At 45.2% G+C, this 57,671-nt stretch carries 50 protein-coding genes and 2 tRNA genes (1 of these 52 running past the window's edge); 32 read left to right on the top strand and 20 right to left on the bottom strand.

Annotation, left to right across the window (positions count from 1 at the left end; genetic code table 11):
• The 5 genes from trmD to AC1DFM_RS30690 form a co-directional block, all read left to right on the top strand.
• A protein-coding gene (gene trmD, locus AC1DFM_RS30710) for a tRNA (guanosine(37)-N1)-methyltransferase TrmD (protein WP_477080611.1) crosses the window boundary here: on the top strand, positions 1-572 show its 3' portion. The gene continues 100 nt to the left of window position 1, outside the view; only the last 572 of its 672 coding nucleotides appear in the window; its start codon lies off the left edge, out of view; the stop codon is at positions 570-572.
• 119 nt (positions 573-691) lie between these two features.
• Positions 692-1,039, top strand: coding sequence for a 50S ribosomal protein L19 (gene rplS, locus AC1DFM_RS30705; protein WP_079473603.1), 348 nt, complete (start codon positions 692-694; stop codon positions 1,037-1,039).
• 161 nt (positions 1,040-1,200) lie between these two features.
• Positions 1,201-1,497: a Sec-independent protein translocase subunit TatA/TatB gene (locus AC1DFM_RS30700; RefSeq protein WP_477080610.1), complete on the top strand. Its 297-nt coding sequence runs from the start codon at positions 1,201-1,203 to the stop codon at positions 1,495-1,497.
• 59 nt (positions 1,498-1,556) lie between these two features.
• Entirely contained in the window at positions 1,557-3,002 is a 1,446-nt protein-coding gene (gene gatA / locus AC1DFM_RS30695; RefSeq protein ID WP_477080609.1) for an Asp-tRNA(Asn)/Glu-tRNA(Gln) amidotransferase subunit GatA, read from the top strand.
• A 10-nt stretch (positions 3,003-3,012) separates the two neighbouring features.
• The gene (locus AC1DFM_RS30690; protein ID WP_477080608.1) at positions 3,013-4,296 is read left to right on the top strand and encodes a lytic transglycosylase domain-containing protein; all 1,284 of its coding nucleotides are present in this window, start codon (positions 3,013-3,015) and stop codon (positions 4,294-4,296) included.
• Between the two features lie 79 nt (positions 4,297-4,375).
• On the opposite strand, the gene AC1DFM_RS30685 is transcribed toward AC1DFM_RS30690, so the two are convergent.
• The 3 genes from AC1DFM_RS30685 to gap all read right to left on the bottom strand — a co-directional run bounded on the left by AC1DFM_RS30685 (position 4,376) and on the right by gap (position 8,320).
• The gene (locus AC1DFM_RS30685; protein WP_477080607.1) at positions 4,376-5,794 is read right to left on the bottom strand and encodes a cation:proton antiporter domain-containing protein; all 1,419 of its coding nucleotides are present in this window, start codon (positions 5,792-5,794) and stop codon (positions 4,376-4,378) included.
• A gap of 148 nt (positions 5,795-5,942) precedes the next feature.
• Positions 5,943-7,136 carry a phosphoglycerate kinase gene (locus AC1DFM_RS30680; RefSeq protein WP_477080606.1) on the bottom strand — a complete coding sequence of 398 codons (1,194 nt, stop codon included), beginning with the start codon at positions 7,134-7,136 and terminating at the stop codon, positions 5,943-5,945.
• 167 nt (positions 7,137-7,303) lie between these two features.
• On the bottom strand, positions 7,304-8,320 hold the full coding sequence (gene gap, locus AC1DFM_RS30675) for a type I glyceraldehyde-3-phosphate dehydrogenase (protein ID WP_477080605.1): 1,017 nt from the start codon (positions 8,318-8,320) through the stop codon (positions 7,304-7,306).
• A 143-nt stretch (positions 8,321-8,463) separates the two neighbouring features.
• On the opposite strand from gap, the gene AC1DFM_RS30670 reads away from it, so the two are divergent.
• The 3 genes from AC1DFM_RS30670 to AC1DFM_RS30660 all read left to right on the top strand — a co-directional run bounded on the left by AC1DFM_RS30670 (position 8,464) and on the right by AC1DFM_RS30660 (position 9,589).
• A tRNA-Glu gene (locus AC1DFM_RS30670) sits at positions 8,464-8,535 on the top strand.
• A gap of 80 nt (positions 8,536-8,615) precedes the next feature.
• A complete protein-coding gene (locus tag AC1DFM_RS30665; RefSeq protein ID WP_477080604.1) occupies positions 8,616-8,924 on the top strand; it encodes a hypothetical protein in 309 nt (102 codons plus the stop codon).
• Positions 8,925-9,118: 194 nt separating this feature from the next.
• Complete coding sequence (locus tag AC1DFM_RS30660) at positions 9,119-9,589, top strand: hypothetical protein (protein WP_477080603.1); 471 nt, start codon at positions 9,119-9,121, stop codon at positions 9,587-9,589.
• 91 nt (positions 9,590-9,680) lie between these two features.
• On the opposite strand, the gene AC1DFM_RS30655 is transcribed toward AC1DFM_RS30660, so the two are convergent.
• Positions 9,681-10,811: an FAD-dependent monooxygenase gene (locus AC1DFM_RS30655; protein WP_477080602.1), complete on the bottom strand. Its 1,131-nt coding sequence runs from the start codon at positions 10,809-10,811 to the stop codon at positions 9,681-9,683.
• Between the two features lie 66 nt (positions 10,812-10,877).
• Positions 10,878-11,447 (bottom strand): Crp/Fnr family transcriptional regulator, encoded by a 570-nt coding sequence (locus AC1DFM_RS30650; protein ID WP_477080601.1) that lies wholly within the window; start codon positions 11,445-11,447, stop codon positions 10,878-10,880.
• 138 nt (positions 11,448-11,585) lie between these two features.
• On the opposite strand from AC1DFM_RS30650, the gene AC1DFM_RS30645 reads away from it, so the two are divergent.
• The 5 genes from AC1DFM_RS30645 to AC1DFM_RS30625 are packed head-to-tail and all read left to right on the top strand — an operon-like array spanning position 11,586 to position 15,353.
• A complete protein-coding gene (locus AC1DFM_RS30645) occupies positions 11,586-12,194 on the top strand; it encodes a Crp/Fnr family transcriptional regulator (protein WP_477080600.1) in 609 nt (202 codons plus the stop codon).
• Between the two features lie 57 nt (positions 12,195-12,251).
• The gene (locus AC1DFM_RS30640; protein ID WP_477080599.1) at positions 12,252-13,043 is read left to right on the top strand and encodes a sulfite exporter TauE/SafE family protein; all 792 of its coding nucleotides are present in this window, start codon (positions 12,252-12,254) and stop codon (positions 13,041-13,043) included.
• Positions 13,044-13,045: 2 nt separating this feature from the next.
• Positions 13,046-13,606, top strand: coding sequence for a YeeE/YedE family protein (locus AC1DFM_RS30635; protein ID WP_477080598.1), 561 nt, complete (start codon positions 13,046-13,048; stop codon positions 13,604-13,606).
• On the top strand, positions 13,603-14,013 hold the full coding sequence (locus tag AC1DFM_RS30630) for a DUF6691 family protein (protein WP_477080597.1): 411 nt from the start codon (positions 13,603-13,605) through the stop codon (positions 14,011-14,013). Before AC1DFM_RS30635 ends, AC1DFM_RS30630 begins: the two co-directional genes overlap by 4 nt.
• 11 nt (positions 14,014-14,024) lie before the next feature.
• Positions 14,025-15,353: an MBL fold metallo-hydrolase gene (locus AC1DFM_RS30625; protein ID WP_477080596.1), complete on the top strand. Its 1,329-nt coding sequence runs from the start codon at positions 14,025-14,027 to the stop codon at positions 15,351-15,353.
• 71 nt (positions 15,354-15,424) lie between these two features.
• On the opposite strand, the gene AC1DFM_RS30620 is transcribed toward AC1DFM_RS30625, so the two are convergent.
• Positions 15,425-15,997, bottom strand: coding sequence for a hypothetical protein (locus tag AC1DFM_RS30620; protein ID WP_477080595.1), 573 nt, complete (start codon positions 15,995-15,997; stop codon positions 15,425-15,427).
• 396 nt (positions 15,998-16,393) lie between these two features.
• On the opposite strand from AC1DFM_RS30620, the gene AC1DFM_RS30615 reads away from it, so the two are divergent.
• The 5 genes from AC1DFM_RS30615 to AC1DFM_RS30595 all read left to right on the top strand — a co-directional run bounded on the left by AC1DFM_RS30615 (position 16,394) and on the right by AC1DFM_RS30595 (position 21,387).
• Positions 16,394-17,824, top strand: coding sequence for an immunoglobulin domain-containing protein (locus AC1DFM_RS30615; RefSeq protein WP_477080594.1), 1,431 nt, complete (start codon positions 16,394-16,396; stop codon positions 17,822-17,824).
• A gap of 17 nt (positions 17,825-17,841) precedes the next feature.
• The gene (locus tag AC1DFM_RS30610) at positions 17,842-18,714 is read left to right on the top strand and encodes a hypothetical protein (protein ID WP_477080593.1); all 873 of its coding nucleotides are present in this window, start codon (positions 17,842-17,844) and stop codon (positions 18,712-18,714) included.
• 9 nt (positions 18,715-18,723) lie between these two features.
• On the top strand, positions 18,724-19,659 hold the full coding sequence (locus tag AC1DFM_RS30605) for a T9SS type B sorting domain-containing protein (protein ID WP_477080592.1): 936 nt from the start codon (positions 18,724-18,726) through the stop codon (positions 19,657-19,659).
• Between the two features lie 5 nt (positions 19,660-19,664).
• Entirely contained in the window at positions 19,665-20,663 is a 999-nt protein-coding gene (locus AC1DFM_RS30600; protein WP_477080591.1) for a PorP/SprF family type IX secretion system membrane protein, read from the top strand.
• 67 nt (positions 20,664-20,730) lie between these two features.
• The gene (locus AC1DFM_RS30595) at positions 20,731-21,387 is read left to right on the top strand and encodes a hypothetical protein (RefSeq protein WP_477080590.1); all 657 of its coding nucleotides are present in this window, start codon (positions 20,731-20,733) and stop codon (positions 21,385-21,387) included.
• Positions 21,388-21,431: 44 nt separating this feature from the next.
• On the opposite strand, the gene AC1DFM_RS30590 is transcribed toward AC1DFM_RS30595, so the two are convergent.
• Positions 21,432-24,209, bottom strand: a complete 2,778-nt coding sequence (locus AC1DFM_RS30590) for a TonB-dependent receptor (RefSeq protein WP_477080589.1) — start codon at positions 24,207-24,209, stop codon at positions 21,432-21,434.
• Between the two features lie 270 nt (positions 24,210-24,479).
• Between AC1DFM_RS30590 and AC1DFM_RS30585 the strand changes: the two genes are divergently transcribed.
• From AC1DFM_RS30585 to AC1DFM_RS30575, 3 genes are all read left to right on the top strand, one after another.
• Complete coding sequence (locus AC1DFM_RS30585; RefSeq protein WP_477080588.1) at positions 24,480-25,163, top strand: DUF1345 domain-containing protein; 684 nt, start codon at positions 24,480-24,482, stop codon at positions 25,161-25,163.
• Positions 25,164-25,417: 254 nt separating this feature from the next.
• Positions 25,418-25,489, top strand: a tRNA-Glu gene (locus tag AC1DFM_RS30580).
• Between the two features lie 113 nt (positions 25,490-25,602).
• Positions 25,603-26,463 carry a sigma-70 family RNA polymerase sigma factor gene (locus AC1DFM_RS30575; RefSeq protein WP_477080587.1) on the top strand — a complete coding sequence of 287 codons (861 nt, stop codon included), beginning with the start codon at positions 25,603-25,605 and terminating at the stop codon, positions 26,461-26,463.
• Here AC1DFM_RS30575 and AC1DFM_RS30570 read toward each other — a convergent pair.
• The gene (locus tag AC1DFM_RS30570) at positions 26,460-27,080 is read right to left on the bottom strand and encodes a succinate dehydrogenase/fumarate reductase transmembrane subunit (protein ID WP_477080586.1); all 621 of its coding nucleotides are present in this window, start codon (positions 27,078-27,080) and stop codon (positions 26,460-26,462) included. The two genes, AC1DFM_RS30575 and AC1DFM_RS30570, sit on opposite strands and share 4 nt — an antisense overlap.
• A gap of 165 nt (positions 27,081-27,245) precedes the next feature.
• On the opposite strand from AC1DFM_RS30570, the gene AC1DFM_RS30565 reads away from it, so the two are divergent.
• Positions 27,246-30,461: a sensor histidine kinase gene (locus AC1DFM_RS30565; RefSeq protein ID WP_477080585.1), complete on the top strand. Its 3,216-nt coding sequence runs from the start codon at positions 27,246-27,248 to the stop codon at positions 30,459-30,461.
• A gap of 107 nt (positions 30,462-30,568) precedes the next feature.
• On the opposite strand, the gene AC1DFM_RS30560 is transcribed toward AC1DFM_RS30565, so the two are convergent.
• The 5 genes from AC1DFM_RS30560 to AC1DFM_RS30540 are packed head-to-tail and all read right to left on the bottom strand — an operon-like array spanning position 30,569 to position 36,299.
• The gene (locus AC1DFM_RS30560) at positions 30,569-31,972 is read right to left on the bottom strand and encodes an MBL fold metallo-hydrolase RNA specificity domain-containing protein (protein ID WP_477080584.1); all 1,404 of its coding nucleotides are present in this window, start codon (positions 31,970-31,972) and stop codon (positions 30,569-30,571) included.
• 32 nt (positions 31,973-32,004) lie between these two features.
• On the bottom strand, positions 32,005-32,514 hold the full coding sequence (locus AC1DFM_RS30555; protein ID WP_477080583.1) for a DUF4442 domain-containing protein: 510 nt from the start codon (positions 32,512-32,514) through the stop codon (positions 32,005-32,007).
• 7 nt (positions 32,515-32,521) lie between these two features.
• The gene (locus tag AC1DFM_RS30550) at positions 32,522-33,025 is read right to left on the bottom strand and encodes a thioredoxin family protein (RefSeq protein ID WP_477080582.1); all 504 of its coding nucleotides are present in this window, start codon (positions 33,023-33,025) and stop codon (positions 32,522-32,524) included.
• Positions 33,026-33,053: 28 nt separating this feature from the next.
• Positions 33,054-35,048, bottom strand: a complete 1,995-nt coding sequence (gene ppk1, locus AC1DFM_RS30545) for a polyphosphate kinase 1 (protein ID WP_477080581.1) — start codon at positions 35,046-35,048, stop codon at positions 33,054-33,056.
• A 6-nt stretch (positions 35,049-35,054) separates the two neighbouring features.
• Positions 35,055-36,299: a Pycsar system effector family protein gene (locus AC1DFM_RS30540; protein ID WP_477080580.1), complete on the bottom strand. Its 1,245-nt coding sequence runs from the start codon at positions 36,297-36,299 to the stop codon at positions 35,055-35,057.
• A gap of 161 nt (positions 36,300-36,460) precedes the next feature.
• Here AC1DFM_RS30540 and AC1DFM_RS30535 point away from each other — a divergent pair, with 161 nt between their 5' ends.
• Together AC1DFM_RS30535 and AC1DFM_RS30530 are read left to right on the top strand one after the other, a co-directional pair.
• Entirely contained in the window at positions 36,461-37,312 is an 852-nt protein-coding gene (locus tag AC1DFM_RS30535) for a hypothetical protein (protein ID WP_477080579.1), read from the top strand.
• Entirely contained in the window at positions 37,309-40,959 is a 3,651-nt protein-coding gene (locus AC1DFM_RS30530) for a BamA/TamA family outer membrane protein (protein ID WP_477080578.1), read from the top strand. Before AC1DFM_RS30535 ends, AC1DFM_RS30530 begins: the two co-directional genes overlap by 4 nt.
• A 71-nt stretch (positions 40,960-41,030) precedes the next feature.
• Here AC1DFM_RS30530 and AC1DFM_RS30525 read toward each other — a convergent pair whose 3' ends face one another.
• The 3 genes from AC1DFM_RS30525 to AC1DFM_RS30515 form a co-directional block, all read right to left on the bottom strand.
• Positions 41,031-43,367, bottom strand: a complete 2,337-nt coding sequence (locus AC1DFM_RS30525) for a hypothetical protein (RefSeq protein ID WP_477080577.1) — start codon at positions 43,365-43,367, stop codon at positions 41,031-41,033.
• Between the two features lie 227 nt (positions 43,368-43,594).
• Positions 43,595-44,818, bottom strand: coding sequence for a diaminopimelate decarboxylase (gene lysA / locus AC1DFM_RS30520; protein ID WP_477080576.1), 1,224 nt, complete (start codon positions 44,816-44,818; stop codon positions 43,595-43,597).
• Between the two features lie 138 nt (positions 44,819-44,956).
• Complete coding sequence (locus tag AC1DFM_RS30515) at positions 44,957-45,178, bottom strand: helix-turn-helix domain-containing protein (RefSeq protein ID WP_477080575.1); 222 nt, start codon at positions 45,176-45,178, stop codon at positions 44,957-44,959.
• A 154-nt stretch (positions 45,179-45,332) separates the two neighbouring features.
• On the opposite strand from AC1DFM_RS30515, the gene AC1DFM_RS30510 reads away from it, so the two are divergent.
• Complete coding sequence (locus AC1DFM_RS30510) at positions 45,333-45,566, top strand: hypothetical protein (RefSeq protein ID WP_477080574.1); 234 nt, start codon at positions 45,333-45,335, stop codon at positions 45,564-45,566.
• 76 nt (positions 45,567-45,642) lie between these two features.
• On the opposite strand, the gene AC1DFM_RS30505 is transcribed toward AC1DFM_RS30510, so the two are convergent.
• The 3 genes from AC1DFM_RS30505 to AC1DFM_RS30495 form a co-directional block, all read right to left on the bottom strand.
• Positions 45,643-46,038, bottom strand: coding sequence for an RNA-binding S4 domain-containing protein (locus AC1DFM_RS30505; protein WP_477080573.1), 396 nt, complete (start codon positions 46,036-46,038; stop codon positions 45,643-45,645).
• A gap of 60 nt (positions 46,039-46,098) precedes the next feature.
• The gene (locus tag AC1DFM_RS30500) at positions 46,099-47,469 is read right to left on the bottom strand and encodes a dipeptidase (RefSeq protein ID WP_477080572.1); all 1,371 of its coding nucleotides are present in this window, start codon (positions 47,467-47,469) and stop codon (positions 46,099-46,101) included.
• Positions 47,470-47,636: 167 nt separating this feature from the next.
• Positions 47,637-48,101: a response regulator gene (locus AC1DFM_RS30495; RefSeq protein ID WP_477080571.1), complete on the bottom strand. Its 465-nt coding sequence runs from the start codon at positions 48,099-48,101 to the stop codon at positions 47,637-47,639.
• 388 nt (positions 48,102-48,489) lie between these two features.
• On the opposite strand from AC1DFM_RS30495, the gene AC1DFM_RS30490 reads away from it, so the two are divergent.
• The 4 genes from AC1DFM_RS30490 to AC1DFM_RS30475 all read left to right on the top strand — a co-directional run bounded on the left by AC1DFM_RS30490 (position 48,490) and on the right by AC1DFM_RS30475 (position 51,400).
• Positions 48,490-49,068 (top strand): LemA family protein, encoded by a 579-nt coding sequence (locus tag AC1DFM_RS30490; RefSeq protein ID WP_477080570.1) that lies wholly within the window; start codon positions 48,490-48,492, stop codon positions 49,066-49,068.
• A gap of 119 nt (positions 49,069-49,187) precedes the next feature.
• Positions 49,188-49,646, top strand: a complete 459-nt coding sequence (locus AC1DFM_RS30485) for a TPM domain-containing protein (protein WP_477080569.1) — start codon at positions 49,188-49,190, stop codon at positions 49,644-49,646.
• Between the two features lie 36 nt (positions 49,647-49,682).
• Positions 49,683-50,465: a TPM domain-containing protein gene (locus tag AC1DFM_RS30480; RefSeq protein ID WP_477080568.1), complete on the top strand. Its 783-nt coding sequence runs from the start codon at positions 49,683-49,685 to the stop codon at positions 50,463-50,465.
• 17 nt (positions 50,466-50,482) lie between these two features.
• The gene (locus AC1DFM_RS30475) at positions 50,483-51,400 is read left to right on the top strand and encodes a hypothetical protein (RefSeq protein WP_477080567.1); all 918 of its coding nucleotides are present in this window, start codon (positions 50,483-50,485) and stop codon (positions 51,398-51,400) included.
• A gap of 90 nt (positions 51,401-51,490) precedes the next feature.
• Here the strand turns inward: AC1DFM_RS30475 and AC1DFM_RS30470 are convergent, their stop codons facing one another.
• Positions 51,491-54,040 (bottom strand): M1 family aminopeptidase, encoded by a 2,550-nt coding sequence (locus tag AC1DFM_RS30470; RefSeq protein WP_477080566.1) that lies wholly within the window; start codon positions 54,038-54,040, stop codon positions 51,491-51,493.
• Positions 54,041-54,174: 134 nt separating this feature from the next.
• On the opposite strand from AC1DFM_RS30470, the gene AC1DFM_RS30465 reads away from it, so the two are divergent.
• The 3 genes from AC1DFM_RS30465 (at position 54,175) to truA (ending at position 57,121) form a co-directional block, all read left to right on the top strand.
• Positions 54,175-54,672 carry a biotin/lipoyl-containing protein gene (locus tag AC1DFM_RS30465; RefSeq protein WP_477080565.1) on the top strand — a complete coding sequence of 166 codons (498 nt, stop codon included), beginning with the start codon at positions 54,175-54,177 and terminating at the stop codon, positions 54,670-54,672.
• A 38-nt stretch (positions 54,673-54,710) separates the two neighbouring features.
• Positions 54,711-56,243 (top strand): DUF4476 domain-containing protein, encoded by a 1,533-nt coding sequence (locus AC1DFM_RS30460; RefSeq protein WP_477080564.1) that lies wholly within the window; start codon positions 54,711-54,713, stop codon positions 56,241-56,243.
• Positions 56,244-56,356: 113 nt separating this feature from the next.
• The gene (truA, locus tag AC1DFM_RS30455; RefSeq protein ID WP_477080563.1) at positions 56,357-57,121 is read left to right on the top strand and encodes a tRNA pseudouridine(38-40) synthase TruA; all 765 of its coding nucleotides are present in this window, start codon (positions 56,357-56,359) and stop codon (positions 57,119-57,121) included.
• Positions 57,122-57,671: the final 550 nt, after the last annotated feature.

Below are 57,671 nucleotides of genomic sequence, written 5' to 3'. Positions count from 1 at the left end.
ACGTACATCCGCTCAGGCAGTATTCCAGCCTGAAACACAGCCAGGTAGACGATTACCAGTTTGGTGGCGGCGCCGGGATGGTGATGATGCTGGAACCCATCGTAAATGCAATTGAGTCGTTGCAGGCGAAGGTGCAGTACGATGAGGTTATTTACCTGACACCGGATGGGGAAACACTGAATCAGAAAATGGCCAATCAGTTGTCGCTGAAAGGGAATTTGCTGATGCTGTGCGGCCACTATAAAGGAATTGATCAGCGTATCAGGGATCATTTCATTACGAAAGAGATCTCTATCGGCGATTATGTGCTGAGTGGGGGAGAGCTGGGAGCTGCGGTACTGGTAGATGCCATTGGCCGCCTGTTGCCCGGGGTGCTGAACAACGAAACCAGCGCCTTAACAGACTCATTCCAGGATAATTTGCTGGCGCCGCCGGTATATACCCGCCCGGAAGAGTTCCGTGGCTGGAAAGTACCGGAAATCCTCTTGAGCGGAGATCACAAAAAAATCGATGAGTGGAGACACCAGGAATCGATAGAAAGAACAAAACAACGCAGGCCCGACCTGTTATAACTTAATGATACATAGGTCATATAGATTGCTTTACCATTTGAAGATGATAATTTCTTGATTTTTAATTTGGTAAATGCTATTTCTTGACTTACTTTTGCACTCCCATAAATATTTGAAAGATGAACGCAATTTCGTTTGTTCACGAACAACTGACAGCTAACAAACAGTACCCGAAGTTTAAAGCAGGCGACAACGTCACTGTCAACTATAAAATCGTGGAAGGTAATAAAGAAAGGATTCAGTCCTTTAAAGGTGATGTGTTGAAAATCCAGGGTACAGGATCAACAATGTCTTTCACTGTTAGAAAAATTTCTGATGGCATTGGTGTGGAAAGACTGTTTCCGCTTTACTCTCCTCATATCGATGGTATCGTGTTGAACAAGGTGGGTAAGGTAAGAAGAGCTAAGCTGTACTACCTGCGCGAACGTGCTGGTAAGAAAGCCCGTATCAAAGAAAAAAGGGTTTAGTATAAATACAGGGAAATTTGTTAAAAGCGGGACCTTACTGGTGCCGCTTTTTTCGTGTTCTTAAAATGGTATTAAAACTCAGGCCAGATCAGGTAAAGAGGGTGAAAAAACCGATTTTATGATCTATCTTTGATGTCTGAACATTATAAACATTTGAGAAGATGACTACTGTTTTTGTTAAATCATCATTTTTGTTTCTTCAGGATGTCGGAGGCTCTGAGCTGCTATTGATTTTCGTGGTGGTCTTGCTGCTTTTTGGAGGCAAGAAAATCCCTGAGTTAATGCGTGGCCTGGGTAAAGGTATCCGTGAATTCAATGACGCCAAAAACAATGTGCGCCAGGAAATTGAAGAAGGCATGAGAGATAAACCTGCTGCTCCTGCTGCACCGGCTACTACAGATGCTCCACATACGAGCTCAACCGTTATTCCGGAAAATCCGAACCATAACGCACAGTAATCGCCAACATACACCAAGCGTAGTTTTCTGATTAGTTTATTTTTTTAACTGGTTTAGCCTTGTCTGAATTCAGCAGTATAATTACTTTCCAAAAAGCATTATACGCCGGCAGTACAAGCTGTACGGAAAGGGTGCGTTATTACCTGGACCGTATAGCTCAGCTAAAACATTTGAATGCCTACCTGGAAGTGTATGAAGAGGAGGCCCTGGAAAAAGCACGCGAGCTGGATACCCGCCTTAAAAACGGGGAAAAGCTAGGTGCTCTCGCGGGAGTGGTGATAGGTATTAAAGATGTAATCTGCTATAAAGGCCATAATGTAAGTGCCGCTTCCCATATACTGGAAGGGTTCACCTCGTTATTTTCTGCCACTGCAGTGGAAAGACTGCTGGCAGAAGACGCTATTATCATTGGTAATCTTAATTGCGATGAGTTTGCAATGGGATCTACCAATGAAAATTCTGCTTTCGGTCCTACGCTGAATGCCCTGGATAATACCCGTGTACCGGGTGGTTCTTCCGGAGGGTCTGCAGTAGCAGTTCAGGCAGATTTATGTCAGGTAAGCCTGGGGAGTGATACCGGTGGTTCAGTTCGCCAGCCGGCTGATTTTTGCGGTATAGTAGGCCTGAAGCCTACCTATGGCCGCATTTCGCGCTATGGCCTTATTGCATATGCGTCTTCATTTGATCAGATTGGTATTTTTGGCAAGGATATTGCCGATGTGGCAACAATTCTACAGGTGATCGCAGGACCGGATGAGTTCGATAGTACAGCATCTCAAAAGGAAGTGCCTGACTATAAGGAACATCTGGAAGACAATAAATCTTTCAAATTCGCGTATTTAAGAGATGCCCAGTACCATGATGGTCTGGACACGGAAATGAAAGAAGGCTATATTGATTTCTTTGAAAGTTTACAGTCGCTTGGTCATACCGTATCAGGAAAGAGTTTTGAATACCTTGACCATGTAGTTCCGGCCTATTATGTGCTCACTACAGCAGAAGCATCCTCCAATTTGTCCCGTTACGATGGGGTAAAATATGGACACAGAACCGACCAGAAAAACCTGGATTTGACAGAATTTTACAAAAAAAGTAGATCAGAAGGGTTTGGTAAAGAGGTAAAACGTCGTATCTTACTGGGGACTTTTGTGCTGAGTGCGGGCTATTATGACGCATATTATACTAAGGCACAACAGGTTAGGCGTCTTGTAACAGACAAACTCAATGAAATTTTAGAGGAGTACGACGCCATTTTAATGCCAACTGTGCCATCCACAGCTTTTAAATTAGGGGAAAAAACAGATGACCCCATAGCCATGTACCTGGCGGATATTTATACGGTACTGGCAAATCTGGCAGGGGTTCCGGCTATATCAGTTCCCTTGTACCGGCATTCAAATGGAATGCCATATGGTGTGCAGATCATCACAAAGAAGTTTAGCGAAGCAAACTTGTTACACATAGCCAATCAAATCATGGCTAAGGAGCAGGTTACTGTTGTTTAAAATAAATTGTATGAGAAAAATCTTTTTACTACTGCTGTTGCCAGCAACAAGTTTAGTGAGTGTGAGTGCGATGGGAGGCAATAGCAATCCTAAAGAGACGGTGTATCCGATTGGGACGCCTGATACTTCTGTGCTGAAAGTGAATCACCGGGTACATTTACCCAAGGATACCGCTATACAGGCATCTCCCACCTCTGTGGCCGTGAAAAAAGCCGCTCAAAGTCTGCCGAATGCTATTCGTAGCCCGAAAGTATACGAGCAGGTCAACAATAACCTGGTGGCTGGTTATGTAAGTAACTACGCTACCCGGTATAGTCAGCATTTACAAATCATGATTGATAAAGGCCAGCCTTATTTCACCATGATTGAAAAAGTGTTCCGTGATAACGGTATCCCTGAGGAAATGAAATACCTCGCGGTAATTGAATCCAGCTTTAACACCAATGCCCGCTCCAGAGTAGGTGCTGTAGGCGCCTGGCAATTTATGGCCGGTACTGCCCGCATCTTTGGCTTAAGCGTAGGTAAAAAAGTAGATGAAAGAAAAGATTTCTATAAATCTACTTTGGCAGCCGCTCAGTTCCTGAATCAGCTGTATGCACAGTTCGACGACTGGTTACTGGTAGTAGCAGCCTATAACTGTGGTGCAGGTGGCGTACAACGCGCTATTAACGCCAGCGGACGTAAAGACTTCTGGGGCATGCAATATTTCCTGCCTGCAGAATCACGTAACCACGTATACAAATTCATCGCTACTGGTTATATTCTTGATCGATTCAATAACTTCTTCGGTGTAAGCGACGACGTAAACCCTACTATTACAGTTAACATGCCGGCTGCGGATAATATCGCGCCAGTTGCAAGAGGTCCGTTAACAGAAGAGGAAATTTACAACACCGTTGAAATCAATGTAACCGGCAAGTATCGCCTGGAAGCAATTGCAAAGAAACTGGATATGCAGGTGGTAGAATTAGACCGCTTCAATCCTGGCTTCTCTAAAGCAATGGCCAGCCCTGAAAATAACTATGACCTGCGCATCCCGAAAGATAAGATGAAGCAGTTCATGGCAGAAAAAGACGAGATGCTGAAAGAATCTGTTCAGCTCACCCTGGACGATAAAGCAGTAGGTGTGGATAAATCTAAATTCCCACCACCAGTGAAAATGGCTGATAAGCCTGCTCCGGTTGCCAAGAAAGTATCTTCTTCCAGAAAGCATCATACAGCTTCTAAAAAGCACCACGGTACAAAGAAGCATACAGGCGCTAAAAAGAAGCATACTACTAAAAAGAAGAAATAATCACCTCCGGGTGTAAGGATATAAAAAAGAGCGTGTATCAAAGGATACACGCTCTTTTTTTATGCTATGCAGGGAATACTTACAGCGATTCTGCTATCATTACCCCTTTACGCTTTTCGCTGAAAGCTACCAGGTCCAGCAGTGGCCCTGTCATAAAGGTGGTAGCCAATGCCATCAGCACCAGCATCGCGAATATTTCGGGAGAAAGGATACCAAGATCAAAACCAATGTTGAGCACTACCAGCTCCATTAATCCACGGGTGTTCATCAGCGCACCAATGGATACAGATTGGCGCCAGTTTTGGCCCATCAGTCTGGCGGTTACCGTGCTGCCACCAAATTTACCAGCTACAGCCACCAGCATGATCATGCCGCATACCGCCCACAAATCGCCCTGGTTCAGTAACCCGATATGTGTTCTCAATCCCGTGAAAACAAAGAAAATAGGGAGTAATATCATTACGCTTACATCTTCCAGTTTATCGGTCAGTACTTTTTTGATGGGAGTGGCGGGCATGATAACACCCGACAGGAACGCGCCAAATAAGGCGTGTATGCCTATTACTTCCGCTATCCAGGCAGATATCAGCAATACAAAAAGAATCAGCGAAACAGCTGCTTTCTCTTTGCCTTTGGCCAGTTGTTTTTTGGTTACTTTACCGAGCCAGGGACGTACCACCACCAACATCACCGCTACAAATACAATGGCCAGTGCAATGGTTACTACTGCGCTGAGTAAGCCGCCTGCATTTACAATTGCTACTACTACCGCCAAAATGCACCAGGCAGTGATATCATCGGCCGCTGCGCAGGTAATGGCCATAATACCCAGCGGTGTATGGGTTAATTTTCTTTCCTGAACAATACGCGCCAGTACCGGAAAAGCGGTAATACTCATTGCAATGCCCATAAACAGCGCAAATGATAAGAAGCTAACGTTAGCAGGGGCGAAGCGGGTAAAGAGGAAATAGGCCAGCCAAACGCCCAGGAAAAAGGGCACTACAATGCTGGCATGACTAATCATTACCGCGTCATGGGCTTTATGTCTGATTTTATTAAGATCCAGCTCCATGCCCACAATGAACATGAAAAAGGCCAGCCCTATCTGGCTGAGGAATTGCAGATTTTTCAACGACTCTGCCGGAAACAGAAACGCCGAAAAGCCTGGCATTACCCAACCCAGCAAAGAGGGACCTAATAATACGCCGGCAATAATTTCACCAACCACCGCGGGTTGCCTCAACTTGTTGGCAATAATACCAAACAGCCTGGCCGTGAACATAATGGCGATGATTTGCAGCAACAACAATCCCAACGGGTGTTTGAGGTTGTCGAGGTAACGCAACCAGCTATTGGCTTCCGGCGCCGCTGCTACCGGCACTTTGGGCGTAACCGGGAGCGCGTGAACGGGAAGTGATTGTCCCTTCTGAAGGATCACCCAGATCAACGCAGCGAAAACACCGATAATGACAGGATACCAGAGAAAGCGTTTGTTCATGACAGGAATGTGTTAATGATTGGATGCAAGAAACAAAAAAAGGAGCTGAAAGCATAAAGCTGAAAGCAAAAAGCTATTGCAGCGAATGACCAGTGAGGATAATTACCCGCTATGATCATTCGCTGCAATAGCTTTTTGCTTTCAGCTATTAGGAAATTGCTGCAATACCTGGAAGTACTTTTCCTTCAAAGAACTCCAGTAGTGCGCCACCACCCGTAGATACATAACTTACTTTGTCAGCAATACCGAATTGGTTCACTGCAGCTACAGAGTCGCCGCCACCAACAAGGGAGAAGGCACCATTTGCAGTAGCAGTGACAATGGCATCCGCTACCCCTTTGGTACCACCCTGGAACTTCGCCATTTCAAATACGCCCATCGGACCGTTCCATAAAATAGTTTTGGAAGCGGCAATGGTTTCGCCAAACAGCGCTACAGACTTAGGACCTATGTCAAGGCCCATCCATCCGGCAGGGATGTTATCGTTAGAAACTTCCTGGGTGTTAGCATCTGCCGCAAATTTATCTGCAGCAATAGAATCCACCGGCAGGATCAGTTTAACATTTTTCTCCTTCGCTTTTGCCACCAGCTCATTGGCCAGGTCCAGCTTATCGTTTTCACAGAGGGAGCTACCTATTTCTTTGCCTTGTGCTTTCAGGAAGGTATAAGCCATACCACCACCAATAATGAGGTTGTTGGCGCGGTCCATCAGGGTTTCGATGATGAGGATTTTATCACTCACTTTAGCACCACCGAGGATAGCGGTGAAAGGTGCAGCTGCTTCGTTCAGTACTTTGGTGGCGCTGTTTACTTCTGCTTCCATCAGTAAGCCAAACATGCGGTTTGCAGGCGCAAAGTATTGGGCAATTACCGCAGTAGAAGCGTGTGCACGGTGAGCGGTACCAAATGCATCGTTCAAGTAAACATTGCCGAGTTTAGACAGTTGTTCCGCGAAAGAGGCATCTCCTTTTTCTTCTGCTTTGTGGAAACGCAGGTTTTCCAGCAGCAGTACTTCACCCATTTGCAGGTCAGCAGCAGCTTTTTCAGCTACAGGACCTACGCAGTCGGCCGCAAATTTCACGGTAGTGCCGCCCAGTAAGGAAATGAGGTGGTATACGAGGTGTCTTAAAGAGTATTTATCAGTAGGGCCATCTTTTGGACGACCGAGGTGTGACATCAGGATAACGGCGCCGCCATCTTTCAGGATTTTTTTGATGGTAGGTACGGCAGCACGCATGCGGGTATCATCGGTGATGTCGAAATTATCGTTCAGGGGAACATTGAAATCTACGCGAACAAGGGCTTTGCGGCCATTGAAGTTATAATCGGAGAATTTACTCATAAGAATCTATTTAAGATAACGAGAAAGGTACATCATTAAAAAACCGCGATACCAACAGCACAAAGCGAGTGTACAACCAAAAAAAGAATCTGGCCAACTGCTGTTATGGTGTAGTCCCGCGGAGATTTAAAGACTCCCCCGCTATTGCGGAGGAGTGCTTCATATAATTATTTGCTGATCAGACCGGCGAAGTACTTTACAGTACGTACCAGCTGAGATACATAGCTCATTTCGTTATCGTACCAGGAAACGGTTTTAACCATTTGGTGCTCACCAACAGTGATTACTTTGGTTTGAGTAGCATCAAACAGGGAGCCGTAGTGGATACCGATTACATCGGAGCTTACGATTTCATCTTCTGTATAACCGAAAGATTCGTTAGCCGCAGCTTTCATCGCAGCATTCACTTCATCAACAGTTACTTTTTTATTGAGGATGGTAGTCAGTTCAGTTAAGGAACCAGTGATGGTTGGAACACGTTGTGCGCTACCGTCCAGTTTACCTTTCAGTTCAGGCAGTACCAGTCCGATTGCTTTTGCAGCACCGGTGCTGTTAGGAACGATGTTAGCAGCAGCAGCACGTGCACGGCGCAGGTCACCTTTTGGATGTGGAGCATCCAGGGTGTTCTGGTCGTTAGTGTAAGCGTGTACAGTGGTCATTAAGCCGGAAGCAATACCGTAGGTATCTTGCAGCACTTTTGCCATAGGAGCCAGGCAGTTAGTGGTGCAGGAAGCGCAGGAGATAACGGTTTCGCTACCATCCAGCAGTTGGTGGTTAACGTTGAAAACGATCGTTTTCAGATCACCTGTAGCAGGAGCGGAGATAACAACACGTTTAGCACCAGCAGTAATGTGAGCAGCAGCTTTATCCCTGTCAGCAAAGAAACCGGTACATTCGATTACTACATCGATGTCGTGCTCTTTCCATGGAATTTGAGACGGATCTCTCTGTGCATATATCTTCACATCTTCACCGTTCACATTGATTGCGTTTTCAGAATGCTTAACGTCTGCATCGAATCTACCCTGAGCTGAATCATATTTCAGCAAATGCGCCAGCACGTTAGGGCTGGTGAGGTCATTGATAGCTACCACATCAATGCCGGGCATTTTGTAAATCTGGCGGTATACCAAACGGCCAATACGACCGAAACCATTAATACCAATTTTGAGAGTAGTTCCCATTTTACATCGTGATTTGAGTATGAAAAAATCGAGAGCGAATTTACAACCAATACCTTTAGTAATCAATAGAAATTTAGGTTATCAAAAATTTATTTTGGAAATATAAAATAACGTCCTACATTTGCAATCCCAAAACGATACATGCCGCGTTGGTCAAGGGGTTAAGACGCCTCCCTTTCACGGAGGAGTCACGGGTTCGATTCCCGTACGTGGTACGAAGAAAAAGGTCGCTGATTACAGCGACCTTTTTTTATGCATCTAATGTCTCCCTTTACAAACTGATTACCCCCCGCTTATGAAACACGTTCCCGTAGTTATTGAACGATTTACGCATTCATCGCAACCTGGATTCGTGGAATGCTCTTTTGTGGATGCCTGGAATAAAACGCATGTATTTGAAGATAAGGTCCCCATCTTCACCACGCAAGACCTCTATGAAGACAGTATTTATCCGCAATCAGGCGTTATTGCCTGCGAAATACTGAAAGAATGGAGAGACGCGGATAACCGCAAAATCATTACGATTACTACTGAACAGCCCTATGGAATAGATTCTAAAGACGGGTTATATGAATTTGATCCGTTAAGTGAACAGGTCATGTAGGATAATTTTCTCATCTTTTGCACCCCCTGAGCAGAGGAAATCTCATGAAGATAGCGGCTGAAATCATAGCCTGACGCTTGTTTACTATTCGGGTTAAATAGTTTATATTAGGATATCACCTATGGTTATTTGACACCGCTCATCGGCCATGACAACAAATCCTGCTACCATGGCTGGCAAAATGCAAACTTTAAATGATGACTAGAATTCATATACTACTCCTGATTGTGCTGTGTTGCAGTAACGGCTGTAACGAACAAAGTGGCCAATCAAAAGGAAACGTTCACCTGGTTCAAAATGCTGGTATGGATATCCATGAAATTAAGTCGATTGAAATTGTTAGTGCCGGAGGGGAACTCGGATATACCTCCCGTTTATTCGTGTCTGCTGATTCAATTTATTATAGCGTTCAAGTGGCAGTAGATTCAACAAAGAATGCTGCGCATAGTATGAAAAATACCCCCGAAGATTGGCTGGCTGTTGTGAAAGGAATTGATTTGCCTGATTTTAGAAAGGCTGTTGATGGCGCAAGCAGGCAACCTGTGGATGGGATTGACACCAGGATCAGCATAACGACGAAGGCAGGAAACATTACAAGAATGAATGCCGAAGAGAACAAAACATGGAGCTACATTCTTGAACAGGTAAAGAAATATTATAAATGAATATTGTCAGGTGAAATCTTTGCCTGCGGCAAAAGCCGCTACTATCTCCTCCTGAAATCTATTACCATAGTTATGCCCAATCCTGGTTATCTCAGGATACCCTGTTTAATTCAAAAATCTTCCCTAATCGCTTATTGTTCGCGGATGCGGGTGTTGATTTCAGTAGCGTATTACGGAGGGCGATCGCTAACGGATTATGCCAGTGAGCTATCTTGCCTATCTTCCAGCTGGTATCTACTATATATCTGGCCTTTGCCATGCGAATAGCGGGATAGCGCCGGAATGCCTCGCGAATGGAATAATTTTTTTTCAATAATGCACCGATTACATAAGCATCTTCAATCGCCTGGCAGGCGCCCTGTCCTAAATTCGGAGTGGTAGCATGTGCAGCGTCGCCAACAAGACATACACCTTCCATATCCCATTTGGAGATAGGCGCCAGGTCAAATAAGCCGGCCGCAATCCATTTATCCCTGGGAGTGGCTTGTACCAGCTGCTTTGCCAACGGATGGAAGTCATGTAGAAAAACGAGAGGATCTACACCGGGTTGTATCAGTGCCATATCGGCCAGCAAGTACCAGTATACTTGTTTTTCATTGAGTTTTACGAATCCGAATCGTTTGCCTTTTCCCCATAATTCATTCAGCTCATGATGATATGGTTGTGGCAAATCAAAATCTACTACTCCCCGCCAGCAGAACTGTTTGCCATCGCGGATTTCACTTTCACCAAACAGTTGTTGGCGTACCACAGAGCGAATACCATCTGCGCCTATTACATTTTCAGTGTCAGTAAAGGCGCCATCTTCAAATTCAAGCGTAAAACGGTTCTGGTGGCGAATGATCTGTTTTAATTTTTTACCTAAGGAAATATTTTCCATACCAATTGCATTGGAAAGGAAGTGATGTAAATCGGCCCGGTGCACCGCAATATTGTGAAGATGAAACTTGTTTTCAAAAGGCAGAAGCGAAGAAGCGGATAGTACCTGCAAATCAGGCCGGGTAATGTTTAAAACAGAAATCCTGTTGCCCAGTTGTGCAATACCTTCGTGCACACCCAGATGCCGATATACCTGCATGGCATTATTAGCGAGGATAATACCTGCACCCACTGCTTTCAATTCCGGTGCAGATTCGTAGACTTTAAAAGGGATATTAACTGCTTTAAGCGCCAGGGCTGTGGTTAGCCCGCCAATTCCGGCGCCAATGATGGCTATTTCCATGATCTGTTCAACTTTGATGATGATGCAAAGTTGGTACTTCAGGAGGCTTAAAAACGTTCACTAAAGTTAATTAATGATCCTTTTCCTGATCCGGCTGAGCGATTGCGGTGTAATGCCCAGATAACTGGAGATGTATTTCTGGGGGATTTTGCGCATGACTTCAGGCGATCTCATTAAAAGATTTTGATACCGTTGCTCCGGATTGTAAAACAGCAGATCTGTGATGCGGCGCTTGGCTTCCAGGAAAACGATATCCGCCATTTGTTTGCCAAATTTCAACCAGAAAATATCGCTTTCCATCAAATGTTCCAGTGCTGTTTTTTCAAAGATTAATACTTCACAGTCCAGTAATGCTTCTATAATAAATTCGGATTTATGGCCGGTAATGAAGCTTTCATAGTCGCCGAAAAAGTCGCCGTTCACCTGTAGCAGAAAGCTGATGTCTTCGCCGTTGTCATTGATGCAATACGTTCTGACAGCGCCATTGATGATGTAGCCCAGCCAATTGCAGGGAGTACGGCCATCGAATATCGTGGTATTCTTTTTAAAGACTTTTGTTTCCGTAATCGACAGGAATTCGTGGAAACGAACTTTGTCTAATGATAGCTTTGCTGCAAGATCCTGTTCATCAAGCATTTTTTTTTGCTAAAGATAGCCGATTTAAAATTATGCTAAGGGGAATGGAATGAAGCACAGCAACCGCCGTTTGAACCACATCTCCCGAAAGTATATATACCCGGAAAGCAGTTATGGAAATAGGGTTACCTTTATTGTATGAAATTCTTTGGACCCATTTTAGAAGAAGCTGTGCAAGCCAACAGTCAGTATACGAAGCTGGCGGCAGATACAGTGCTGGTGCAATCCAATAGCTATATCCGCGCTATACCGCTGGTGCTATCCGGTAGTATGCGGGTGATGCGGGAAGATGAAGATGGCAGAGAAATACTGTTGTACTATATTAAACCCGGTGAAAGCTGCATTATGTCTTTTCTGGCCGGTATCCACGACGATACCAGTAAAGTAAGACTGATTGTAGAAGAAGATGCAGAAGTGCTGATGTTGCCCATAGAAAAGGCCAGCGAATGGATTAAAGTATACCCGGAATGGACGGATTTCATCTTCAAATTGTATCACAAACGTTTTGAAGAACTGCTGGATGTGGTGAATGCCGTGGCTTTTCAGAAGCTGGATGATCGCATTGTGGAATTGCTGAAGAAGAAAGCGCATGTTTATCAATCGAAAGAATTTAATATCACGCATCAACAACTGGCGGAAGAATTGGGCACTACGCGGGAAGTGGTATCCCGGCTGCTCAAACAAATGGAAAAGCAGCAACTGATCAGCCTTTCGAGGAATAAGATCGTTTTAAATTTCCCTCTGTAACATAAGTCACCGAACTCCTCCTGCATAGCTTTTACTTTTGTGCTATAAAACAGCAACGTGGAAGTAATTGGCTACATCGCATCCGTATTTATTGGCTTGTCGTTAGGACTGGTAGGAGGAGGGGGCTCTATTTTAACGGTGCCCATTTTAGTATACTTCTTTCATATTGACCCATTAATAGCCACCACTTATTCTCTTTTTATTGTGGGTCTCACCAGTGCGGTGGGGGCGGGTAGTCATTTCCGGAAGGGGAATGTGGATCTTAAAATCGCGTTGATTTTTGGATTGCCTTCACTGGCAGCTGTATTTGTAATGCGCAAATGGGTGATGCCGGCTATCCCTGAGCATTTGCTGCAGATAGGTGATATGGTGCTTACCAAATCTGTTTTGCTGATGCTGGTATTTGCGATACTGATGGTGTTTGCAGCGGTAGCCATGATGGGTAAGCGTAAAAGTGTTGCCGCTACTACTGCTCCGGTCAGCTATCCCAGGCTGATCGTACAAAGTGTAGCCGTTGGTTTGATTACCGGGTTTGTAGGTGTAGGCGGTGGTTTTCTCATTATTCCTTCGCTTGTTTTATTTGGTGGCTTATCTATGAAAAAAGCGGTGGGCACATCGCTGATGGTGATGACCATCAGTTCCCTGTTAGGTATGCTGGGAGATATCAGCAGACAGGTTGCTTTCGACTACTTGTTTTTAATATACTTTTCCCTGTTTGCCGTAGCGGGTATTATTGGAGGAAGTTACTTAACCAAATATGCCAATGATGCCAAGCTGAAGCCGGTTTTCGGATGGTTTGTACTGGTAATGGGCATCTTTATTTTAATCAGCACTTTATATAATCAATAGCAATGGATGTAATTACACAACCTTGGCCCTGGTATATTGCGGGGCCACTTATTGGACTTACTGTTCCTGCCTTGTTACTACTGGGAAATAAGTCATTCGGGATATCGTCGGTACTCCGGCATACCTGCGCTGCGTGTATACCAGCGAATATCAAATTTTTCCGGTACGATTGGAAGAAGGAAACCTGGAATTTGTTTTTTGCGCTGGGTATTATACTCGGTGGCTTTATGGCTACTTATGCTTTATCGGTGCCGGGACCAGTGGATATCAATCCGCAAACGGTTAGCTTATTACAGCAATACGGTGTGAAAGATTTCAGCGGCGTGTTGCCGCAGGATATATTCAACTTTGGGCAACTCTTTACGCTGCGCGGGTTTGCGCTGATGGTAGTGGGCGGTTTCCTGGTAGGTTTCGGTACCCGTTATGCGGGCGGATGTACTTCCGGACATGCTATCATGGGTATTTCTTCTTTGCAGTGGCCGTCGCTGGTAGCTACTTGTTGCTTTATGATTGGCGGCTTTATTACCAGCTGGTATCTTTTACCTTTTTTATTACAACTATGAGAAATATAAAATTTTTAATAGCGGGGTTGTTGTTTGGTATTATCCTCGTTAAGTCCCAGGTAGCTTCCTGGTTCCGTATTCAGGAGATGTTTCATTTGCAATCGTTTCACATGTACGGTGTCATCGGGAGTGCGATTATAGTGGGTATGATTTCTATACAGGTGATCAAACGTTTTCAGATAAAAACGATCAACAAGGAAGCGATTACCATACCTGATAAAAAGTTTCACTGGGGAAACGTATACGGTGGATTAATTTTTGGCGTGGGCTGGGCTATTACCGGCGCTTGCCCCGGCCCTTTACTGGCGCAGGTTGGCAGTGGATTCTTTGTTGTCGGGATTACTTTATTAAGTGCCATTGCCGGTACCTGGGTGTATGGATTAATACGTGAAAAGTTACCTCATTAAATATATGATGTATGAAGATTAAACAGTTTGAAGATATTGGATTGGCACAGTATGGCTATGCTATCAGTAGTGAACACAGTATGGTATTGATAGATCCTGCCAGAGACATGGCGCCGTACCTGGCCCATGCAGCGGAAGAACAGGCCACTATCGTGGGAGTGATAGAAACACATCCACATGCAGATTTTGTAAGCAGTCATCTGGCGTTACATCAACAGACTGGTGCTACTATTTATTGTTCCCGGTTGGTAGGCGCTGGTTATCCACATGACTCGTTTGACGATGGTGATGAAATTGTGTTGGGTAATATCAAACTTAAAGCCGTGAATACACCGGGACATTCTCCGGATAGTATCAGTATTGTGTTGGAAGAAGATGGGCGTAATAAGGCGGTATTTACCGGAGATACGCTGTTCGTGGGGGATTGCGGCAGACCGGATCTTCGTGAGAACGTGGGTAACATCACTGCAGCGCGAACCGAACTGGCGAAGCAAATGTATGATTCGCTGCATAATAAGCTGTTACTATTAGAAGACGACGTGTTGGTGTATCCGGCGCATGGGGCAGGTACTTTGTGTGGTAAATCTCTCGGAAAAGAAAAACACAGCACCATTGGTATAGAGAAAGTAAATAACTGGTCGCTGCAGGAAATGAGTGTAGACGTGTTCGTTAGTGCCTTAACCGAAGGGCAGCCATTTATTCCTGCATATTTCCCCTATGATGTGGACCTGAATAAACGGGGTGCGGAGGATATGGTGCGCTCCATCGGGAAGGTGCCACGTGGTCCGCAAGGAGCATTGGGTAAAAATATAGTAGTGATAGATACCAGAACAGCAGCGGCTTTCAAGCAGCATCATTTACCGGGTGCTTTGAATCTGCAAAGTGGTGGTAAGTTTGAAACATGGCTGGGTAGCATCATTTCGCCGGGTGAGCCTTTCTATTTGGTAGCTGCCAATAATGAGATATTGGAGGCGTTAATTATCCGGACTGCTAAAATTGGCTATGAGGATTTTATTGCGAACGCTTTTGTTTTTGAAGATGGAAAAGAAAGCAGTACGCCAATAGATGTGGAGGACTTTGCCACCACACTATCCGATTATACTATTGTGGATGTAAGGAATAACAACGAAGTGAAGGAGCATCGGTACTTTGAACAGGCATTAGCCATTCCGTTGCCTGAATTAAGACAAAGAGTAGCGGAAATTCCGCTGGATAAGCCGATAGTAGTGCATTGTGCGGGCGGTTACCGGAGTGCCGCTGGAAGTAGTATTATTCAGGCGGCACTAGGTAGTAATGTAAAAGTTTTTGATCTGGGAGAAAGTATTAAACGATTTCAGTAGATAAAAAAGGGCCTTCTATGATTGGGGATAATGATGGACAAGAGAGAAGGCCCCTAATGTTGAGGAAAGCCCTATTCCGGGGAACTCACATTCAGCAGTCTGAATTCGCCTTTTACCTGTATATGCTCCACAGAGGGACCACAGCTGTTAGACTCATATAACGTTGCCGTGAAGGTACCTTCTACATATCCTCCTGTGCCCTTAAATACGTCGAAAGGCTTTCCTATTTTGACGATAGTAACCTCGCCATCTGTGTACTTGAAAGTACCATGCTGGCAATCTGGTGTATAAGTGTTGATGTAGTCTTTACCCTTAGGGCCACTAAGGAAGCTAACTTCAGCCTGGCCAGCCTGGCCGGCATTGCCCATCTTAAAGGTGCCGGTTTGTTTGCCATTAAATATGATTGATATGCCCGACTTGTCTTTCGAGTATCCGGAAGTAGCACTTGTTTTATTTTCCGTGTTTGTATAGGCAGAATTACCACCTGCTGTATAAGGGTTGCCATCTACTGTCCAGGTGATGGAGCTTTCGTCTTTAAAAACCTGAGGTACCGCTGGTTTCGCCGGTTCATCTTTTTCGCATGCTCCTGTAAAAACTGTGAGCAGCAATAAAAAACCATAATGGATGAGAGAAATCTTTTTCATAATGCAGTCATTTAGAGCACTAAATAAGTACATCTTTCAGAGGTAAAAATGGATGGTAGATAGTCGCAGGGCTTTGATCGGTACTCTACCTATGGAGGAGATAAATGCCGTTTGTCGATGAAGCAGCTTTAGGTAAATCCCGTTGCTTAATATCATGCCAGATTTTTGCGGAAAAGGGCCTTGAATAAGTGTTTTTATTAAATAATATTTTATAATAATGTATATTTTATTTTATATAAAATAATTGCCAATTCCTGTTCACTCCTGTGCATTTTTTGTTCATTTTTTGGGCTTATTCATTTTGTTCATTACCGCCTGCACACTGCCATGGTGCTGATTATTCGGCTACATTAGTCATACCGAACCGAATTTCCCAATTAGTGACCAAGTATCCTTATGCGATTCCCTGTGAATGCCTTGAATGCAGTTATCATCGGAATATTACCCAGACAAAACAGGGGTACAGGGTATGCTATTTTACTCACTATACTTTCTTTTATCTTTTTATCTTCTACTGCAATTGCACAAAGTGGTTGCCCGGTTCCTCAAATCAGGAAATACGCATCCGGACAAAGAACAGAAACCATACTTGGAAGCACATCGAATGATGCGAGTGCGGTAGACGGCAATCCTGCTACTCAGTCTACCTTAAGTGCGATCGCCCTGCTAGGCGCTTCTTATGCCAGGCAGTATCTCAATTTTGACGCCACCGTGGCAGCAGGGACCCAGGTAAGTGTGAAAATTTCCTACCCCACTAATCTGGTGGGAGTTGGCACCGCAGTGATCGTACAACCTTTTATTTATGATAGTCATCATGCGGAAAAAGCAGTAGGTGTTGCTTATTCAACAAGCGCACTGCTGTCGCTTGTCAGCGGTTCCGGTGATATGGAAGTGATGCTTACACCAAAGGATGCATCCGGAAACCCCGTGGCCTACGATGGCGTATGGGTAACCCTTACCGGTGTATTATCTCTTGGCGTAAGCATGGGTATTTACGATGCCTGGTTCATGCAAAACGCACCTTCCAACATCAACTGCTATCAACCCATAGATGTGCTGGCAGGTATTCGTGCGGGACAACTCGCCTTATTAAATGCTACCGGAAGTGTGGATAATAGATGGCTCGCGATTGATAACGATCCCACACTTTCTACTTATGCCCAATTGAATACGGGGGTAAAAGTATTAAGCGAAGTATTTGAAACAGTAGTATTCAATACCACCGCTAAACCCGGCGATTCGGTATACATTGTATTACAGGATGCAGGCGCCGCACTGCTGGATTTAAACCTCCTCACCGGCTTTGCTATTCAACCCATGCTTGGCAATACGCTTGTAGGCAGTCCTATCACCAATACCGGTACTTTCCTCAATTTGCGGCTGCTGGGTGGCCCCGGACAGAAATATGTATTGTCAGCAGCCATTCCTGTTGCCTTTGATCGCATCGATATAAAACTCGGCGGACTGGTAGGTGCACTCAGCGCCTTAAGAGTGTATGACGTAAGAATAGTGGCGCCCGTACCTACTATACAACTACAGCTGAATAGCATCCCTAATCCCGGTCCCATCTGCATCAACGATGTAGGCAAAATAAAATTTACCGTAACAAATCCAGATGCCTGTGCAGTGTACAACTGGTATAAATCAGATGGTACGCTGCTGCTGGGAAATAGTTTGACGTTTACGCCAACCATCACCACTGCAGGTACCTATACTTATTATGTAGAAGCCATCAGAGGCGGATGCAACGGAAATGTGAGTAATCGTGTGCCCGTTACCGTTACTGTGGCGCCTCGTCCCGGATCACCTTTATTAACAATACAATAAAATAAAACCCTTGACATATGAAAAATGCTACATTCGGAATGCGCCGTTTTTTACTGATCCCTGTTACCTGTTTACTCATGGTATTATTTGCGATGAGTACCACACAAGTAAATGCACAAACCATCAAATTACCATCAGATTTATCTGTTGGTAACGATCCCAAACAAGGGACTTCTACCAGTACGGGTACTACATTGTTTTGTGCCAGTTCATCCAATTTTACATTGAAGTCAACTACTGCTGATAACAGTGTTACACCTGCAGTAAACTATACTTCCTGGAACTGGCAGGAACTGGATGGCACTGGAACGGCAGGCGCTTTGCTTCCAGGAGCGGTTCCCACTAATGAAAAGTTGGCAGTTACCAACGCTACACCAGGATGGCATACCTATCAGGTGACTGCCTCCACTGGTACGGCAGGCTGTCCGGCTGATCCCGTGCTCTTTACGGTATTTGTATTACCTGATCTGGCCGTTACTTCTACCATCGATGCATCTACTCCTTCGCTGACGTATTGCGCGGCTAATGGTGCACCAACAGGAACCAGTGCCATTACCCTGAAGAGCGACGTGGCATTCAAGGATGCACTGAGAACGATTACTGGTCTTAAAGCATTGACCATAGCCAATTTTGATCTTACTTATGTTTGGACAAAAACAGATCTGGCTACCAATGCGACAACAACCGTAGGTACTAACGCTGCCACCTATACGTTGGACGACGTAGCTACCAGCACCGGTGGCGTTGAGAAAAAGTACAAATACAGTGTAAAGGTGGCTTACACCGTGAAAGACTGTGGTAATTTTACGGCCATCTCTCAGTTCAATGGCTCCGATGCTACTATCACAGTTACGCCTAAACCAGGTGCACCAACTATTACCATCGAGTAATAAACTCATATGCGGGGGAAAGTATCTGTCATTATCCTGATCCTGAGCTGGTGGACGGCTGTAGCCATGGCGCAGTCGCCACCGGTCAGGTATATCATGCCCGGTCAGCAGGTGAAACTCACGGCCAATCCGGTGAATGCCCCCCGGTACCAATGGTACCGGGATGGCATCGCCATCACTGGTGCGTTTTTGCCGGACTACACCACTGCTACACCCGGCAGATATACCGTGGAAGTATATAACGGAGAAGGATGTGTTTCCGACTTATCCCAACCGGTCATCATTGCAGAAATCACCAGCCGGGGACCAGATGCAGATATGCAGATCAACAAAACCGCCGATAATGGTTCGTTTAAACTCAATAGCACCTTCAATTACTATTTGACCGTTGTTAACAATGGTCCTGCTAATGCTACCGGAATTACTGTCACCGACAAACTACCCCGGCAGGTAGCGCTGGACCTATTGTCTGTTCCTACTATAGGTGCTGCTACCTATCAACCACAGGATCATACGGTATTGTGGAAAATGAATGGCTTAGCAGTAGGACAAACGGCTTCGCTGGCCATCCGGGTGAAAGTGCTGGAAACCGGACAAATTACGAATACCGCAACAGTGGCTGCCGTGGAACAGGATAATGTACTATCCAACAATAGCAGCGCCCATCAGCTGTTAATAATGCCTTTGCACATTCCTAACGCCATTACGCCCAATGGCGACGGAGTGAATGATGTTTTTGTGATCAGTGGCTTAGAACAATATCCGGAAAATGAGTTAACGATTCTGAATCGTTGGGGTAATCATGTATTTGAACAGAAAGGATATACACAAAACTGGAGTGGTAAAGGATTGAATCAAGGGACCTATTTCTACCTGCTACGTGTTAAAGATGGAAATGGCCGCTGGCAGGAGTTTAAAGGTTATATCACGTTGTTAAAACCATAACAACTATGCACACAAAAAAATATCTGACATTCCTGGTGATGTTGTTGGTGAGTTGGCAATACGCCCATGCACAGCAGGATGCACAATTCAGTCAATATATTTTCAACGGGATTTACATTAACCCTGCCTATGCCGGTTACCGGCAGGAATTGAATGCTCATGCCTTTTACAGAGATCAGTGGGTAGGGATAGCCGGTGCACCGCAAACGATGTCGCTGGCGGTAGATGGCAGTGTTAACAACGACCGGGTAGGGCTGGCCCTGCAGGTATCGCATGATAAAATTGGGGCGCAAAGCCAGCTGGCAGCCTATGGGAATTATGCTTACCGCATTCCGTTAGGAGGGGAAACCGGACGACTGGCGCTGGGTATTGGCGCCGGCATCGTACAACAGGGAATTAATACCAATGCACTTGACTTCACCAACCCTAATGAGCCAGGCATTAACGGAGCCGCTCAAAACATGGTGTTGTTCGATACCAGGGCAGGAGTATACTATTCCACCGCTAACTGGTTTGTTGGTTTTTCGGCAGATAATCTTACAGCACAGTACCAGGCGAAAAATAAACCATTAGGTCATTTTATCCCGGTGCCTAAACCCCACTATTACCTGAGTGGCGGTGCCTTACTGGCATTGAACGATGATGTATCCTTAAAACCCATCTTTTTGCTGAAAGATGATAGAGCCGGGCCTACCAGTCTCGACCTGAATATGTTTGTATTACTGAAGGATGTGGTATGGGTAGGTGGTGGTTATCGTACCGCAGTGGATCTCTATAATAAACCTGCATTACAACCCGGGTTAACGAAATCCAGTGCTGTAGTGGCTATGGCAGAAGTATTTGTTTTGCCCGAGCTGAGAATAGGCTATGCTTTTGATTATGCCCTGAATAAGTATCGTACCTACAACAATGGTACTCATGAAATATCTGTAGGATATTATTTTAAGAAGATGGATAGTGCCCGGCGTAACTCGTTAAGGCAGGTCCGCTGCTCGTATTTTTGATTACAGTTTTTTAGTAGTAGGTTTGTTGAGATTACAGAGAGAACCTATTGTTTAAAAGTTGTAGCCCATGACAATTATTTCAGCCATTCTTTATTTTCTCAGCCATTCTCCGGGATGGTCATTCCCTATTTTGATGATTCTTTGCCTGCTGCTATGGACCTGGACAAAGAAATGGATATTTGGTATTCTGGCATTGCTAGTACCTATCATGAATATCTTCCTGGCACATATGCTGAACGCCTGGTTCCTGAATGCGTATGGTATTAAAGGCACTGCTATCATTACCAAAGAAGAGCAAACCAACTCTACACTTAACGACCAGTACATTTATGATTATGATGTATTGCTGAAAACGGCAGACGGAAGAGATATACTGACTGGCTTTTCTACGATGTCTGCCGCGGTGTACCCAATCCGGAATGCCATTCTTATTCCTAATGTAAACGATCCGTTTTTGGTGAAATACATACCAGGCTATGAGAAGAACATCGTTATTTTAAGTGATGAATCTAACTTTGGTATTGCGAGAAAAATGATGAAGAATCAAATCGAAGTGCAAAAAACGGAGATTCAATACAACGCCAGTCCGTACAATAAAGCCTTTAAAGAAGAGTATTTGCAGGCGTTGAAAGCCTATGTGGCCGATACAGACAATGTTTCAGATCCCAATGTCATTAATCGGTATAAAGCTATTATCCAACAGCTGGAATCTGGCCAGCCATAAGAATAATAACGGGGTAGCATAAACGCTACCCCGTTATTATGTTATTAAAAGTTCAGGTTTAATCTCGCAAACAGGAACCGGCCATTGAAGCCAAATTGCTGAGAAGCACGGGAGTAAAGGAACCGTCCGGAACTTTGGTTGCCTACAGATAACTCATCAGGATATACATCCAGCAAGTTATTGGCGCCAATAGTCAGCCCTAAATTCGGAATGAATTTATAACTCACACTAAGATCCGTAATTACTTTCCCCTTATAGGTATCCTGATTAGCTACAATGTTGGTAGCTTCTGTCACTTTTCCGAAGTATACGTTGCGTAAGAAGATCCCCCATTTCTGAATGCTGTAATTCAGCGACAGGTTCGCTTTGGTGCGCGGTACAGCAGATTCGAGGTAGATACGGCTGGCGGCATCGAAATAAGTGCTTTCCTGGCCCGCCAACTGTTCGGACGAGTGAATAGGACCTACCAGCGATGTTTGGGCAAAAGTACCGGAAAGGTCTGCTCTTAAAATACCTTTCCCCGGATGTGTAGTGTAGGTAATTACTACATCCACTCCTTTTGTTTCTGTGTTAATAGCATTGGCGAAGAAGCGCGCCGTTTGTGCATTGGCAGAGCGGAGAATATTATAAATCTCCTGTTCTTTCGGTGTGCCATTTTGTTTACCGGAAAACTGACCGGTATACACAATGCGGTCGTCAATGCGGATGTAATACCCATCCACGGTGATTTTCAGCGGTCCCAGGTTGCTGGTTAACCCTGCGCTGTAGTTGTGGGAGGTTTCCTGTTTTAGTTTGGGTATTCCCAGCAAAGCCGCTATCCGGCTGTCGTTGGTGAAGGTGCCTGATTCTACGAAGGCGCCATCTACGAATACGCTGGAGGTAGCATTGAAGTAACGCTGATGCAGGGAAGGAGCCCTGAATCCCGTACTGGCGGCAGCTCTAAGCAATAATTTGGGGCTAAACTGATAACGGCCCGCTAACTTCCAGTTAAGGGTAGAACCAAAGTCGGAGTAGTTTTCAAAACGAAGAGCACCATCTACCAATAGTTTCTCCGTAAAGTTTACTTCCACATCGCCATAACCGGCCACAGAAGTGCGGGAGGCGTTGGTAGCATTATCGGGGCTAAATCCGGGAAAGCTTTGGGCTGCGCCGGCAAAAGCACTGCCATTGGCCGCAAAGCGGGTAGGAATGTTGCCTTTGGGATCAGGAATCAGTATAGGTTTTCCGCTGGCATCTGTACCTATTTTCAGTGCGTTGCCATAGTTAGTATAAGAGGAGGCTTCGCCGGACAGGATGCGGTAATTTTCATACCGATGCTCCGCACCAAATGCCACGTTGATGCCTTTTAACGGACCTGTAAAGAAGCGGCTGAAATCCAGATTGGTGGTGTTTTGCTGGAAGCGATAGCCGCCTGCTTCAAATGAAGTGGGAGAGGCTTTTAACATGGAAGCATTCAAGGTTTGATCTACCGTAAAGTCCACGCCGTTTTCACCAAAGGTATTACTGAAGTCTACTTTCCATTCATGCAATGTGCCGCGGATACCTGCTGCGAGCGACTTATCGCGGTTATCGGTTACGATTAACGGCAGGAAGCCATTCGGATAAATGGTGTCATTGTTTTGTGTGAGCTGGGAAGGTGTTCTAAAAAATGCCGCTGCTTCCGCATGGCGATAATTTAATCCACCAAAAGCATATACTTCCGCATGTTCACTCACAGGGAGTGAAGCGTTGAGAAAGAGGCTACCACCACGGTTGGCCGACTGACCTATTCTGGAGTTAAAGTCGTTGCGTGTTAATCCGCGTTTCGCCAGTTCTGTGTCGGTGATGTCTTTTCCTGTTGGGCTGCCTGGTACGGTCGCCAGCGAGGGGTCGTTGTAATCGCTGAAGATGGTGCCGTTGAAGGTGCCGGTACGATTGGTATAATTGCGGTAGTCGTAAGATCCGGCGAGGTTCACAAATCCGCCTTTATCACCCAGGGGCAGACCGAAGTTGATATTGGTCTGAACGGTTTGTCCATCAAGATTATTTTCTGCGTGTTTGGATACATATCCGCCGGTAGTAACGTTAACGTCTACCTTATTCACTGCATCGTTTAACACGATGTTGATAACGCCGGCAATGGCGTCGGAGCCGTATTGGGCGGCGGCGCCATCGCGCAGTATTTCAATTCTTTTGATTGCGGCAGTGGGAATGGCGTTCAGGTCTGTACCTACAGATCCTTTCCCGAAGCTGCTGTTGATGTTCACCAGCGAGGTGGTATGTCTTCTTTTACCATTGATTAATACCAGTACCTGGTCGGGACCTAAACCGCGAAGGGCGGCGGGGTCAATATGATCGGTTCCGTCTGACAGGGTTTGAGTATTAGAGGAAAAAGAAGGAGCCACGTAGTTAAGTATCTGGTTAATGCTTACCTGCGGCGAGTATTGGGCAATTTGTTTTACATCAACTACGTCTACCGGTACAACGGTAGAGAGCTGGCTGCGGGGTTTGCTCCTGGAGCCCAGTACAACCACTTCATTGAGGTCGTCGGTGGAGGTAAGGAGGAAGTCCAGCGTAACATGTTGCCCGGCCGCCAGGGTCACGTCTTTTACAGTGGTTTGATAGCCGATGTAACTCACACTTACTTTATAAGTACCGGGTTGCAGGGCTATTTTGTAATGACCTCCCAGGTCGGTGGCTGCACCGGTGTTTTGGCCGGTTATTTTAACGGAAGCACCTACCAGGGGTTGATTCTTATCAGCTACGCGTCCTTCAATGGATTGCCCGTAGGCCGTATAAGAGAATAGGAAAAGGAGAAAAAGGGCATAGAGCTTTGATTTCATACGCTTGTTTTTTTTAATTGAGATGATGGCTAAAGAAATGAGATCACTTTAGAGAACCAGGGAACAATAGTTATGGGTTTTGGATAATAATCGGGTTGTTGTTGAGTAATGGGCTGTTTGTTGGCAGCCTTAGATTTTGATTATTGTGTTGCTAATGTAGCTAAATTGATTGACCTGACCAATAGTCTACTTGTTTTGTAGGATAATAATTTGAGAAGAGGATGAATAAGCTTTGAAAAACAGGATTATCTTTAACGAATAAGCATCCTTATGAGAAAGAAGAAAGCTGTCAAGTTACTTGTCGCCATGCACCCTATGCAGCGGGTGTCGGTCAGTCTGGCGCTAACCCTGATTACCTTTGCCGGCCTGTTTTTCAGTGGGGCTAATTTACATCCGTTGATTACCTACGTGATGCTTTGGGATGTATTTGCCCTGTCTTACATCACTACGGGTTGGATTGTTTTTTATAACCGGTCGGTCAATGAAATCCGTACCTGGGCAAGGGTAGACGACGGCAGCCGGATCTTTGTTTCCTTTTCCGTGGTGATAGCGGCTTTCGCCAGTTTAGTGATTGTGTTATTGCTGATGCTGTCGAAAGATATTACAGGTGGTTCTCATCTGTATTTACCGGTGGCTATTACCGGGATGCTGGCTTCCTGGACTATGGTACATACTACCCTGACCTTCCATTACGCCAATTTGTACTATGATGATGATACAAAAGACGTGACCAAACATGCCGGCGGACTGGACTTTCCCAATGAAAAATGCCCGGACTACCTCGACTTTGCCTACTTCTCGTTTGTGATAGGCATGACCTTCCAGGTATCGGATGTGGAAATTTCTGCCAGAGTAATCCGGCGTACGGCATTAGCCCACGGATTATTGTCTTTTGCACTGAATACGTTTGTAGTGGCATTGACCATTAACCTGATAGCTGGATTGAAACAATAGATCGTATATGCATAGGGGTTATATGGAGGTATCCATCTCCCTAAAAAAATTATAACAGCGGAATAGTTTTTTAGGGAGATGCCTGATTTTTGTTTAGATCCGCAACAGTGGCTGAAAAGGATGGGGCAGGTTGAAGGGAAAGAAACTTAAAAAGCCCTGTTTTTTGTGTGATTCTTCTTACCTTTACAAAAGAATCGAAAAAAAATTTTGGATTGTAAAACATTTTCCTATCTTTGCAATCCCAAACGAAAAATGCCGCGTTGGTCAAGGGGTTAAGACGCCTCCCTTTCACGGAGGAATCACGGGTTCGAATCCCGTACGTGGTACAAGAAGCCTGCAAAATTTGCAGGCTTTTTTATTGCACCTATTTTAAGATACTCCCCACGTGCATTACCAATCATCAGCATTACCTTTGGCATCAAATAAATGATAGCTCCTGATGCCACATCATCGTGATCACTTGTCGCATTTCCTGGAACACAAATCCCGGCTACATGGATTGGCATACAAGATGACAGAACGCGTAAGCGATACCGCTGATATTTTGAGCGATGTGTATCTTTCCTTTTCTATGCAACCCATTGATCAGATCCAGGAACCTGAAAAGTACCTGGTTCGTGCGGTGATCCATGGATGCCTGGCGCTATTGAATAAGCAACAGCATTTCACATATCCCGGCATCAATCTTCCCGAGCCTATCATTTACGAACGTTTCCCCGATTTACAGCAACATGATGTTTCCTATGCATTACTGGTAGTGCTTCAGAAGCTCAATGCCATAGAAAGAGCCGTTTTTTCACTACGTGAAAGTTTTGACTATGATTATGATGAAATAGCTGCACTACTTGGTATTAGCCAGGATAATTGCAGACAGCATCTGCATCGCGCTAAAGAAAAACTGAAAACAGGAAAGGTCAGATACCTCCCTTCTCAAAAAGAAAGAGAAGAAATGACACAGGCTTTTCTTATTGCCTGTGCAACAGGGGATACCAAATGGTTTGAAACATATCTCTCGAAAGAAATCACCATTTTTGCGGATGGCGGGGGTAAGGCAGTAGCAGCCGTGAAGCCTGTTGCAGGACAAGCCAGCGTTATTTCTTATTTGATAGGTATCGCCACTAAATTCGGCAGTAACCTGTCTTACCACATCAAACAGGTGAATATGGAAACCGGTGTTTTGCTGGAGAACACATTAACGGTACAACCAGATACGGTAATGATATTGACTTTTGATCATCATCACCGCATCAGTGAAGTATATCTCATCAGAAACCCGGATAAGATGACATTCGTTGTTTAAAAGTATTTGGCGATAAACGTCCGGTACTCCAAAGGGATGTCCCACCACTTAAAGCCATGTGTGAACCCCATGATGATAAGTGCCGCAACTACTATCCCAACAGTACTTATCAGGCCGGCGCCCCATTTCGACCTTGTTCGCAGATAGTGCAGAGAAGCCACATGCAGACTGATGGCGCCAATACTCAAAAAGTAGTAGGGTATAAAGAATAAGGTGGCCGGATAAAGATTTAGTCCTGCCCCTGCAAAATAGAAATTGGTGTCTAAGTGTTCAATGAAACGCCCTGCAAGAACGGCTGACACATGAACTATTAAGAAGAACGACAGATAAATGCCCGACCAGATCTGTATTTTTTCTGCCCTGCTTTTCTTTTGCTGGTTAAACAGTAATCTTACCCCTGATATCACCTGCGTCAGCACGGCCAGCAACAGTATGGTTTCAACGATAGGTTGCCGGTACACTTTTCTGAGCTTTTCCATGAATGCCATATGAGCATCCGGGCCGGTCAATGCTAACAAATGATTGAATAAATGAACACCAATAAAGATGGAAAGCGTTATACCAGAAATGTAATGCAGCCGCTTAATAGCCGCTTTTGAGATGATGATTTTTTTCATGAATATGTCCTTTCCTACTATAGAGAGACATAGGCGGATTTTGTGACAGATAACAGAAAAAAAATATGGTATTTCTAATTAGTTTGCCAGCATTCCGCTAGTATGCAGCATATTCACAACAACATTTAGTATTTTTATTCGAAGTACTGCTTCCCAAAAATAAGAATGAGTCTACGGTATATCAAGGCTACTGCCCAAGGATGGCAATATGCAGCCAGGTATCTTTACTACCTGCTGTGGATGATGGCATGTACTATACCAGCTTCCTTTGCCCAGCAGCCGGGCAGTTTAACGTACGAATTTTCCCATCTTGATATCAACAACGGGCTAGCCAGCAACCACGTTTCCGCCATTATGCAGGACCGGAAAGGTTTTATCTGGATTGCCAGCACCGCCCTGCAGCGCTATGATGGCACTAACCTCGTCACCGTAGCCAGCTTCGACCGGGTACCCGGCTCCATCTACTACGATGATATCTGCCTCTGTGAAGACCGGAAAGGACGCATCTGGATGGGTACCCCGGACAATATTCGTGTATACGACCCGGTTACCGACCAGGTGAGGGCACTGAAGATATCAGATAAGGATATTCGTCCCGAAGGGCTGCAATGCAGCCAGATTGTGCAGGATCACGACGGTGTAATATGGGCCACCACCCACGATGGCCTCCTGCGTTTCAACGAAAAAGCATTTAACTTCCAGAAAGCCACCGTTATTCCCGAACCCGACCGCCTACAAATGATGGACGCCATCATGGAAGATGAAACCGGCAACCTCTGGATTAGCGGTAAAAAAGGCGTTTATATACTCGATCGTCAGCGGAAACATCTATACAGCAGGGCCAATAACCCCGAACGCTTACCCGTACTGGATATCAACAATAGCTTCAAAAAAATATACACCGACGCTTTCCACCAGATATGGCTGGCTGGCAGAAGTGCACAACTATATCACTATGACCCCGCCACCCGGCAGCTGAAAAACTATGTTTTCGATAAGCCGGTAGGGAAACAGTCTCCCGATAAGCCTGTATATGGTGATGCCATCTTCAATATCATTTCCGATAAGGAAAAACATACCTGGATGGCAACAGAAAAAGGCGGTGTTTTTCGCTATAATAACGTTCTGCAAGCATTTGACCTGAAAATTGTTGCCAATAACGCCGACGAAAACGGCTTTCACTTCACCTATGAAGCCAACTGCTTCCTGAATGATCGTGATGGCCACCTCTGGATTGGCACCGACAGAGGCGTGAATATCCTCAGCCTGCATAACAAAACATTCCGCCTGCTGGATGAACATACTATTTTCCCCGCACCTACCCGCGAACGACTCCCCGCCAGCGAGGTAACCGGTATCTACCAGGCTGCTAACGGTAACGTATATGTAGGCTATTGGGGCCATGGCTTCGCCCGCCTGACATCCGACCTGAACCTCATTAAAAATTATGTGCACAATGATGGTCCGCCCAATGTGACCATCCCCGAAGAACGGGGACTGGTATGGACTTTCGCAGAGTTAAAAGACGGCACCATCCTGGTAGGACAGGAGAACGGTAACTTGTCTCTCTTCAATCCCGCTACCGGAAAATTTATTAAACATGTATCGTCGCCTGCTTTATACGAACAAACGCTGTTACAGCTGAAGGTGCAAAATGATACCACCGTGTGGATTGGCCTGTATAAAAGAGGACTGGCCAGCTGGAACCCCGAACGTAACACCTTCCAGGCATTTAATGAATTAACGGATGCCCTGAAACGTCCGGTATCAGTGATGGAGATTATACCGGAAGGAGACTCCATCCTGTGGTTAGGCACCAGCAGTGCAGGTCTCATCAAATTTAATACGCAAACAAGGAGAATTTCCACGCGGGAAACATTCACCTGGAATAATACGCATGTATATAGCAATGTTACCAGTCTGCTACGCTATAACGATAGCACGCTGCTGGCCGGAACAGACCATGGACTATGGATTTACAATACCCGGAAACATACTTACAATCCGCTCCTGATCAACAACAAACTATTTGATCAATGGGTGCTGAGCATGGAAAAAGGTGCAAAAGGGGAGATCTGGTTTACCACACAATACGGCTTCTATCGCTATTTCCCCGACCAGAATAAAGTGGAAACATTTATCCAGGGAGATGATATCATCGACAACTCCCGCAAAGTACGGCGACGTATTGTGAGGTTAACAAATGGTGAACTGGTAGTAGGCGCTTCTGATCACTTCGTGGTTTTTGATCCGGAAAGCCTGCGCGTGGCGCCTCCTCCGCCGGATGTGACCATCATCAACCTGAAAGCACTGGATAGTATTGTGCTTGTTCAGGCAGCGTTGCGCGACAGCACCCCCGTCGTACTTAACTACAAACAAAACTTTATCAGCATAGAGTTTAAAAGCCTGCAATATCACCAGGAACGCATCCGCTACTATTATCAGCTGGAAGGAGTAGATGAAAACTGGGTGCTGAATGATAACATCCTGGTGGCTAAGTACACCAACCTCCCTCCGGGAAGCTATGTTTTCAAAGTACGCGCGGTAAATACCGCCGGAACATTTTCTGAAAATACCAGCAGACTGAAAATTTATATTAAGCCCGCATTCTGGCAAACCAGTTGGTTTAGGTTGTTATGCGTGCTGCTGGCGGCCTCGCTGGTGTATCTTTACTTCAGATTACGCATTGCCAGTATCAGGAAAGAAGCCAAACAACGCGAAGCTATACAACAACAAATTGCGCAATTGGAAATGAAAGCGCTGCGGGCACAAATGAATCCACACTTTATTTTCAATGCGCTGAATTCTATTCAAACGTTTATGATGAAGAGTGAAACGGAACAGGCGTTATCGTACCTGAGTCGTTTTGCTAAGTTGATTAGGAATGTATTGGACAATTCGCAGCTCAATAATATCACCATCGCCCAGGAAGTGAGTGTGTTGGAGAATTACATGGAATTGGAAAAGCTGCGTTTTACAGATGAATTTGAGTATGAGATTTTCGTGGACCCTTCACTGGACCCACATATGGTAGAAGTGCCTACCATGATCATTCAGCCCTTCGTGGAAAACGCCATCTGGCATGGGTTGCTGCATGAAAAAAGCAAAGGTAAGGTCACCATCATCTTCAATAAAGTAGATAACCGTATTCGATGCAGCATAGAAGATAACGGCATCGGCAGAGAAAAGTCTGCCGCTATGAAGCGGGTGAATAAGCCCCGGCATCAGTCACGCGGACTACAAATAACCAGGGATCGTTTAGCGTTGTATAACAGCCGCTTTAATGTAGATGCCAGCTTTGATATTGAAGACCTTACAGATGAGGAAGGAAAGGCTATTGGAACGCGGGTTAACCTGTGGTTGCCATTGATAGAAGAATAAGCGGAGGTTGTCTTAGAACAGGATTAAACTGATTACACTGATTTTCGTATCTGACAAAAATATAATCAGTGTAATCAGTTTAATCCTGTTCTAAGACAAAAAATCGCTTAACTCAATCCCAGTTCGTAATGACGTTCCGGAATTTCAATATCGAGGAATCCTTTTTTGAATAAAAATTTTTGGAAAATCTGTTGTACATCGTATTCACCATGTACCAGGAACAGTTTCTTTACTTTCTTAGGGTCCTGACAGGCCAGCCACTGGCTTAAATCTTCATAATCACCGTGAGCACTCATAGAGCGGATCACGCCGACTTCTGCATTTACCTGGAAGCGGGTACCGTAAATAGATACTTCTTTAGCGCCGCGCATGAGGCGTCCACCGAGTGATTGAGGTTCGCAATAACCTACAATCAGGATGGTATTTTGTGGCTCGTCGATGTTATTGGCGATGTGGTGTTTTACACGGCCAGCTTCCGCCATGCCGGAGGCAGAGATGATGACGCAAGGTTCTTTACGGAAGTTGAGCGCTTTGGATTCATCTACTGATTTGATATAACGCAGGCCGGGGAAGTCGAATGGATCATCGTCTTTCTTCAGCAGGTTAGATACTTCTTTGTTAAATACTTCGGGGTGTGCTTTGGTAACAGCGGTAGCTTCTGTGGATAGCGGGCTGTCTACAAAGATATCTACTTTCGGAAGGGTACCTTTCAGCTGGGCATTGTTAAGTGCATATAATAGCTCCTGGGTGCGGCCTACGCTGAAAGCGGGGATGATGAGTTTACCTCTTTTTTCTACGCAGGTTTCGTGAATATAACGCAGCAGCTCATCATCAGCAGGTTTGGCATCTGCGTGCAGGGTGCTGCCGTAGGTAGATTCTATCAGGATATAATCTGCCTGTGGGAAGGTAGCCGGTGATTTCAGGATGGCATCATTATACCGGCCTATATCGCCACTGAAGGTGATTTGTTCTGTTTTACCGTTTTCAGTGATACGCAGGTGTACGGAGGCTGCGCCTACAATGTGGCCGGCATCGGTAAACATGAGTTGCACATCCGGATCAATATTGATCCAGGTATTGTACCCTGAAGGTTTTAAAGAGTGGATGGCAATTTTGGCATCTTCCACACTGTACAGTGGTTGTACATAAGGAAGACCTTCTTTGGCCATTTTCTTGTTTGTGAATTTTACATCATCTTGTTGTATTTCGGCAGAGTCCAACAGCAGTATTTCTGTCATGTCGCGGGTAGCGCCTGTACAGTAAATATCACCTTTGTAGCCCATTTTCACGAGACGGGGAATCAGGCCGGAGTGGTCGATATGTGCATGCGATAACACCATGTAGGTCACGTCCTGTGGATCGAAGCCGAAGTCTCTGTTCATGGAATCGGTATCATGTCCCATACCCTGGAACATACCGCAATCCAATAAAATCTTTTTGCCATTCTTAAGTGTGATCAGGTGTTTTGATCCGGTAACGGTGCGCGCAGCGCCATGGAATGCAATTTTCATATCATTGTTTTAGGGTGAAAGGATTCACCATTTTACGATTTGCTTTTAAATGACCAGGTGATGGCGAAAGAGGCAATTAGTATGCCGTCTTTGTCTCGTCCTTCGCTATGGAGCGTAACGGTTTCAGATGCATTATTGTTCAGCGCTCTTTCCAGTGCGGCTCTCAGCAGTGGTAGTTCTGAACAGGTAAACCGGGTAAGGCCGGTCGCTTTTTTTACGAACGTGGATTCCATACCGGTAACGAGCATGGATACACGCCGCGGGGCGCTTTGGACATACATCATGGCAGGCAGGCCAGTGCTGAGTTCTGCGGCCATCGACAAACACGCAAAGTAAGTAGACCGGAAAGGATTTTGAGACAACCAGCGGAAAGGCACGGAAGTAACACAGGTATTGGTTTCCAGTGATTGTACCCGTACACCGGCCAGCCAGGCTGCCGGAAGTTTCCAAAACAGGTAGGCCGAAAACTTAAACGGATGCAGTGCAAACTTTTGAAAAGCTTGTACCGCATCCGCGTTAAAAGTGGTAGCGCCGTTATCCATGACGATGTTATTCGTTAATATAGTGGGAAGGCTGTAATGCTGATGGTGACCATTGTTTCAGAAACTCGTCTACTTTTTTCTTATCGTAGGAATCCGCAGATTCCAGTAAGCCGGAGTTCTGGGTATGTAAGCGGTTGCCTTTGGCATCCAGTATTACCAGTACCGGGAACCCAAACCGCTGCGGGAATCCCAGTTCTTTTAGTATCGGCAGATTTTTGTTTTCCTTGCTGTAGTTCAGGTGATATACCACGTAATTATTGTTCATGGTAGCTTTCAGCTCCGCGTCATCTTCAATAAACTTATACAGTCTTTTGCACCAGATGCACCAGTTACCACCTATTTGCAATAACACATGTTTGTTTTCTTTGGCAGCTTGTTTTTGAGCGGCGGCAATATCAGCTTTGGCGTCGGCGGTTGGATTATAAATGTGTTCCAGGTCGTGGGTTTGTGCCTGGGTAGCAGGAATCGCAAAGGCGAAACTCAATAGCAACAACAAAACATACTTCTTCATAAAAATCGATTATATCAGGATATCTAATTTACATTATATTTTGCACATACGTTTGAATGGCTTGCTGGGCGGTATGCGGGTCACTGACTTGCAGGCCCACAATATCTTTCAGCTGCTGTTGCAGGGCAGGTGCGTACACCGGTACACATACTTCTATGCGGCGATGCAGGTTACGGTTCATCCAATCGGCAGAGCCCATGTATACTTCTTCCTGATTATTATTATGGAAGATGAATACGCGGGCATGTTCCAGGTAACGGTCTACGATGCGGATAATGCGGATATGCCGGCTTTCCGGAATATCCGGCACCAGGCAATTAATACTGCGTACCAGGAGATCTATTTGTACACCCGCCAGGCTGGCTTCATACAGCTTGTTGATCATCCCTCTTTCCTGCAGGTTATTTATCTTGATGATAATATGTGCTGGTTTTCCTTCCCGGGCATGTTTTATTTCGCGGTCTATCAATGCGGTAAAGCGCGTGGTCATGTTAAATTGCGCTACCAGCAAATGTTGGAACTGCAAAAATTGATAGGCGGCTGGTTGTTCCCTGCTTTGGAGGTAGAGGAACAGCAATTCCATCTCCCGGGTAATACCTATATGGCTGGTAAATAATACATGATCTGTATAAAAACGCGCGGTGCTTTCATTAAAGTTGCCCGTAGCAATTAAGCCGCAATAGTCCCATTGGTAACCGCGATTACGCTTTACCAGCGCAGTTTTGGCGTGCACCTTCATGCCGGGGATACTATAAATCAGCTTTACACCAGCATCTTTCATCCGCTTTGCCCAGCGGATGTTATTGGCTTCATCAAAGCGGGCTTTGAGCTCTACAAACACCGTTACCTTTTTCCCGTTTTTAGCGGCGCTGATCAGCGCCTGTGCTATCTGGGAGCCGGAAGCGATCCGGTACAGGGTCACGTAAATCTCTGCTACATCCGGATCAGTGGCGGCTTCGCTGAAAAAGCGCAGAATATAATCGTAACGCTGATAGGGAAGATGTACCAGCAGATCCCGTTGTAATACCAGGTCCAGCAGGCGATCTGTGGTGGCGGCTGTTTTATTTTCAGCGGGAATCACTTTTGGATAGTCCGCATGGGTTAATCCCGGAGGCTCCGGCAGACTGGATAAGTCTTTCAGGTTATGATAGCGTCCGCCCTGTACCAGTTCATCATCCTGCACCTCAAATTGTTGGGCAAGGAAGTGGAGCAGTGGGAGAGGCGTGCGTGCGTCATAAAGGAAACGGGTAGGTACGCCTAACTCACGTTTACGGATCAACGTTTCTACTTCTTCCAGGATGTCGCCTTTCACTTCATCCATGTCAATGTCGGCGTTGCGTGTGAGTTTCACGCTGTAGCAGGCTTCTACATTATATTCCGGGAAAAGATAGTCAAGGTGTGTGCGGATTACATCATCCAGGAACGCGATATATTGCCTGCCTTCCAGCGAAGGGAGCTGTAAAAACCGGGGCAGTGATTCCGGAATATTTACCACCACATATTCCTGTACAGCCGGATTGCTTTTAGGTACCAGCGTTACCGCCAGGTACAGCGCATTGTTTTCGAGAAATAACTTCTTCTTCGGTTTACCGGTCAGCCATACGGGCTGCAGATAAGCCAGAATAGTGCTCAGGAAATAGTTTTGGGTAAATGCATGATGTGCTTCCAGCAAAGGCTGGTTATAGTACAGTTGTACTCCCTGAGATAATAATGCCGGCAGCACACTGCCGGTAAATATTTGTCCATATTCCTGCTGTTGCCGGTTTATTTCTCCCAGTACTTCCGTTAGGGTATTGGTGCTGATAGATTCATTTTCACCTGCTGCCGGATCATTTTCCAATACTTTGTTGATCGCTAATACTGCCGGCATTCTTACCCGGAAAAACTCATCCAGGTTAGAAGAGAAAATAGACAGAAATTTAATTCTTTCGTATAGTGGTACCTGTTGGTCTGCGGCCATCAGCAATACCCGGTAGTTAAAAGATAACCAACTAAGGTCGCGGTTATAGAAAGGAACGCCCATGAGTTATTATGCTTTTACCGGGAAGAAAATGGCAGCAATCAAAAATGCGAGTACAGAAATGATCAAACCAAACATGAAAATATTATAGGAAATGCGCAGCAGTTTGTATTTATGTCCCAATACTACGCCGAGGAAATAAATGTCGCGGGTCATGCTGCTGTAAAGGAAATCCGCGTCATTCATCATCTGCTTCATGCCCCATTGGTATTCTTCCAGGTGCATTTTATAAAAGTTACCGAAGAACAACAGATTGGCATCTTTCTTTTCAATATCCGTTTTAGTAAATACACCGCTGGTCACATTGGGGCGGGTAGCCAATACGGAGAATATCACGGTTAATACCGCGGTGGTCAGGAAGATGATAGAAGGGATGATCATGTTGGGATAATCTTCCAGTCTTCTTACCAATACGCTCAATATCACAGAAATGATAATGGAGTTCACGGAAATCATGATATGTGCCTTGCTATCGGCCATGGAACTGAGTCGGATGTGGTTGGTGGAAGTAGTACGGAACATGGTTTCCACGCCGCGCTCTGGCTTTTGTTCTTTCGCCTTCTTTTTCTTTACCTTTTCTTTCACGGTGGTGGCAGCTCCAGACGCAGGTGCGGTATCCGCGTTATCGGTAGTTTCTTCCGTCATTTCAGCAGATTTCTTTTCCAGCTTCTTCTGCAGCTTGGCCAGGTTCTCGTCTTTTTGTTGCTTGAACAGGGTTTGGGCGTAATCAGTCCAGTAATGATGAGCTGTTAAGAAGGCGATGTTATTGGTCAGCCATTTAATGCCGGGTATTTCCATTTGATAGGTCAGTTCCAGTTCCTGCCGGAGTAATTTGTTGCGGTCGGGAAACTCTTTGGAGCCGAGGTGTGACAGATCCGCATCACAAACGATTTGTTCTATCAGGGTATGTGGCGACTGTGGCATTTTGGTAGCCATGATGGCTCCCTGTACCATAGTCTGAACATTTTCCGGTACCTGTTGTTGCTGTAAAAACTGCAGGGCTTCTTTGGCGCCATTTTCTTCATGTACTTTTCCCTCTCCCAGCAAATAGCCGGCATCATGGAACCAGGCAGCAACGTATACCGCCAGTAGTTCATCGTCCTGCAAACGGTAGTGGGCGGCAATCTGGGCAGCCATCTGCACTACATGTTGCGTATGAACGAGATTGTGATATACCAGGTTAGGATTGGGATGTTGCTGATACTGGGCTAGTACGTAATCCCTGGCTGCATCTATGATAACATTGTTTTGCATATGGAAGATGAAAATTAAAATAAGGAATGGTGAAAAGCGATCTATGTGTCCTGCTTTTCAGTGTGCATATAACGACCAGTTCACCATTTCGCGTATACAAATCGCAATTGTAACCTAAGTTACTGCATTTTTGAGTTAAATTTATGCTATAAAGTTACACTATGGATGTCCGGATCGGGTTAATCTTTCTTCTCTTCCTCCTGTCATGTAATGCTTACAGCGACAAGGAACAAAAAGTATATGCGTCACCAGCAGGTTATGATTTAAAGGAGCCGGTACGTTATCGTCTGCGGGAGTCCATGCAGGAAATTTCCGGTATCGTATTGTTTCCGGATGAACATAGAATCATGGCCATTAACGACGAGGAAGGCCGGGTTTATGAAGTAGACGTGGCCACCACCAAGCCGTATCCGTATTATAAATTCGCTAAGAACGGCGACTATGAAGATATTTGTCATACCGATAGTGGTTGGTTTGTGCTGAAAAGCAGCGGCTCCCTGTATCATGTGCATGGCCTGTTCACCGACAGCGTTTCCTCAGATCATTACAAATTACCCAAAACAGGTAAGAAGGAATTTGAAACCACTTATTACGATAGCGTAAAAAACAGTATCGTCATGGTCTGTAAGAATTGTGAAGATGATAAAAAGGTAGGGATGACCAGCGCCTATCGTTTCGATCTGGCTTCCAAAACATTTGATACTACTGCCATTTATCGTTTCGACAATCGGGAAATTGCCAAATTAGTAGGTTCGGATATGCGGTTCTTTAAGCCATCTGCTGCCGCCATCCATCCGATTGAAAAAAGGCTGTATATCGTGGCGTCTGTGAATGGTTTGTTGGTGATTTGCGACTTACAGGGTCATGTGCAGGAAGTCTACAATTTAAAACATCGGTTATTTTTGCAGCCGGAAGGGATTGATTTTGCACCTAACGGCGATATGTATATTTCTAACGAAGGAGGATATGATGGCGCGGCCAATATTCTCAAATTTACCTACAAGTCCAAATGATCAGATCAGCCATCATCTTTATAGCATTGCTTATTTTCGGCCACTACGTCGGATACGCCCAAACGCCTGCGGTGGTGAAGCGTATTATCCTCATCGGAGATGCCGGAGAATTACACAGTAATGGTCAAAATCCGGTAATAGACGCTGTTCGCAAAACTTTTAATTTACAGGAAGATAAGAACACCATCTTGTTCCTGGGCGATAACGTATATCCCAGAGGGTTACCTGATTCCAGTAGTCCCAAATTCCCCATGGCCAAAGAAATCCTGGACTACCAGATCAACCTGGTAAGAGGTACCCAATCGCAGGGCTATATCATCCCCGGTAACCACGACTGGGATAAAAGCAAGCCCGATGGCTGGAACATTATCCGCAACCAACAACAGTACGTTGACTCACAAAACCTGGGTAATGTGCAGTTTGAGCCGAAAGAAGGTTGCCCCGGTCCTATAGAAGTGAAGATCTCAGATCAGATTACGCTCATCATCATGGATAGCGAGTGGTGGGTGTTCCCTTATCAAAAGCCAGGCATAGAGTCGTCCTGCGACTGTAAGGACAAAGATGAAATACTGACGAAGTTATCTGAAATAGTAGCATTGAATCGCAATAAACTGATCATTTTTGCTACGCATCACCCGTTCCGCAGCTATGGTATTCACGGGGGCTATTATACCATCAAGCAACATATTTTCCCGTTAACAGACCTGAAACCTTCTCTGTACGTACCCTTGCCGGTAATAGGATCTATTTATCCGCTTGCCCGTGGCGTATTCGGAACACCAGAAGATTTGCCTAATCCGAAGTACCAGGAAATGGTGAAAGGGGTGGAAGACGCGCTGAAGCCGCATGGGCCGGTAGTTTTTGTATCCGGCCATGATCATACATTACAGCTGATAAAAGATAAATCGAATGCCTATATCGTGAGTGGTAGCGGTGCCAAAAATAACCGGGTGAAACAAGGATCGAAATCCCTGTTTGCTTCTACTTCCAATGGTTTCAGTACCATTGAGCTGTTATCTGATGGTACTGTACGTACGCAGTTTTATTATGCAGACAACGGTGCAGCGCCCGTTTTCAGCGACAATCTTTTCCGCCTGCAGGATATTAAGCAGGAAGCCATGACGTATACGTCGCCTGCGCAGCTGCCGCCTTTTATATCCGCAGCTGCTGATACGCATTATAACCGGGTAGGCAGCTTTCATCGGTTTTTATTGGGAGAGAACTACCGCAAAGTATGGGGCACTCCTTTAAACTTCCCGGTATTAAACCTGCAGACTGCTAAAGGAGGACTGAAAATTTTACAACGGGGAGGCGGTAAGCAAACCCGTTCCCTTCGTCTGGAAGACAGCACGGGCACCGAATGGGCCATGCGCTCGCTGAAGAAATTTCCATTGGCAGCCATGCCTGAGATGTTAAGAGAAACCATTGCCAGAGATGTAGTACAGGATCAGATCTCCGCCGCCAACCCCTATGCGCCACTGGCAGTAAGTGTATTAGCAGAAGCTGCCGGCGTACCACATACCAATCCTACCTTCGTATACCTCCCGGCCGACACCTCACTAGGCGCATTAGTAAAGGATTTCGGCAATGAAGTATATCTCTTTGAAGAAAGAGAACCAATGACCGGTAAGAATGGTAAAACTTACAATACCCCGAAAGTACTCGCAAAAATATTCGGTGATAATGATGTACATATAGATCAGAAAGCAGTGCTCCGGGCGCGTTTATTTGATATGTACATTATGGACTTTGACCGCCACGACGACCAATGGCGCTGGTACAAAGAATCGCATAAAGGACAGGACTACTATTATCCAGTACCCCGCGACAGAGACCAGGCGTTCTTTATCAATGAAGGACTCATCCCTCGCGCGGCCTCCCGTCCCTGGCTGCTGCCCGGTGTGCAAGGCTTCCGCGATTACATCCCCGATATCAATGGCTTCAACTTCAGCACCCGCTATTTCGACCGCTCCTTCCTCAACGAAATGGATGAGAAAGACTGGAAGAAACAAACGGATCGCCTGCTGAAACGTATGACCGATAGCGTGATCGAAGCAGCGGTAAACGCCTTCCCGGATACCATCCGCTCATTGGTTGGCCCCATGATGCTGCACCGCCTGAAAGTACGCCGTGATATCCTGGAGAAAAACACGATGAAGTATTATCGTTTCCTCGCCAAAGGTGTAGACGTTCCCGCTACGGAAAAGAATGAACTGATCACCGTTGAAAAGCTGAAAGGGGGAGAGGTCGCGCTGAATATGTATAAGATCAGTAAGAAAGGCGCCATCCAACAAAATTTCTATTCCCGCACCTTCGATCCTGCTGTTACCAAAGAGCTGAATGTATATGGCATGGGCGGCAACGACCGCTTCGAAATAAAAGGTGATCATGCTACACCTATCCGGATACGTCTCATCGGTGGAAAAGATGAAGATACTTATATCGATAGCACCACCGTAAAGGCGGGCAAACGCATACGCATATACGATCAACGCAGTGGTAAAGATACTTTTGCACTTTCGCGTAATGAGCAACGTCGCTTGTCGGATGATCCGGAGAATATTAAGTACAATCGCAGTGCATTTCAATATGAAAAAACGATGCCGCTGCTGGCTGGTGGCTACAACCGCGATGATGGTTTGTTATTAGGCCTGGGCTTATCCGTTACCCGTCACGCTTTCCGGAAAGAACCTTTTTCCGCTAAGCACTTATTCACCGCTACACATGCGTTAGCTACCCGTGCGTGGAACTTCCGTTACGAAGGCGAACTGACCGATGTCGTCGGTAAATCAGACCTGTTGCTGTTTGCCAGAGCAAAAGCGCCGAACAATACCATCAACTTCTTCGGCTTCGGTAACGAAACCGTGTTTGATAAATCGACGAAGAACATCACCTATTATCGTGCGAGATATAATTTTTATACAGCGGAAGCCTTGCTGAAAACGTCATTCAGCAATCACCTGAGCATTGCTTACGGACCCACATTCAATAACTACGCCATCAACAAAGGAGAAAACGACAACCGCTTTATTACCAACTTTAAAGACAACGGACTCGACTCCGCCAGTATTTATAGCAACAAATCATATGCGGGTGGTAAAATTATGGCCACCATCGATACCCGGAATAATAAGATCATTCCTACCAGAGGTATCTTATGGACAACCACCTACTCCGGTAATTTTGGATTAAATGGCGCCAGTTATAATACCACACAATTACAATCCGATCTGAGTATCTACATGAGTTTCCGGATACCGGCAAACTTCGTGATTGTGAGCCGCTTTGGTGGTGGTAAGTTATGGGGTAACTATGAATACTTCCAGGCACTCACCGTAGGTGGTGTGCAGAACCTGCGTGGATATCGCAACTATCGCTTCGCCGGCGATGCCAGCGTATACAACAACACAGAAATCAGGCTGAAATTATTTGACCTGAAAACATATATATTGCCTGCCGGTGTTGGCCTAATCGCCTTCAATGATGTTGGCCGTGTGTGGAGAGAAAATGAAACATCGCATGTATGGCATGATGGCTATGGCGGGGGAGTGTTCATTGCGCCTATCAATGCACTTATTATCACCGCAGTGGTAGGGCATTCCAGAGAAGAAACTGTGCCGTATGTAACGTTTGGATTTAAGTTCTAGCAAGTCTATTTAAAAAAGAAGGGAGGCTATCTGCAGATAGCCTCCCTTCTTTTTTAATCAAAAAATAAAAATCAGTTTATTTCCTGCTCCAGGTTTACCTTTACCCGAAGGGCTTTTAACCCGCTCACACCTTGTAATTCTTCCAGGTCGAGCATTTCAATTTCAGGCAGCAATATCTTTTTGCTTTGCAGGAAGGTGATATATTTCTTCAACTCTTCCATTTCTCTCACATAAGAATATACCATGGCAATGGTGCCCGGTTGGGTCAACCGTTCGCCGGTATCTTTTATGTGCACTTTGTCGATACGTTTTTTGATGATCTCATAACGCACATTGTAAGCGCCTTCCACATCAAAGCGGCGTTCATCGCTGCGGAAACTGATCGTGATAGGTGCGCTATGCATCAGGATCATCTGCGTGGTTTGCAGCGGAACTCTCAATTTAGGACCCATTTTATGCGTAAGCCGCGCAATATGGGCCATAGAAGAAAGCTGCCACAGACGCAGGTTGCGGAGATACAGCTGATCAAATTTCTTCTCCTGTGCAATAGACTGACCAATGTAAATCGTATATTCTACACCGTCAGTGCGATACTTTTCAAAGTAGCAAGGGAAAGAGTGTTGGATGTATTGGCGCTCTTTCTCCAGGTACTGACTAATCGCTGTATTGATTTTGGCCAGACTCTCTTCGTACTCTCTGCGGTGATGATATACATGTCCTTCCGACTTGTCTATTTTGGCGAAATAGTTGGTCAGTAAAGGCTTCAAAGCATCGTTGCCATCACAGAGGTGTTCCAGTACCGGCTGTATTTCCTGCTCCATGAACTCGTTTACTTTCAGATCCTGGCCTGCTTGCAGGTTATCACTGAGGTTGTTGAGCAGGTCTTCTGTTTTAAACAACAGCTCTTCGAGCAAAGGAAGGTGTATGGTGTTGCCGATGGTTTCCAGGGTATCGCGGATCAATTCCAGTTGTTCCTGCAAATCTTCCCGGATGGCGTTGCCTTGTTGTATAGAAGAGTTGCGGATATCTATAGCGCCGTAAAGTGGATATACTTCATCGAAGCTGATATTCTCTATATCTTTTCTTTCTTCTACGGGTGTCAGCAGGTAGTCCCAGGCAGCATCCACAAATTTCCATTCTACCGAAGGCTGCAATGCCGTGAACTGATCTTTGATGACTTCATTCAGCCGGCTTTCCAGGATGTTCATGCTTCGGTTGAGCATCAGTACCAGCAGGGGATAGGTATTTTGCAGCTTCCACAATGGATCTGTAGACAATCTATTTACGGTAGAAGATGCCAGTTCCAGTACCCCTAGTATTTCTTTTTTATGGGTGATGGGAAATACCAGGAAGCTTTTAATGTTCTTTAGTGGCAGGTACTTGAGGAAACTATATGGTGCAATCGTAGTATCATTGACATCGGGGATGATCAATGGTACCGGGTATTGCTGCAAATGTTCCAGCATGGCCGTAAAGAAAAGCTGCTGTGTTTTTTTGTTGCCTACACCAAGGATGGGATCTGTATTAGAGAATTGTTCTTCCAGTACATTCTTCCCATTCACTTTGGGGAAAGGCACCAGGTGAGCGGTTACGTCCGGAATACCCAAAATGGTAGGGATCATTTTCTCCAGGGTACGATAGCTGTCCACCTCATTGCTGGTGCGCATATTCATCACCAGACTTTTGATATTATTGAGCGTTTCAGATTGGGTAACATCTTTCACGGTCCATATCACGAAGCCTTCCAGCGAAAACATATTCGTTGGTAATATCTGTTGTAATGACTCTTCCGTAATCTGTTTAGAGCAAAACTGGCCATAGTCCAGTGGTGGCAGTTGCCCATTTACTTTTACATCTACAAACCTTGGGTCTATATTCACTTTTACATAACGCTTTCCTCCATCGGGTGTTTCTACCGTGTGGATGATTTCGTTTTTGTAGGTCATGGGGAAATGATATACTTTCTCCAGGATCAGTTTATAGAGCCAGGTCAACTTATCCTTTTTCACCTGTGCCAGGGAAATACCATCCGGAACGGCGGTGAGCTCTTGTCCATTCTCTGTAAAGAGTTGTTTGAAGAGGTCTGAATAATAGAAGATAGCGAATTTAAAAGGTACGCCGATGCCGTAAATATCTTTCTCGGAATCTGTAGTAACCGGGAAGATAGCTGATATCAGCAGGTCCAGGTATTCTTTATATTTAGTGAGGTCACTATCCGGAGGGATAGGCTTCAGTGTTTCCGGGTTACTTTCAAATTTATCTATGATCAGTTTATAGAAGGAGGAACGAACTTCTTCGGCATTCTTCACCTTTTCCTTTAAATAATTCAGGAAGGGGACGAATGATATGTTGGACTCAATTACCTTATCATCGTTAAATATACCGGGGTGTGCAGTTAATACTTTCATATCTACGTATAATTATATCCAAAGGCCATCAGTTTTATGTGCCAGGTAATAAAATGTCGTGTTACAATTTACAGTAAAATCAGTGCAGGAATAACAGAAGAGGAAGTATACTATTGTAGACGCAAAGGTAGGGGAAATATTGTATGATTAATAGCAGTGGGAATGCAGGTATTGGTTATTGGGATCTATCTCCCTGAAAATCAAATACCTGCATCCCAGTCTATCACTTATTGCAATTCGATCTGGTTTCTCAGCAGATCGTCTATCGTATCGCGTTTACGGATCAGGTGCGGTTTGCCTTCTTTTACCAGTACTTCCGCTGGTTTCAAACGGGAGTTAAAGTTGGAAGACATTTCAAAACCATAGGCGCCGGCGTTATAAAACACCAGGTAGTCACCTTCTCTTACCTCATTTATTTTCCTGTCCCATCCGAAGGTATCTGTTTCACAAATATTACCTACTACGGTATAAATGCGCTCAGTGCCCTTAGGATTGGAAATATTACGGATCAGGTGGAATGCCTCGTAGAACATAGGTCTGATCAGGTGGTTGAAGCCTGAGTTCACGCCTACGAATACGTTAGCGGTAGTTTGTTTGATCACATTCGCTTTTACTACAAAGTAGCCACTCTGGCTTACCAGGAACTTTCCTGGTTCAAACCACAGCTGCAGCGGGCGTACATATGATTTCGCGAAGTTGTTAAACGCTTCGCTCAGTTTTTTACCCAGCAGTTCAATATCGGTTTCCGGATCGCCTTGTTGATAAGCTACTTTAAAGCCGCTGCCCAGGTCAATAGATTCCAGGTCAGGGAAATGCTGTACCATCTCAAACATCACTTCCACACCACGCAGGAATACGTCTACATCCTTGATTTCAGAGCCGGTATGCATGTGCAGGCCGGTTACTTTCAACTTGGTAGAGTTGATGATACGTTCAATATGGCGCATCTGGTGAATAGAAATACCAAATTTACTATCAATATGTCCGGTGGAGATTTTGAAGTTACCACCCGCCATAATATGCGGATTCAGACGGATGCAGATCGGGTAGCTGCCGCCAAACTTATTACCAAACTGCTCCAGGATGGAGAGGTTGTCGATATTGATGATTACCCCCAGGTCTTTGGCTGCAATGATTTCCTGCAGGTCCACACAGTTAGGGGTAAAGATGATATTTTTAGGATCAAATCCGGCTTTCAGGCCCAATTGTACTTCCTGAATGGATACGGTATCCAGTCCGCAACCAATAGAATTGATGTACTTCAGGATGTTGATATTGGTCAATGCCTTACAGGCGTAGAAAAAGCGGGTGTCCGACTTATGAAAGGCCTTTTGCAGCTTTTCATACTGAGTTTTAATCTTTTCTGCATGGTATATATATACCGGGGTACCAAATTCTTCTGCTACTTTCACGAGGAAATCCGCAGTAAGTACATCGCTTTGTTTAGGCATTGATAATCCTTAGTTTAAGATTGAGGTGGCAAAATTACTACGCAAAAGTGAGAAATTGTAGAAAAAAGGGGGAATGTGGTTTGGGAGGGGGAAGTATATTATTTATTATTAATTTATGAGTTTTATAAATTACCGTTTCTAACATTCAAATAACTCACAAGGAGTAACCTCTAATACTTTGGCTAGTTCAATAATCGTAGAGAATCTCACGTCTACTCTGCCCTTTTCCATTTGACCTAAATTGGAAAAATCAATACTGCAATTAGTTGCCATCTGGCGCAAGCTCCAGCCTTTTTGCTCCCGCAACTGGCGTAGCTTATTACCAAACGATATTAATGCGTCTTGTTTATTGATATCCATATTCAAATCGAATATGGACAAAATGAATAGAAAATATGTGTGCGAATAAACACACAGTGTTGTAAAAAGAATTATCTTTGACTCATAATAAAAGAAAAGCAGTCATTATTACTGCTATTGAATTTAGACTTCGTTTAACCATAACCATATAACCATGCAAACAACCAAACCCCACACCAACAGCCATCTCCGCTCACTCTTCGAAGGCTTCGCCTGTAGTGCCATTAAATTCCGTGAAAAAGTTTGTGAAGAATGTGGATGGAGTGAAAGTACGTTCTACAAAAAAATGCGTGCTGTAGGTAGCGCTAAAACGCTCAGCATTGCCGAAATGGAAAAGATTAAAGATCTCGCCTGGGAAGTGCAACAGGACTTAAAAGACAGGCTCTAAAAAAGCAAAATCATATGCTAATGAATAATAAATCAGAAGACAAGCGTCCTCCGTTTTGGGGTTAACATTTATTTTTTTACTCTTCTTCCCCCTCCATAAATCCTTCAATACTTCTCCGATCCTTCTTCGTTGGACGGCCAATCTTGCTCTGACGCTTACCAGTCTGGAATACAGACGGTACAAACGCCGGTGCTAATTTATCCTCATCGGGGGTAGTATCAATATAGTACTTAATAGCCTCGCTATAGGCTACCCTATTGGATATCAGGCCTACCACTTCAATCACCCATTTCCGGGCTTCGCTTCTGATTTCAAATTTATCGCCTACAGACACAGGTTTAGCGGCTTTTACAGAAGAGCCGTTCATTTTTACTTTACCGCCATCGCAGGCATCAGAAGCCTGGCTACGGGTTTTGAACACCCGGATAGACCAGAGATATTTATCTACGCGTACTTTTTCAGTAGTGCTCATAAGAAAGCTTTTAAATGTAGCCTTTAGCTATCAACAGATAGCTAAAGGCTAACAGCTATTTTATTTGCTCATTTCCGCAAAGAACTTGTGGAAATAAGGAATGGTTTCAATGCCTTTATAGTAGTTCGCTAAACCGTATTTCTCGTTGGGAGAGTGCAGGTTATCGCTATCCAGACCAAAGCCCATCAGTACTGTTTTCAGTCCCAGTTCCTTTTCAAACAGTGCTACGATAGGAATGCTACCGCCACCGCGAACAGGAATAGGTGCTTTACCGAAAGTAGCGTTGATGGCGTCGTGAGCGGCTTTAAATGCAACAGAGTCGGTAGGTGTTACATATGGGCTGCCACCATGGTGCTTGGTTACTTTCACTTTCACGCTCTTAGGCGCAATGGCTTCAAAGTGTTTAGTGAACAGGTCGGATATTTCGTGCCAGTCCTGGTTAGGAACGAGGCGCATAGATATTTTAGCGAATGCTTTGGATGGCAGAACGGTTTTAGAACCTTCGCCGGTGTAGCCCCCCCAGATACCGTTTACTTCCAAAGTAGGACGGATACCAGTTCTTTCGATGGTGGAGTAGCCTTTTTCGCCCCAAACATCTGCGATGCCGAGATCTGCTTTATATTCTTCCTCGTCGAATGGAGCAGCGTTTAATGCTTCTCTTTCATCTGCACTCAGTTCCTGTACTTTATCGTAGAAGCCGGGAACGGTGATGTGGTTATTTTCATCGTGCAGGGAGGCGATCATTTTAGCGAGGATGGTAGCCGGGTTAGCCACAGCGCCACCGTATACACCACTGTGCAGGTCGCGGTTAGGGCCGGTTACTTCTACTTCCATGTAAGCCAGACCACGTAAGCCAGTGTCGATTGACGGGTTTTCGAGGCTGATCATAGAGGTGTCTGAAATCAGTACTACGTCTGCTTTCAGGCGTTCTTTATTTTCTTTCAGGAAGATGCCCAGGTTTGCGGAACCAACTTCTTCTTCTCCTTCAATCATAAATTTGATATTGCAGGGAATGGTGTTGGTTTTGTTCATCGTTTCAAATGCCTTTACGTGCATGTAAAACTGGCCTTTATCGTCTGCGCTGCCGCGGGCGTATATGTTACCGTCTTTGATAACTGGCTCAAACGGACCGCTATGCCACAGTTCCAGCGGATCTGCGGGTTGTACATCGTAGTGGCCGTATACGAGTACGGTGGGTAAAGAAGGGTCTATGATTTTTTCTCCGTAAACAATCGGGTGACCTGCTGTCTGACACACTTCAACATTATCGGCGCCAGCTTCCTGCAGGCGTACTTTTACAGCTTCTGCACAGCGTTGTGTATCTCCATTAAAACGGGAGTCTGCACTCACTGATGGAATGCGCAACAGCTCTAATAATTCCTCCAGGAAACGATCTTTATTCTCTGCCTGGTAATCTTTCCAAACTTGCATGTTTCAGGTATGATTAAGTGTACAATGTGGTGCAAGTTAAAGGAAAAACAACATTTAGAAATTGCAGATGGGGGGATTTTGATGAGTGGCTAAGCGCAAAATCCGGCGCATAGCGGATAGTACGCATGGTAAGCACCTGCGATATTACATTGTTCACCCTTAAGATATCAGGAAATCAGCTTCTGTCGTACCAGGAATTCCAGTTTCTGGTTTACATCCAACAGTTTGGCAGTCAGTTCTTTATTTTCCTTGCGAAGCGCATATACCTCATAAGCCTTGTCGATGTTATGCTTTAATTCTTCTTCATTCCAGGGTTTGGAGAAATACTTATATACCTGTCCTTTGTTGATGGCGTCTACTACTGCGTTGATGTCGGCATAGCCGGTGAGTAGCATACGTATAGGTTCGGGGTACTTTTCCAATATTGATTCAAAAAACTCTATCCCGGTAGTTTTGGGCATACGCTGATCCGAGATAATGATGTGAAATTCCTGTTCTGCCAGGAGCTTTTCTGCGTCTTCAGCTGAACCGGCGGTAACTACATTGTACAACCGTCTGAAAGAAGCTTTAAAGGCATTCAGGTTGTGGATTTCATCATCAATATAGAGTATATGGATGTGTTGTGCACTCATTTAGCAGACTTAGTTCCAAATTATTGATAATAAATGAGTTAGAAACAATGTGACTATCAATGTCGATGTTGTTATCCATTCTGCCCCATTCACCTTAAAATCATATAGTAAAACGTTCAACGTTTTCTTCACTGCAAAGGTACATATAAACATACTGTTTTATGACGAATATTTCAAGGATGAATGAACTTTTTTGAAAAATAGCCGTTTCCTTATCCAATAGCGATTTAGTGGGGGAGTTTCCATATTTTCGTGTAGTTATCAAAAGCGTGCGTTTACCGCTTTTTTTATAGCATTCACCGGTAAAAACATTACGTATACCGGCAAGCCTCAAAACAGGAATACGTTTTGCATCATTGCCGGCACCTAAAACTTAAATTTAATTCAGATGAAAACAGGAATTATTGTAATTGTAGTAGTCGCTTTGTTAGCCATGTTGGGTTGTGGTAAGTACAACGGCCTTGTGACTAAAGATGAAGCCGTGAAGAATAAATGGGGTGTGGTACAGAGTAGCTATCAACGCCGCGCTGACCTGATTCCTAACCTGGTGGCTACCGTAAAAGGTGCTGCTAATTTCGAAACTGAAACACTGGAAAAAGTAATCCAGGCTCGCGCCAGCGCTACCCAGATTAAAGTAGACGTAAATGACCTGAGCCCTGAAAAAATTCAACAATACCAGGCTGCACAAGGTCAACTGAGCCAGGCATTGGGCCGTTTACTCGCTGTGTCTGAAAATTATCCCGACCTGAAAGCAAATGCTAACTTCCAGAACCTGCAAGCGCAGCTGGAAGGTACCGAGAACCGCATCAACGTTGCCAGAAACGACTTCAACGAAGCAGTAAATGGTTATAACAGTGCCGTACGTACGTTCCCGAACAACATTGTAGCCGGTATTACTGGTTTCAAAGCTAAAGGTTACTTCGAAGCAACTGCTGGCGCTGAAAATGCACCACAGGTAAAATTCTAATATAACCACTTTCGTATTTCCGGTTTTTTGTTGCGGGAGATAGAAACGCAGAGAGAGCTACTTTCTCTGCAAATTTATCCCGGCGCCAGAGAACCGGAATTTTTAAAAATATTATAGGCATGCGCATTTTCCCCTTTAAAAGAAAAGAGATTTTTTCGGAAACGGAGAAGAACAGACTAGTGCAGGCTATCCGGGTAGCAGAACGATTAACATCCGGAGAAATCAGGTTATTTGTTGAAAGTCGTTGCGCTTATGTAAATCCCATGGACAGAGCCAAGGAAGCCTTTGTTTCCCTGGAAATGGGCAAAACGAAACTACGCAATGGCGTGTTGGTATATGTGGCCATCAAAGACCGTCAGTTCGCCATTCTCGGCGATCAGGGTATTCATGAGAAAGTAGGTGACGACTTCTGGGTGAAAGAAGCAGGAATGCTGATTGACCACTTCCAGGATAATCGCATCATAGAAGGAATAGAAGCTTGCATTGAAGAAATAGGCACTTCTCTCCGCACATTCTTCCCCCATGAAGCCGGCAGCGACGTAAATGAGCTACCGGATGATATCGTGTTCGGTAAATAGCGGCCACTCTTTTTAAACGATTTTACCTTAGAAACAATGAGGATATTACGCTGGATTTTACCTGGATTGTTAATGATGGCGGGTCTGCTGGCGAAAGCCCAGAACATTCCGCCCCGGCCTAATCCTCCAACTTTAGTAAATGATTTTGCCGGCGTATTGTTGAAGAACGAAGACGATGCCCTGGAGCATAAAGTGGTGGCTTATTTCGATAGCACTTCCACCCAAATTGCCATCGTTACGCTGAAATCTATCGGCGACTACGATATCAGCGAGGTGTCGTTAAAAATATTACGTGACTGGGGAATTGGTACCAAAGGCAAGAACAATGGAATACTTATTCTTGTTTCAGTTGAAGACAGGAAGATACGAATAGAAACGGGCTATGGCATGGAAGGTGCCGTGCCGGATGCCATTGCCAATGATATCATCAACAATATTATTAAGCCCAACTTCCGGGAGGGCCGTTATTATGAAGGTCTCGACGGCGCCGTGGATGCCATCACAAAAGCAGCAGCCGGCGAATACCAGGCAGACCCAAGAAAAAGTAAGCCAGGTATAAGTCCGGGAGGAATTTTCATCATCATCATGATCATAGTGATTGTGGCTTCGCTGATTAGTCGCGGTGGCGGCGGTGGTGGCGGCGGTGGTGGTACCACTTACAACAGACGTGGCGGTTGGATATGGCCGGTATTAGGCGGTATGAGCGGCTTCGGCAGCGGCAGCAGTGGCGGCGGTTGGTCCGGAGGCGGTGGAGGAGGCGGCTTCGGCGGCTTCGGTGGAGGTTCCGGCGGTGGCGGCGGCGCCAGTGGTAGCTGGTAATAGTTGAAAACTATTTTATGTCATACGTACATGTGTTAAACGGAGATGCAACCCTTACCTTGTTCCGGCAAAGTGAGGTGCCGGGAGAAGTGGTGATATGCAGAGAAATGATGTGCGAAGGAAAGGTAAAGTATACCAAAGACCTGACTGAATTCTTCGCCAGCCGCGCCAAACACCTGGAATATCATTACGGAATCGACAAACAAACCTATTATACTAATGTTGTACAGGAGCTGGAGAAGTTAGATCTCTCCGGCTCCTCTGCTGATGAAATCATCCTCTGGTTTGAATATGACCTGTTTTGTCAGATAAATATGCTGTTTATCCTGCATTACATCGCCAGTCAACTCCCATCTCATCCTCCTATTAGTATTGCCAATCTGCCCCATCACGCATTACCACAGGAACTCCCTAAAGTATTTGAACAACGCATACGCCTGCAGCCCGCCGATCTCACTTGGGCAGCCGACGTATGGGATGCCTGGTGCCTTCGTACGCCGCAGGTGCTGGAAACTATCAGTAAACTATCTCCCGGAAATCTTACTTTCCTGCCAGCAGCCATTATAGCCCATCTGCAACGATTCCCCGATGTAAATACCGGACTGAGTACGATTGAACAGTATTTTCTGCTACGACTGGCATTAGGCAGCTATCGCTGGTACGATCTCTATATGCTGTTTTGGGATGAGCTGGAAATATATGGCTTCGGTAACTTTCAGCTGGATATTCTCATACACCGGATGGTGCGCGCCGGCGTGATAGAGGAGGAAGACCAGATGTTGAAGATTACCAGTTTAGGAAAGGAGATATTGGAAGAAGAAGAAAATTACCTGGACTATGTCTCCCAGGCACATCGTTGGTTGGGTGGTGTGCGACTGGAAGGCACACCCTGGCGTTGGGACCCTGCTATTAAGGCATTGGTAGAAGTAATATAAAAGAGATGAGCAAAAACAGATGTATTATTCGCATCCATTTTTGCTCATCTCTTTAAAATATCCCCGGGAAAATCATCTCCCTAAAACAAACTATTCTTTAATAGACTTCTTGATTTCTTCAGATGCTTTACGCATGTAATCAGCCTGTTTCAATAGTTCATCCCGGTTAGTACCAGTAACAGCGGTTGCTTCCTGAGATTTGCTTTTGCTGATTTCCTGCATCCAGTTGCTGATATAAGTGCTTACCTGTGAGTTGTTAAATTGCGCAGTCATGGCTTTCACCTGATCCACGCCTTTGGTCACTGCAGGGGTGCTGTTTATTTTAGAAAGGAAGCCCAGGTAATCAAATGCTGCGTTCAGCTTGTCCTGGCCGCTGGTTTCATCAAACTTGGTGGCTACAAAATTCACATCGGCAGCATTACCTTTACGCGCATACACACCAGCAATAGCATTCACCAGTTTGCCTTTGGTATCACCTTCCAGTTGCTTCGCAATCGCATAAGCCTTATCCAGATCCAGTGCAGCCAGGCCTTCCAGACCAGCTGCTTCTACAGCATAGGATTTATCTTTGGTGGCAGCTTCAAATAAGGAAGCATACTGTGCATCTTTCAGCTCACCCAGCTGTTGTATAGCGGCGGCACGTACCAGCGAGCTTGGATCTCCTTTGGCCAGTTCCTGTAAAATAGGCAGGGCAACGGCTTTCACCGCACTGTTAGCCATGCTCAGCTTACCAATAGTATATACTCTTAAGCCATGGTATTTATCTTTCAGCGCCAGTTGCAGCAGTTTCACCGCTTCAGGATTGGTAGCCTGTGCATCTGCAGCTTCGTCAATGGCTATACGACGATCCATGTAGTTAGGTGCGTGTGCATATTGATAGGCATAAGTGCTGAAGGCACGGTGGTCATCTACTTTAGCTAATACTACTTTATCTGCATCTACATTCACGAGATCCGGGCGGGTAGTGTAGCCGTAGGTGAAGGAATCCACCCTGTTTTCCATGAAAATGTTATGTCTGATAACTTTTCCACCTTCATAAATATCAATGGCCATCGGGATTTGCCATACTTTAGCTTCTTTCTGTATCTGTTGTAAGACAACGGTAACGGTTTTGGCGTTTTCGTTATACTTATAGCTGATATCCAGCTGAGGGAAGCCTTTGCCGAAATACCATTCGTTAAAGAACCAGTTCATATCACGACCAGTTACTTCTTCAAATGCCAGGCGCAGCTGATGCGCTTCGGTAGCCTTGAAAGCGTTGGTTTTCAGGTAGACATTCAGCGATTTGAAGAAGGCAGAATCGCCTACGGCATTGCGCAACATGTTCAATATGCGGCCACCTTTCTGATAAGTGATCTGATCAAACATATCTTCTCTGTCGCGATAGTGGAAACGCACCAGGTCTTTATCTCCGGAGTATTGCACCATCGACATGTACGATTGCATAGCTTCGTAATTGTGCTCGTCTGCCGCGTCTTTACCGTATTTATGCTCTAACCAGAGGTATTCGCTGTAATCAGCGAAAGATTCATTCACGGTGAGGTTGCTCCAGGACTCAGCAGTAGCCAGGTCGCCAAACCAGTGGTGGAACAATTCGTGGGCAATTACGCTTTCGTTGTAATTGTTGTTATCCAGCAGTTCACGATCTGTTTTCTGCATGAATTCACCGTGCAGGGTGGCGGTGGTGTTTTCCATGGCGCCGGATACGTAGTCACGGCCGGTAATCTGTGAATATTTTACCCATGGATAGTCGTAACCCAGTATTTTAGAGTAGAAGGTGAGCATTTCCGGGGTATTGCCGAAAATGTTCTTTGCATATTTCTCGTAGGCTTTTTCTACATAGTAGTTTACCTCTTTACCACGCCAGGTGTCTTTTACAATGGCATAGTCGCCTACGGCCATCATGAAAAGGTAAGGAGAGTGGGGGAGATCCATCTTCCAGGTATCGGTACGGGTGCCATCAGCATTGCTTTTCTGGCTTACCAGCTTACCATTGGAGAGGGTTACATATTTCTTTTCCACCGTCATGCTAATTTCTTCTGTGCATTTCTGGTTGGTTTTATCGATAGTAGGAAACCAGCAGGAAGAACCTTCTGTTTCGCCCTGTGTCCATATCTGGATAGGTTTATTAGGATCTTTACCGTCGGGGTTAATGAAATATAAGCCCTTGGCATCGGAGATAGCCGCACTGCCTTTTACTTTCAGCTCATCGGGTTTAGCCGTATAGCTGATATAAATGATGTAAGATTCGGTAGACTTGTATTGTTTATCGAGCGCAATATGTAATTGAAGGCTGTCGTAGCTGTATTTCAGCGGGGTATTTTTGCCGGCTTTTACAATAGCTACTTCTTTAATGTCCATCCCTTTGGCATCGAGTGTGAGGGAGTCAGTAGCGTAGAAGTGTGGTTTCAGGGTAATCCAGGCCTTACCATAGAGATAACGCTTGGCATAGTCAAAACGTACGTCCAGTTTGGTGTGCACCAAATCATTTACTTTAGTGGCAGCTGCACGGTAAATTTTTAACGCGGGGTCTTCCTGGGCAGCTTTGTCGGATTGGGCCATCAGGGAATTACTCATTCCCAGACCAGCAATTCCTCCGATGAGCATCCCCATCAGGGATTGCTTCAGATGTAGATTCATGTATAATGCGGTTTTAAACAAATGTATCGGCTTGCGATATTAAAAAGAGCCAAATTTAAACAAATGGGCCAAATATGAGGTAAGTGGTTAAAAATGCTATTTTTGTTACCGTTACAGGCTTGTAAAACAGTATTATGATCAAAGCAATAGTGAATGGCAAATCTACATTTGCCGTGAATCAAGACACAAAGCTTACCTGCGATAACCAGGAGGTAGATTGGTCCGCAGCAACACTGCCTTCCGGCGATTACAGTATCATAATGGATGGGCATAGCTATCAGGCACAGGTGTTACGGATCGACCGGGACACCAAAACAGTGGTACTACAGGTAAATCAACAGCAATTTGAAGTAGCCATAGAAGAACCAATCGACCAGTTATTGTCGTCTATGGGTATTAAAGACGCCATGGCCCGCAAGGTGAACGATATCAAAGCACCTATGCCGGGACTGGTACTGAAAGTGTTGGTAACCCCCGGACAAGCCATCCATAAAGGCGATCCGGTGTTGATCCTGGAGGCCATGAAGATGGAGAATGTATTTAAAGCCACTTCAGACGCGATTGTAAAAGAAATTAAAGTGGCAGAGCGCACCGCCGTGGAGAAAGGCGAGGTGTTAATCGTGCTGGAATAATATTTGCACAGGAACAGTTTTTTATACCAATCTATAGTATGCATCTCAAATACAGGACAGTAATATTCGTTTGGGCATGCTTGTTATTATGCGGCCGTCTTTGGGCGCAGGAACAGCGTCATTACGTATATATTCAGAGCGAGAAAGGGCAACCATTTTATGTAAAACACGATGGTAAAGTACTGAGTTCTACGGAGCGGGGATATATCATCCTGCCCCAGTTGGACAACGGTACCATACCCATTACGGTTGGTTTTCCGAAGAATGAAGCCAACGAAGCGCAGTTTTATCTGAAGGTGGCAAAGAATGACCAGGGCTTTTTATTAAAGCAGTCCGGTGAAAATGGTTATGCGCTCTATAACCTCCAAACCTTCCGTGAGCTTAAGTCTGAGGCAGGTGCACCTGCAACCGCTGCCACTGAAACACTGGTGCCGGCAGATACGCTGGTTCCCGTGCTGGACACAGCTAAGAAGGAAATGATGAGCAATCTGCAGAAAGACCTGGAAACAACTTTCGCTGATAAGGCCGTTGTAACCGGGCCTAACAAACCATCTACTCCCGCAAAATCCTCCAATCCGTTTTCTTCCGCATTAGATAAAGTAGTAGTGACGGGAGATGACCGGAATGAGCCAGTACCGGAAGCCAAGCCAGTAGTAGCACCCGCAGAACAGCCAGTAGTGGCCGATGCAGAAGTGAAGAAGCCCAAAGGTAAAAAGCATAAAGACGATAGGGAACCACTTACGGATGAAGAAAAGGCCATCCTCAGCGATGTACTGGCAGAAGAAGGAAAAACTGCCGCCAGCGAGGCTGCTACGGAAGATGTAGCCAAAGCTGCCCCTGCAGAAGAACCTGTAAAGAAACACAAGAAACATAAAGCGAGAGAGGGAGATCCTGACTTCATCGAATTCCAGGACGATAAATCCCAGCCAGTCGCCGCGGGTGCTGCAGTAGCAGCAACAGCTGCCCCTGTGGTGGTGGAAGTACCGGTAACTACGCCGGAAGAAGCGCCTGTTCATAAGAAGAAGAAACGCAGTAAGCTGTTCGATGATACGGAGAATCCACCCAACATCATCACAGATTCCAGTGGTTATGGCGTGGCTGCTACCCGTCCGGTAACAGACGAAGAGCCGGTAAAGAGTAAAAAGAAGAAAAAGCACAGTGATGCAGAAGTAGCCGTGGATGCTGCAGGAGCGCCGGTAGGAGCAGCAGTAGGTGCGGAAGTAACACCTGATGCGCCGGTAACCAGGAAGAAAGGCGATACCCGTTTAGTTAATTCAGATTGCGCTAATATCATGGATGACGCCACTTTCCGTAAAGTGTTACGCAAATTTGTGGCCGCCAGAACGGATAACAGCATGATAGACGTATTTCAGAAGCAAACGCGTAACTATTGCCTGGAAACAGCCCAGATAAAAACGCTGGTGCAGTTGCTCACAGCAGATGATACCCGCTATCGCTTACTGGATGCCGCTTATTCCAAAACATACGATACAGAAAAATATGGCTCTCTGGAAACCCTGCTAATCGATGATTATTACAGGGGCCGGTTCAAGGCTATGCTGCATAAGTAATATTTATCACCTTATTAATTACGGAGTTATAGGCAGATGTACCACTCGGGCAGCTGTTTATAACTCCGTAATTCATTATCGGTAATTCGTAATTCTTTAATTTCGCCCCCATTATGAACAGGTACTTTATAGAAGTGGGATATAACGGAGCGCAGTATAGCGGGTTCCAGATACAGGATAACTCGCATACGGTGCAGGCAGAAATAGACCGTGCATTGAGTTTGTTACTGAGAGATACCATTGTTAGCACAGGTTCCAGCAGAACAGATGCTGGCGTTAATGCCCGGCAGAATTTCCTCCATTTTGATACCGCATTGCCATTGCACCCGCAGTTTATGTATAAGATAAATGCTATACTGCCGGATGATCTGGTGTTGAGAGGCATTTACCAGGTACCGGAAGATGCTAACAGCCGTTTCGCCGCACTCAGTCGCTCTTATGAGTATACCTTATATACCCGTAAAGATCCCTTTATGCGGGATCGGGGATACTTCTACCCTTATAAGATAGATATAGGGATGTTACAGGAAGCGGCAGCAGTGATTAAAGAGTATAGCGACTTCACTACATTTTCAAAACGCAATACCCAGGTGAAGACATATATATGTAAGATCACCGAATCTATATGGAGGGAAGATGGGGAGCGTATAGTCTATAACGTTACGGGTAATCGTTTCCTGCGGGGAATGGTGCGCGGCCTGGTGGGTACCATGCTGAGAGTGGGGCGTGGTAAGCTTTCCATGGATCAGTTCAGAGCAGCTATTGAGAGTAAGGATTGTACAAATGCCGACTTCGCCGTACCGCCACAGGGATTGTTTTTGATGAAAGTAAACTACCCGGAAGGACTTTTACAGCCAATTAGCTTCGATCGTCTATAAAAATTTTGCTTCTGTAACCCTTTGTCACAAAGGGTTACAGAGAAAGTTGTAAAATAGTTGTGCGAAAAAGTTGGAAGTGTTAAAAATCCGCCTACCTTTGCGCTCCGCTTTGATAGAAAGCACGCATACAAAAGCTCTTTTCGACACGATATTTCTACACACTTTTTGGGAAGGCTGCATAGCCGCTAACCACTGGTAGCAGTGACGCTGCGGTCAGCGAAAACAAAAAAAGAAATTTGAAAAAATCTTTAAAAAGATTTGGTAGAAATGAAAAGTTTATTACCTTTGCAACCCCAACAACAACGGGGCAACAAATGGAAAGCGAAAGTTGCGAAATTGAAATAAGATGTTTGACTGAAGAGTCACAGAGATCGGATCTCATACATCATCTACCGGTTAGTAATAACCGATAAGTTCTTTGAAAGATTGGAAACAACAGCACGATTTGAAATAGTGATATTTTGAATCAAACAGGTAATGTACAGCTATACATAATTAAAATGATCCGATTGATTTCGAGAGAAATTAGTCAGTATCAAAACTTCTTTAC

The sequence above is a fragment of the Chitinophaga sp. 05T412 genome, assembly GCF_056396465.1.
The sequence above is the reverse complement of the archived record's forward strand: the minus strand, read 5'-3'. Positions and strand labels throughout refer to the sequence as shown.

Bases quoted from the DNA above. Each gene is read 5' to 3' on its own strand.
- rplS (WP_079473603.1), top strand. From the start codon at position 692: ATGAACGCAATTTCGTTTGTTCACGAACAACTGACAGCTAACAAACAG.
- AC1DFM_RS30700 (WP_477080610.1), top strand. From the start codon at position 1,201: ATGACTACTGTTTTTGTTAAATCATCATTTTTGTTTCTTCAGGATGTC.
- AC1DFM_RS30690 (WP_477080608.1), top strand. From the start codon at position 3,013: ATGAGAAAAATCTTTTTACTACTGCTGTTGCCAGCAACAAGTTTAGTG.
- AC1DFM_RS30685 (WP_477080607.1), bottom strand. From the start codon at position 5,794: ATGAACAAACGCTTTCTCTGGTATCCTGTCATTATCGGTGTTTTCGCT.
- AC1DFM_RS30680 (WP_477080606.1), bottom strand. From the start codon at position 7,136: ATGAGTAAATTCTCCGATTATAACTTCAATGGCCGCAAAGCCCTTGTT.
- gap (WP_477080605.1), bottom strand. From the start codon at position 8,320: ATGGGAACTACTCTCAAAATTGGTATTAATGGTTTCGGTCGTATTGGC.
- AC1DFM_RS30665 (WP_477080604.1), top strand. From the start codon at position 8,616: ATGAAACACGTTCCCGTAGTTATTGAACGATTTACGCATTCATCGCAA.
- AC1DFM_RS30660 (WP_477080603.1), top strand. From the start codon at position 9,119: ATGATGACTAGAATTCATATACTACTCCTGATTGTGCTGTGTTGCAGT.
- AC1DFM_RS30655 (WP_477080602.1), bottom strand. From the start codon at position 10,811: ATGGAAATAGCCATCATTGGCGCCGGAATTGGCGGGCTAACCACAGCC.
- AC1DFM_RS30650 (WP_477080601.1), bottom strand. From the start codon at position 11,447: ATGCTTGATGAACAGGATCTTGCAGCAAAGCTATCATTAGACAAAGTT.
- AC1DFM_RS30645 (WP_477080600.1), top strand. From the start codon at position 11,586: ATGAAATTCTTTGGACCCATTTTAGAAGAAGCTGTGCAAGCCAACAGT.
- AC1DFM_RS30635 (WP_477080598.1), top strand. From the start codon at position 13,046: ATGGATGTAATTACACAACCTTGGCCCTGGTATATTGCGGGGCCACTT.
- AC1DFM_RS30630 (WP_477080597.1), top strand. From the start codon at position 13,603: ATGAGAAATATAAAATTTTTAATAGCGGGGTTGTTGTTTGGTATTATC.
- AC1DFM_RS30625 (WP_477080596.1), top strand. From the start codon at position 14,025: ATGAAGATTAAACAGTTTGAAGATATTGGATTGGCACAGTATGGCTAT.
- AC1DFM_RS30620 (WP_477080595.1), bottom strand. From the start codon at position 15,997: ATGAAAAAGATTTCTCTCATCCATTATGGTTTTTTATTGCTGCTCACA.
- AC1DFM_RS30615 (WP_477080594.1), top strand. From the start codon at position 16,394: ATGCGATTCCCTGTGAATGCCTTGAATGCAGTTATCATCGGAATATTA.
- AC1DFM_RS30610 (WP_477080593.1), top strand. From the start codon at position 17,842: ATGAAAAATGCTACATTCGGAATGCGCCGTTTTTTACTGATCCCTGTT.
- AC1DFM_RS30605 (WP_477080592.1), top strand. From the start codon at position 18,724: ATGCGGGGGAAAGTATCTGTCATTATCCTGATCCTGAGCTGGTGGACG.
- AC1DFM_RS30600 (WP_477080591.1), top strand. From the start codon at position 19,665: ATGCACACAAAAAAATATCTGACATTCCTGGTGATGTTGTTGGTGAGT.
- AC1DFM_RS30595 (WP_477080590.1), top strand. From the start codon at position 20,731: ATGACAATTATTTCAGCCATTCTTTATTTTCTCAGCCATTCTCCGGGA.
- AC1DFM_RS30590 (WP_477080589.1), bottom strand. From the start codon at position 24,209: ATGAAATCAAAGCTCTATGCCCTTTTTCTCCTTTTCCTATTCTCTTAT.
- AC1DFM_RS30585 (WP_477080588.1), top strand. From the start codon at position 24,480: ATGAGAAAGAAGAAAGCTGTCAAGTTACTTGTCGCCATGCACCCTATG.
- AC1DFM_RS30575 (WP_477080587.1), top strand. From the start codon at position 25,603: ATGCCACATCATCGTGATCACTTGTCGCATTTCCTGGAACACAAATCC.
- AC1DFM_RS30570 (WP_477080586.1), bottom strand. From the start codon at position 27,080: ATGAAAAAAATCATCATCTCAAAAGCGGCTATTAAGCGGCTGCATTAC.
- AC1DFM_RS30565 (WP_477080585.1), top strand. From the start codon at position 27,246: ATGAGTCTACGGTATATCAAGGCTACTGCCCAAGGATGGCAATATGCA.
- AC1DFM_RS30560 (WP_477080584.1), bottom strand. From the start codon at position 31,972: ATGAAAATTGCATTCCATGGCGCTGCGCGCACCGTTACCGGATCAAAA.
- AC1DFM_RS30555 (WP_477080583.1), bottom strand. From the start codon at position 32,514: ATGGATAACGGCGCTACCACTTTTAACGCGGATGCGGTACAAGCTTTT.
- AC1DFM_RS30550 (WP_477080582.1), bottom strand. From the start codon at position 33,025: ATGAAGAAGTATGTTTTGTTGTTGCTATTGAGTTTCGCCTTTGCGATT.
- ppk1 (WP_477080581.1), bottom strand. From the start codon at position 35,048: ATGGGCGTTCCTTTCTATAACCGCGACCTTAGTTGGTTATCTTTTAAC.
- AC1DFM_RS30540 (WP_477080580.1), bottom strand. From the start codon at position 36,299: ATGCAAAACAATGTTATCATAGATGCAGCCAGGGATTACGTACTAGCC.
- AC1DFM_RS30535 (WP_477080579.1), top strand. From the start codon at position 36,461: ATGGATGTCCGGATCGGGTTAATCTTTCTTCTCTTCCTCCTGTCATGT.
- AC1DFM_RS30530 (WP_477080578.1), top strand. From the start codon at position 37,309: ATGATCAGATCAGCCATCATCTTTATAGCATTGCTTATTTTCGGCCAC.
- AC1DFM_RS30525 (WP_477080577.1), bottom strand. From the start codon at position 43,367: ATGAAAGTATTAACTGCACACCCCGGTATATTTAACGATGATAAGGTA.
- lysA (WP_477080576.1), bottom strand. From the start codon at position 44,818: ATGCCTAAACAAAGCGATGTACTTACTGCGGATTTCCTCGTGAAAGTA.
- AC1DFM_RS30515 (WP_477080575.1), bottom strand. From the start codon at position 45,178: ATGGATATCAATAAACAAGACGCATTAATATCGTTTGGTAATAAGCTA.
- AC1DFM_RS30510 (WP_477080574.1), top strand. From the start codon at position 45,333: ATGCAAACAACCAAACCCCACACCAACAGCCATCTCCGCTCACTCTTC.
- AC1DFM_RS30505 (WP_477080573.1), bottom strand. From the start codon at position 46,038: ATGAGCACTACTGAAAAAGTACGCGTAGATAAATATCTCTGGTCTATC.
- AC1DFM_RS30500 (WP_477080572.1), bottom strand. From the start codon at position 47,469: ATGCAAGTTTGGAAAGATTACCAGGCAGAGAATAAAGATCGTTTCCTG.
- AC1DFM_RS30495 (WP_477080571.1), bottom strand. From the start codon at position 48,101: ATGAGTGCACAACACATCCATATACTCTATATTGATGATGAAATCCAC.
- AC1DFM_RS30490 (WP_477080570.1), top strand. From the start codon at position 48,490: ATGAAAACAGGAATTATTGTAATTGTAGTAGTCGCTTTGTTAGCCATG.
- AC1DFM_RS30485 (WP_477080569.1), top strand. From the start codon at position 49,188: ATGCGCATTTTCCCCTTTAAAAGAAAAGAGATTTTTTCGGAAACGGAG.
- AC1DFM_RS30480 (WP_477080568.1), top strand. From the start codon at position 49,683: ATGAGGATATTACGCTGGATTTTACCTGGATTGTTAATGATGGCGGGT.
- AC1DFM_RS30475 (WP_477080567.1), top strand. From the start codon at position 50,483: ATGTCATACGTACATGTGTTAAACGGAGATGCAACCCTTACCTTGTTC.
- AC1DFM_RS30470 (WP_477080566.1), bottom strand. From the start codon at position 54,040: ATGAATCTACATCTGAAGCAATCCCTGATGGGGATGCTCATCGGAGGA.
- AC1DFM_RS30465 (WP_477080565.1), top strand. From the start codon at position 54,175: ATGATCAAAGCAATAGTGAATGGCAAATCTACATTTGCCGTGAATCAA.
- AC1DFM_RS30460 (WP_477080564.1), top strand. From the start codon at position 54,711: ATGCATCTCAAATACAGGACAGTAATATTCGTTTGGGCATGCTTGTTA.
- truA (WP_477080563.1), top strand. From the start codon at position 56,357: ATGAACAGGTACTTTATAGAAGTGGGATATAACGGAGCGCAGTATAGC.